The sequence below is a fragment of the Pseudomonas xionganensis genome (genome assembly GCF_009763245.1).
GTDB lineage: Bacteria > Pseudomonadota > Gammaproteobacteria > Pseudomonadales > Pseudomonadaceae > Aquipseudomonas > Aquipseudomonas xionganensis.
In genome coordinates this window covers 341532-398650 of record NZ_WKJZ01000003.1, presented here as the reverse complement: position 1 = coordinate 398650, position 57119 = coordinate 341532, and the positions used below count along the sequence as shown (strand labels likewise).

48 protein-coding genes, 2 tRNA genes, 2 pseudogenes and 1 riboswitch (2 of these 53 cut by a window edge) are annotated in these 57119 nt (G+C 64.5%); of the genes and pseudogenes, 38 read left to right on the top strand and 14 right to left on the bottom strand.

The genetic code is table 11. The annotated features are described in order from the left end of the window. The 8 genes from nusB to GJV18_RS16620 form a co-directional block, all read left to right on the top strand. Window positions 1-231, top strand: the 3' end of a protein-coding gene (gene nusB / locus GJV18_RS16655) for a transcription antitermination factor NusB (RefSeq protein ID WP_160347616.1). Its footprint begins 264 nt before the window's first position; only the last 231 of its 495 coding nucleotides appear in the window; its start codon lies off the left edge, out of view; the stop codon is at window positions 229-231. Window positions 232-380: 149 nt separating this feature from the next. Beyond that, window positions 381-1346, top strand: coding sequence for a thiamine-phosphate kinase (thiL, locus tag GJV18_RS16650; RefSeq protein ID WP_160347615.1), 966 nt, complete (start codon window positions 381-383; stop codon window positions 1344-1346). After that, window positions 1343-1873: a phosphatidylglycerophosphatase A family protein gene (locus GJV18_RS16645; RefSeq protein ID WP_325065262.1), complete on the top strand. Its 531-nt coding sequence runs from the start codon at window positions 1343-1345 to the stop codon at window positions 1871-1873. The genes thiL and GJV18_RS16645 overlap by 4 nt, the downstream gene beginning before the upstream one ends. Before the next feature lie 13 nt (window positions 1874-1886). Continuing rightward, on the top strand, window positions 1887-2615 hold the full coding sequence (locus GJV18_RS16640) for a substrate-binding periplasmic protein (protein WP_160347614.1): 729 nt from the start codon (window positions 1887-1889) through the stop codon (window positions 2613-2615). Window positions 2616-2631: 16 nt separating this feature from the next. Next, window positions 2632-3276, top strand: coding sequence for a retropepsin-like aspartic protease family protein (locus GJV18_RS16635; protein ID WP_160347613.1), 645 nt, complete (start codon window positions 2632-2634; stop codon window positions 3274-3276). Window positions 3277-3410: 134 nt separating this feature from the next. After that, on the top strand, window positions 3411-4031 hold the full coding sequence (gene ribA, locus GJV18_RS16630; protein ID WP_160347612.1) for a GTP cyclohydrolase II: 621 nt from the start codon (window positions 3411-3413) through the stop codon (window positions 4029-4031). After that, the gene (locus tag GJV18_RS16625) at window positions 4028-4444 is read left to right on the top strand and encodes an MFS transporter (protein ID WP_160347611.1); all 417 of its coding nucleotides are present in this window, start codon (window positions 4028-4030) and stop codon (window positions 4442-4444) included. The genes ribA and GJV18_RS16625 overlap by 4 nt, the downstream gene beginning before the upstream one ends. Continuing rightward, entirely contained in the window at window positions 4444-5241 is a 798-nt protein-coding gene (locus GJV18_RS16620; RefSeq protein WP_178113466.1) for a cobalamin-binding protein, read from the top strand. Before GJV18_RS16625 ends, GJV18_RS16620 begins: the two co-directional genes overlap by 1 nt. Window positions 5242-5324: 83 nt before the next feature. On the opposite strand, the gene GJV18_RS16615 is transcribed toward GJV18_RS16620, so the two are convergent. The 5 genes from GJV18_RS16615 to GJV18_RS16595 form a co-directional block, all read right to left on the bottom strand. After that, on the bottom strand, window positions 5325-7208 hold the full coding sequence (locus tag GJV18_RS16615; protein WP_160347687.1) for a TonB-dependent receptor domain-containing protein: 1884 nt from the start codon (window positions 7206-7208) through the stop codon (window positions 5325-5327). Window positions 7209-7308: 100 nt separating this feature from the next. Beyond that, window positions 7309-7515, bottom strand: a riboswitch (cobalamin riboswitch). 72 nt (window positions 7516-7587) lie between these two features. Then, the gene (gene dxs, locus GJV18_RS16610; RefSeq protein WP_160347609.1) at window positions 7588-9480 is read right to left on the bottom strand and encodes a 1-deoxy-D-xylulose-5-phosphate synthase; all 1893 of its coding nucleotides are present in this window, start codon (window positions 9478-9480) and stop codon (window positions 7588-7590) included. A gap of 129 nt (window positions 9481-9609) precedes the next feature. Continuing rightward, window positions 9610-10497 carry a (2E,6E)-farnesyl diphosphate synthase gene (gene ispA, locus GJV18_RS16605; RefSeq protein WP_160347608.1) on the bottom strand — a complete coding sequence of 296 codons (888 nt, stop codon included), beginning with the start codon at window positions 10495-10497 and terminating at the stop codon, window positions 9610-9612. Beyond that, window positions 10494-10736, bottom strand: a complete 243-nt coding sequence (locus GJV18_RS16600) for an exodeoxyribonuclease VII small subunit (RefSeq protein WP_160347607.1) — start codon at window positions 10734-10736, stop codon at window positions 10494-10496. The genes ispA and GJV18_RS16600 overlap by 4 nt, the downstream gene beginning before the upstream one ends. 115 nt (window positions 10737-10851) lie before the next feature. Further along, a complete protein-coding gene (locus GJV18_RS16595) occupies window positions 10852-12222 on the bottom strand; it encodes an MATE family efflux transporter (protein WP_160347606.1) in 1371 nt (456 codons plus the stop codon). 109 nt (window positions 12223-12331) lie between these two features. On the opposite strand from GJV18_RS16595, the gene GJV18_RS16590 reads away from it, so the two are divergent. Continuing rightward, window positions 12332-17254, top strand: a complete 4923-nt coding sequence (locus GJV18_RS16590) for an alpha-2-macroglobulin family protein (protein ID WP_160347605.1) — start codon at window positions 12332-12334, stop codon at window positions 17252-17254. Between the two features lie 109 nt (window positions 17255-17363). On the opposite strand, the gene queG is transcribed toward GJV18_RS16590, so the two are convergent. After that, entirely contained in the window at window positions 17364-18434 is a 1071-nt protein-coding gene (gene queG / locus GJV18_RS16585; RefSeq protein WP_160347604.1) for a tRNA epoxyqueuosine(34) reductase QueG, read from the bottom strand. 60 nt (window positions 18435-18494) lie between these two features. Between queG and GJV18_RS16580 the strand changes: the two genes are divergently transcribed. From GJV18_RS16580 to GJV18_RS18970, 14 genes and pseudogenes are all read left to right on the top strand, one after another. Next, entirely contained in the window at window positions 18495-19988 is a 1494-nt protein-coding gene (locus GJV18_RS16580) for an NAD(P)H-hydrate dehydratase (RefSeq protein WP_160347603.1), read from the top strand. After that, window positions 19981-20448, top strand: a complete 468-nt coding sequence (tsaE, locus tag GJV18_RS16575; protein WP_160347602.1) for a tRNA (adenosine(37)-N6)-threonylcarbamoyltransferase complex ATPase subunit type 1 TsaE — start codon at window positions 19981-19983, stop codon at window positions 20446-20448. Before GJV18_RS16580 ends, tsaE begins: the two co-directional genes overlap by 8 nt. 22 nt (window positions 20449-20470) lie before the next feature. After that, complete coding sequence (locus GJV18_RS16570; protein WP_160347601.1) at window positions 20471-21889, top strand: N-acetylmuramoyl-L-alanine amidase; 1419 nt, start codon at window positions 20471-20473, stop codon at window positions 21887-21889. Continuing rightward, complete coding sequence (mutL, locus tag GJV18_RS16565; RefSeq protein ID WP_160347600.1) at window positions 21886-23763, top strand: DNA mismatch repair endonuclease MutL; 1878 nt, start codon at window positions 21886-21888, stop codon at window positions 23761-23763. Before GJV18_RS16570 ends, mutL begins: the two co-directional genes overlap by 4 nt. A 33-nt stretch (window positions 23764-23796) precedes the next feature. Further along, window positions 23797-24738: a tRNA (adenosine(37)-N6)-dimethylallyltransferase MiaA gene (miaA, locus tag GJV18_RS16560; RefSeq protein ID WP_218572160.1), complete on the top strand. Its 942-nt coding sequence runs from the start codon at window positions 23797-23799 to the stop codon at window positions 24736-24738. A 103-nt stretch (window positions 24739-24841) separates the two neighbouring features. Continuing rightward, entirely contained in the window at window positions 24842-25102 is a 261-nt protein-coding gene (gene hfq, locus GJV18_RS16555; RefSeq protein ID WP_160347598.1) for an RNA chaperone Hfq, read from the top strand. A 14-nt stretch (window positions 25103-25116) separates the two neighbouring features. Then, the gene (gene hflX / locus GJV18_RS16550; RefSeq protein ID WP_160347597.1) at window positions 25117-26418 is read left to right on the top strand and encodes a ribosome rescue GTPase HflX; all 1302 of its coding nucleotides are present in this window, start codon (window positions 25117-25119) and stop codon (window positions 26416-26418) included. A 96-nt stretch (window positions 26419-26514) separates the two neighbouring features. Further along, window positions 26515-27669, top strand: coding sequence for an FtsH protease activity modulator HflK (gene hflK, locus GJV18_RS16545; protein WP_160347596.1), 1155 nt, complete (start codon window positions 26515-26517; stop codon window positions 27667-27669). Then, entirely contained in the window at window positions 27669-28538 is an 870-nt protein-coding gene (gene hflC, locus GJV18_RS16540) for a protease modulator HflC (RefSeq protein WP_160347595.1), read from the top strand. The genes hflK and hflC overlap by 1 nt, the downstream gene beginning before the upstream one ends. A gap of 141 nt (window positions 28539-28679) precedes the next feature. Next, the gene (locus GJV18_RS16535; RefSeq protein ID WP_160347594.1) at window positions 28680-28865 is read left to right on the top strand and encodes a DUF2065 domain-containing protein; all 186 of its coding nucleotides are present in this window, start codon (window positions 28680-28682) and stop codon (window positions 28863-28865) included. A 37-nt stretch (window positions 28866-28902) separates the two neighbouring features. Next, window positions 28903-30090 carry an ATP phosphoribosyltransferase regulatory subunit gene (locus tag GJV18_RS16530; protein ID WP_160347593.1) on the top strand — a complete coding sequence of 396 codons (1188 nt, stop codon included), beginning with the start codon at window positions 28903-28905 and terminating at the stop codon, window positions 30088-30090. Window positions 30091-30152: 62 nt separating this feature from the next. Beyond that, complete coding sequence (locus GJV18_RS16525) at window positions 30153-31448, top strand: adenylosuccinate synthase (RefSeq protein ID WP_160347592.1); 1296 nt, start codon at window positions 30153-30155, stop codon at window positions 31446-31448. A gap of 30 nt (window positions 31449-31478) precedes the next feature. Beyond that, a pseudogene (locus tag GJV18_RS18975) lies at window positions 31479-32663 on the top strand (HAMP domain-containing protein); the annotation flags it as partial. Continuing rightward, window positions 32637-33521 (top strand): methyl-accepting chemotaxis protein, encoded by an 885-nt coding sequence (locus GJV18_RS18970; protein WP_407692371.1) that lies wholly within the window; start codon window positions 32637-32639, stop codon window positions 33519-33521. The pseudogene GJV18_RS18975 and the gene GJV18_RS18970, both read left to right, overlap by 27 nt. 108 nt (window positions 33522-33629) lie before the next feature. Here the strand turns inward: GJV18_RS18970 and GJV18_RS16515 are convergent. Next, a tRNA-Leu gene (locus GJV18_RS16515) sits at window positions 33630-33716 on the bottom strand. Window positions 33717-33801: 85 nt separating this feature from the next. Next, a tRNA-Leu gene (locus GJV18_RS16510) sits at window positions 33802-33888 on the bottom strand. A 206-nt stretch (window positions 33889-34094) separates the two neighbouring features. Here GJV18_RS16510 and rnr point away from each other — a divergent pair. The 8 genes from rnr (at window position 34095) to alr (ending at window position 42395) form a co-directional block, all read left to right on the top strand. Further along, complete coding sequence (rnr, locus tag GJV18_RS16505) at window positions 34095-36626, top strand: ribonuclease R (RefSeq protein WP_160347590.1); 2532 nt, start codon at window positions 34095-34097, stop codon at window positions 36624-36626. Then, window positions 36623-37375, top strand: coding sequence for a 23S rRNA (guanosine(2251)-2'-O)-methyltransferase RlmB (rlmB, locus tag GJV18_RS16500; RefSeq protein WP_160347589.1), 753 nt, complete (start codon window positions 36623-36625; stop codon window positions 37373-37375). Before rnr ends, rlmB begins: the two co-directional genes overlap by 4 nt. A gap of 234 nt (window positions 37376-37609) precedes the next feature. Next, a complete protein-coding gene (gene rpsF, locus GJV18_RS16495) occupies window positions 37610-38032 on the top strand; it encodes a 30S ribosomal protein S6 (protein ID WP_160347588.1) in 423 nt (140 codons plus the stop codon). Window positions 38033-38060: 28 nt separating this feature from the next. After that, window positions 38061-38291, top strand: coding sequence for a 30S ribosomal protein S18 (gene rpsR, locus GJV18_RS16490; protein ID WP_003246847.1), 231 nt, complete (start codon window positions 38061-38063; stop codon window positions 38289-38291). A 35-nt stretch (window positions 38292-38326) separates the two neighbouring features. Then, window positions 38327-39220, top strand: coding sequence for a YybS family protein (locus tag GJV18_RS16485; protein WP_160347587.1), 894 nt, complete (start codon window positions 38327-38329; stop codon window positions 39218-39220). Window positions 39221-39241: 21 nt separating this feature from the next. Further along, window positions 39242-39688: a 50S ribosomal protein L9 gene (gene rplI / locus GJV18_RS16480; protein WP_160347586.1), complete on the top strand. Its 447-nt coding sequence runs from the start codon at window positions 39242-39244 to the stop codon at window positions 39686-39688. A 113-nt stretch (window positions 39689-39801) separates the two neighbouring features. Next, entirely contained in the window at window positions 39802-41196 is a 1395-nt protein-coding gene (gene dnaB / locus GJV18_RS16475; RefSeq protein WP_160347585.1) for a replicative DNA helicase, read from the top strand. Between the two features lie 122 nt (window positions 41197-41318). After that, window positions 41319-42395, top strand: coding sequence for an alanine racemase (gene alr, locus GJV18_RS16470; RefSeq protein ID WP_160347584.1), 1077 nt, complete (start codon window positions 41319-41321; stop codon window positions 42393-42395). Here alr and GJV18_RS16465 read toward each other — a convergent pair whose 3' ends face one another. Beyond that, window positions 42396-44297 (bottom strand): diguanylate cyclase domain-containing protein, encoded by a 1902-nt coding sequence (locus GJV18_RS16465; RefSeq protein ID WP_160347583.1) that lies wholly within the window; start codon window positions 44295-44297, stop codon window positions 42396-42398. A 134-nt stretch (window positions 44298-44431) separates the two neighbouring features. Next, a complete protein-coding gene (locus GJV18_RS16460; RefSeq protein WP_160347582.1) occupies window positions 44432-46342 on the bottom strand; it encodes a diguanylate cyclase domain-containing protein in 1911 nt (636 codons plus the stop codon). Window positions 46343-46541: 199 nt separating this feature from the next. On the opposite strand from GJV18_RS16460, the gene GJV18_RS16455 reads away from it, so the two are divergent. Further along, window positions 46542-48839 (top strand): YgiQ family radical SAM protein, encoded by a 2298-nt coding sequence (locus GJV18_RS16455; RefSeq protein ID WP_160347581.1) that lies wholly within the window; start codon window positions 46542-46544, stop codon window positions 48837-48839. Between the two features lie 80 nt (window positions 48840-48919). Beyond that, a pseudogene (locus GJV18_RS18695) lies at window positions 48920-49024 on the top strand (IS1595 family transposase); the annotation flags it as partial. 143 nt (window positions 49025-49167) lie between these two features. Here the strand turns inward: GJV18_RS18695 and GJV18_RS16450 are convergent. The 3 genes from GJV18_RS16450 to GJV18_RS16440 all read right to left on the bottom strand — a co-directional run bounded on the left by GJV18_RS16450 (window position 49168) and on the right by GJV18_RS16440 (window position 51760). Next, window positions 49168-50433 carry an Hsp70 family protein gene (locus GJV18_RS16450; RefSeq protein WP_160347580.1) on the bottom strand — a complete coding sequence of 422 codons (1266 nt, stop codon included), beginning with the start codon at window positions 50431-50433 and terminating at the stop codon, window positions 49168-49170. A 135-nt stretch (window positions 50434-50568) separates the two neighbouring features. Further along, window positions 50569-51015, bottom strand: a complete 447-nt coding sequence (locus GJV18_RS16445; RefSeq protein ID WP_160347579.1) for a YqaA family protein — start codon at window positions 51013-51015, stop codon at window positions 50569-50571. Between the two features lie 16 nt (window positions 51016-51031). Next, on the bottom strand, window positions 51032-51760 hold the full coding sequence (locus GJV18_RS16440) for a VC0807 family protein (protein WP_160347578.1): 729 nt from the start codon (window positions 51758-51760) through the stop codon (window positions 51032-51034). 265 nt (window positions 51761-52025) lie between these two features. On the opposite strand from GJV18_RS16440, the gene GJV18_RS16435 reads away from it, so the two are divergent. Genes GJV18_RS16435 through GJV18_RS16420 form a run of 4 tightly spaced genes read left to right on the top strand, consistent with a single transcriptional unit; the run spans window position 52026 to window position 55613 of the window. Then, the gene (locus GJV18_RS16435) at window positions 52026-52964 is read left to right on the top strand and encodes a substrate-binding domain-containing protein (protein ID WP_160347577.1); all 939 of its coding nucleotides are present in this window, start codon (window positions 52026-52028) and stop codon (window positions 52962-52964) included. Window positions 52965-53016: 52 nt separating this feature from the next. Further along, a complete protein-coding gene (locus tag GJV18_RS16430) occupies window positions 53017-53811 on the top strand; it encodes a substrate-binding periplasmic protein (RefSeq protein ID WP_160347576.1) in 795 nt (264 codons plus the stop codon). 23 nt (window positions 53812-53834) lie between these two features. Continuing rightward, complete coding sequence (locus GJV18_RS16425; RefSeq protein ID WP_160347575.1) at window positions 53835-54578, top strand: substrate-binding periplasmic protein; 744 nt, start codon at window positions 53835-53837, stop codon at window positions 54576-54578. A gap of 45 nt (window positions 54579-54623) precedes the next feature. Then, on the top strand, window positions 54624-55613 hold the full coding sequence (locus GJV18_RS16420; RefSeq protein ID WP_160347574.1) for a type II secretion system F family protein: 990 nt from the start codon (window positions 54624-54626) through the stop codon (window positions 55611-55613). 4 nt (window positions 55614-55617) lie between these two features. Here GJV18_RS16420 and GJV18_RS16415 read toward each other — a convergent pair whose 3' ends face one another. Continuing rightward, window positions 55618-56742: a methyltransferase gene (locus GJV18_RS16415; RefSeq protein ID WP_160347573.1), complete on the bottom strand. Its 1125-nt coding sequence runs from the start codon at window positions 56740-56742 to the stop codon at window positions 55618-55620. Window positions 56743-56891: 149 nt separating this feature from the next. Here GJV18_RS16415 and GJV18_RS16410 point away from each other — a divergent pair, with 149 nt between their 5' ends. After that, window positions 56892-57119 carry the beginning of a ferredoxin--NADP reductase gene (locus GJV18_RS16410; protein WP_160347572.1) on the top strand. 549 nt of this gene lie beyond the right edge of the window, so 228 of the gene's 777 nt are visible here — the first part of the coding sequence; its start codon is at window positions 56892-56894; the stop codon falls past the right edge of the window.

Below are 57119 nucleotides of genomic sequence, written 5' to 3'. Positions count from 1 at the left end.
CTGCTCGACCGCCCCCTGGCCGAGATCGACCCGGTCGAGCTGTCGATCCTGCGCCTGTCCACCTACGAGCTGAAGAACCGCGTGGATATTCCCTACCGCGTGGTGATCAACGAAGGCATCGAGCTGGCCAAGGTGTTCGGCGCCACCGACGGGCATAAGTTTGTCAATGGCGTGCTGGACAAGCTGGCGCCGCGCCTGCGGGCCGATGAAGTTCGCGCGTTCAAGCGTTAAGGTCTTGGCAGTGCTTGGCTTACGATCTTGCGAGCTAGAGTCCTGCAAGGCGAAAGCAGGCGAGGAAGCGGAGTGTGCTGCAGCACATGAGCATTTCGAACCTGCTTTCAACACAGTAGGACCGACGCGCAGCAGATCGCGGCTATCTCATGGGTGAGTTCGAGCTGATCCGTCACTACTTCGCCGCCGCGCCCTGTGCGCAGGCGGGCGAAGGCGTGGCTCTGGGCATTGGCGACGACTGTGCCCTGCTGGATATCCCGGCTGGCGAACAGCTGGCGGTGTCCACCGACAGCCTGGTGGCCGGGGTGCATTTTCCCGAGGCCGCCGACCCCTTTCTGCTGGGCCAGCGTGCCCTGGCCGTGTCCGCCAGCGATCTGGCGGCCATGGGCGCCACGCCTATCGGTTTTACCCTGGCCCTGACCCTGCCCGCCGCCCGCGCCGACTGGCTGCAGGCCTTTGCCCGTGGCCTGAACCAGATGGCGCAAAGCTGCGGATTGCGCCTGATTGGCGGCGATACCACTCGCGGCCCCCTGAGCCTGACCCTGACAGTGTTTGGCCGGCTGCCCAGGGGCCAGGCCCTGACCCGCAGCGGTGCGCGGGTCGGTGACTTGCTGTGTGTCGGTGGTGAGTTGGGGGATGCGGCCGGGGCTTTGCCCCTGGTGTTGGGGCAGTTGCAGGCCGAGCCGGCGCTGGCTGAAGCGCTGCTGACCCGTTACTGGTCGCCCCAGCCGCAGCTGGCACTGGGCCAGGCCCTGCGCGGCAGAGCCACGGCAGCGCTGGATATTTCCGATGGTCTGCTGGCCGATTGCGGGCATATTGCCGCCGCCTCTGGGGTGGCGCTGCAGATCGAGCAGGCGCGCTTGCCATTATCCTCTGCCCTCAAAACCCTGCATGGGCTGGACAGCGCTCGTCTCTGCGCCCTCAGTGGTGGCGATGATTACCGTTTGGCCTTTACCTTGCCGCCGGGCGAGTTATCGGCGTTGCAAGCCGCCGGCTGGCCGCTGGTGGTGGTCGGCCAGGTGGTGGCGGGGCAGGGCGTGCAACTGCTGAATGAGCAGGGCCAGTGCATGGCCTTGCCCGTCGCGGGCTATCAACATTTCGAGGGTTCGGCGTGACAGACACTACGACTTCCCAGCCTGGGCCGCGTGTGCCGCCTTCGGTGTGGCGCAATCCATGGCATTTTCTCGCCTTTGGCTTCGGCTCGGGTGCCATGCGCAAGGCCCCGGGCACCTGGGGCACGCTGGCCGGGCTGCTGTTTGTACCCTTGCTGCAGCTGTTGCCGCACTGGGGCTATGGCCTGGTGCTACTGCTGGGCAGCCTATTTGGCTTCTGGTTGTGCGGCAAGGTGGCCAGGGAGCTGGGTGTGCACGACCACGAGGGCATTGTCTGGGACGAGTTTGTCGGCATCTGGATCACCCTGTGGCTGGCCCCCGACGGCTGGGCCTGGTTGCTGCTAGGCTTTTTATTGTTCAGGTTGTTCGACATCCTCAAGCCCTGGCCTATCAGTTGGGTGGATCGGCAGATGCATGGCGGTTTCGGCATCATGCTGGATGACATACTGGCTGGCCTGGCAGCCTGGCTGGCCCTGCAGGCAATAGCCGGCTACTGGGGGCTGGGGCTGATGGCGGCCTGGTTCGTCTGACTGGAGATAGTCCATGGGGCGTTGCGCTGTATTTTTGCTGATTGCCCTGATGGCCCGTCTGCCGGTGTGGGCCGAGCCGAGCAAGCCTGAGCAGATTCGTATCGCCAGTGAGGTCTGGGAAGGGCATACCCATGCCGATGGCACTGGCCTGGCGTGGGACATTTTGCGCCTGATCTTCGAGCCGGCCGGGGTTGAGCTGAGCATCCAGAGCGTGCCCTATATGCGCTCAATCGGTCTGGTGCAGCGTGGTCATGCCGATGCCTGGGTTGGCTCCTATCTGAATGAGGTTGACGAAGGGGTGTTCTACCCCCGGGAAGCCTACGATGCCGACCAGATTGTCGCCCTGAGCCTGGCCGATAAGCCCCTGCCGGTTCTGGATAGCCTGGGCCAGTATCGCCTGGCCTGGATGCGTGGCTATGAGTACCAGCGTTATCTGCCAAATTTGCGCCAGTACCGGGAAGTGATCCGCCGCGAGGGTATTCTCGGCATGCTGCAGCTGGGGCATATGGATTATTACCTGGACGCGCTGACCGAAGTGCAGAGCGTGCTTGCCCTGGCCGATGATGCCCAGGCCTACCGCATCAGTGAGCTGACCTGGTTGCCAATCTACCTGGGCTTTGCCGATACCCCGCGAGGGCGTGCGCTGGCCGAGTTGTATGATCGGCGCCTGGAGGCGTTGACGCGCAGTGGTGGCCTGCGTGAGCCCTTTGCCCGCTGGCAGCAACCCTATCCTTTTGATTGAGGCGAGAAGAGCCCGTATGCACAGTTTGAAATTGACCCTGCTGGCCCTGTGTCTGGTTGCCGGTCTGGCCGATGCCGCGAGCCAGGTGCGGGTGGTGGGCTTGTTTCCCGGTGCCGCGGTGATCAGCGTTGATGGTCAGCGCAAACTGGTCAAGGTGGGGCAGACCGGCCCTGGCGGCGTGGTGGTGGTCAGTGCCGACAGTCGTGGCGCGGTGCTGCGGGTCGATGGCGTCGAGCGCAACTACAGCCTGAGCCGTGAATACAGCGACGGTTTTGTCGAGGCCGAGAAGAAGCAGCTCAGCATTGCCAAGGGTGCGGGTGGGCATTACTGGATCGCCGGTTCGGTCAACGGCCAGTCGGTGCAGTTTCTGGTGGATACCGGGGCGACGTCCATTGCCCTCAACGACGGCCATGCCCGGCGCCTGGGCATCGACTACCGAGTGGTCGGCCGGCCGCTGCAGGTCAGTACTGCCAGCGGTACGGTGCGTGGCTGGCAGGTGAGCCTGGATCGGGTCAAGGTCGGCGAACTGGAGGTGCTGGGGGTGGAGGCCGTTGTGCTGGAGGGCAGTTCACCCACCGACGCGCTGCTGGGGATGAGCTTCCTCAGCCGGGTCGGCTGGCGGGTCGAGCAGGATGTGCTGGTGCTGGAGTCCAAGTACTAGCACGCACCACGCCATTTGCTGGCAGAGGTGCAAGCGTCTCGATCCTTATCATCGGCAATTCAGGCTGACCCCCTGGCCGGGCCTGCTGTTACAATGCCGACCCTGCATTTTCGCCATTTCTTTAGGAGCATCCGGTGTCCGTCGTGTTTGTCGCCGCCTCCCAGCTGCCCACGCCCTTTGGTGTGTTCACCATGCATGGCTTTCTCGAAGAAGCCACCGGCAAGGAGCACGTCGCCCTGACCTTCGGCGAAGTGGCCGATGGTGCGCCGGTGTTGGGCCGCCTGCATTCCGAGTGCCTGACCGGCGATGCGCTGTTCAGCCTGCGTTGCGACTGCGGTTTTCAGCTGGAAGCCGCGTTGCGTGCCATCGCCAAGGAAGGGCGTGGCGTCTTGCTGTACCTGCGCCAGGAAGGGCGTGGCATTGGTCTGCTGAACAAGATCCGCGCCTATGAGTTGCAGGATGGTGGCGCCGATACGGTGGAGGCCAATGAGCGTCTGGGCTTCGGTGCCGACCAGCGCGACTATGCCATCTGCCTGCCGATGCTCGATCATCTGGGCATCACCCAGCTCAAGCTGATGACCAACAACCCGCGCAAGGTCAAGGCCCTGGGCGATATGGGCATCAGCGTGGCGACCCGGGTGCCCCTGCAGATCGAGCACAACCCGCATAACCGCAAATACCTCGCCACCAAGGCCGGCAAGCTTGGGCATATGCTCGGCAGCCTGCATCAGGGCGAGGTCGAGGAGAGCCTGTGACCCGCGCACAGGTGCGCCGGCGCCTGGCGCTGGAGTGGTGGCGCTTTCTCGGGGTGACTCTGGCGCCGCTGTTTGTGCTGAACTTGGCGTTTGGCAGTGGTACCCAGGTCGGGATACTGACCATGCCGCTGTTTATCGCCGGGCTGGCCTCGATGTTTGTCAGCCTGCCGCTGTTTTCCGTCTACAAGCGCGCCCTGATCGCCACCGAGCAGGCGTTGAACAACCCCGAAGAGCATGACGCCTGGCTGGCCCTGGCCCGGGTGCGCCGCCAGGCCATGCTCGGTGCCGCGCTGCCGGCCTGGGTCGCTGCTGTAGCGGTGTTTGCCGGGCTGGAGGCCATACCCCTGATCCTTCTGGCCCTGGCCAGCGTGGTATTGCTCTACCTCTATCGCATTCCCGCACAACTGAGTTGATGCGCGGGCTGCTTGTCTGCCTGCTGACGCTACTGGCCTGGCCTGTAACGGCCGTCGAACGGGTGGTCAGCCTGGCCCCCTCCGTCACGGAAATCATGCTCGAACTGGACGCCGGCGAGCTGCTGGTGGGCCTGCTCGATGGTGGCGTGCGCCCGCCACAGCTGGCCCATCTGCCGTCGGTGGGGCAGTTCGGTCAGCTGGAGATGGAGAGCCTGCTGCGTTTGCAGCCCGACTTGCTGGTGCTGGGGCCGGACAGCATCAGCATGGCTCAGCGCCAGCAACTGCAGGCCATGGGTTTGCAGCTATGGGTGGTGGAACCGCGCAAACTGACGGGGCTGGCCGAGCAGTTCGCCGAGGTGGGCCAGCGTATTGGTCGCGCCGAGCAGGGGCGGCGCTTGCAGGCCCGCTTCAATCGGGGCCTGGCAGAGCTGCGTCAGCGTTATGCCCGATCCCGGCCGCTGCGTCTGTTCTATCAGGTCTGGGATGTGCCGCTGTATACCCTTGGCGGGCAGCAGATCATCAGCGATGCCCTGGGCGTCTGTGGTGCCGAGAATATCTTTGCCGAGCTCTCCCTGCCCGCACCCCAGGTCAGCGTGGAGGCGGTGCTGGCACGCAATCCCGAGGTGATTCTGGCCGGTGCGCAAGGGCAGCTGGACGCCTGGCGTATCTGGCCTGGTCTGGCCGCGGTTGAGCGTGAGCAGCTCTGGTTGGTGCCGGACGATGGCCTGGAACGGCCGAGTTTCCAGATGCTGGGGGCGCTGGGTAAATTATGCGAGCGCTTGGGGGCGGCGCGCTGAGCAGATTCTTCTACGCATAGAATTTAGCCCGTGGCGTGCGGGTTTAAGGCGTATGCAGTCGAGCGGCTGCATACGCCAACCCCTTAAATGGCAGGCGTCCAGGTCAGCGATAGCATCGCGCTACGGCCTTCCTCTTGGAAGCCATAGCGCGTCACGCTATTGAAGAACGCATCGTTCGGGCGGCTGTAGGTCGCCAGGCTGTAGCCTTTGTCCAGCAGGTTGTCGATTTTCACCTGCCATTGCAGCTCTTTATTCATTTGCCAGCTGCCGCGCAGGCCCAGGAGGCCATAACCGGCCATTTCGCGTGTATTCGCAGGGTCGTCGTAACGGCTGGAAACCGCTTGCCAGGTCAGGCCTGCGGCAAAGTTGCCGAATTGACGATCAAGATCCAGGTTGAGGCTGTGCTTGGCGCGTCTCGGCAAGGTATGCCCGCTTTCACGATCACGTGGATCGACCCAGCCAGCGGCCAAGACAGCCTGCCAGCCCAGCAGGTTGCGTTCAAGGCTCAGCTCCAGGCCCTGCAGGCGTGCTTGACTGACGTTCTGCGGTTGGCTGAAGAAAGTCACTGGGTCACTGACTACGGTAATCAGGTTTTTTACGTCGGTGCGATACGCGGCAAGGCTCCAGAGGGTATTCAGATGTTCGCCGCGTAATTGCACTTCATAGGTTTTCGAGCGCTCGGGTGCGAGATCCGGATTGCCGCCGTAAAACGCTGACGTTGGGAAGTACAGGTCATTGAAGGTCGGTGCGTGGAAGCCTTCGCCATAGCTGAGCAAAAGATCCAGTTGTTGGCTGAGGTTGAGGGTCAGCGCCGCGTTTAGCGTGCTTTCGCTGCCGAACTGTTCGTTGTCGTCATGGCGTAGGCCCAATTCGGTGGCGAAGCCATCACCCTGAAAGCGATGCTGGGCGAAAGCTGCCTGGTTCCAGCGCTCATTTCTGCTGAAGGCGGTGCTGCTGGTGAGGCGGTCTTCATACCAGTCCGCGCCGAGCAGCAGCTGATGAGCCTCGCCCAGGGTCAGGGTGTTCAGCCAGCTGGCGGAGTCGCGGTAGGTGTTGAAGGCAAAGTTGTTCGACGCGTTGAAGTCATCGCGGTTGTCGCTCTTGTCTTCGACATGGCCGATTTCCACGCGACTGCTCCAGGCATCCAGAAGCTGAGCTTCCAAGTGGCCCGCGACGCTGGATAGGCTGAAGCGTTCGCTGGGGTTGCCCGGATCGAAGCTGAACAGGTCGTCATATTCGGTGTCGCCGCGCTGATCGAGCAAATTGAAGCCGCCCTTCAAGCGCTCATGAAAGCGATGCTCAACACTAAGATTAAGGGCTTTGCGGCGCATGCCATCGTGGTCGCCATCGCGCCCTCGGGAATCTTCGGAGCGGTCAAAGCCTGCGCTTTCGTCGAGGCTGGCGCCTAGGTCGAAGCGAGTTTGTTCGTTGCCGCCGGAAATACCTAGGCTGCGCTCGAAGGTCTGCTGAGTGCCTGCGGACAGGCTCAGGCGTGGCTGCAGTCCAGCTTCGCCACGGCGTGTGAAAATCTGGATAACCCCGCCGATGGCGTCGGCGCCATAAAGCGCCGAGCGGGGGCCGCGTACCACCTCAACCCGCTCTATCTGTTCGGGGCTCAGAAACTCCAGGCGGGCCAGGCCACTGGCGGCCGCGTTAAGGCGTACGCCATCAATGAGTACCAATGTCTGATTGGCATTGGCGCCCCGCATAAACACGCTGGTCAGGCTGCCGCGACCGCCGTTCTGTACGATAGAAATGCCGGGTACACGGTTTAGCAGTTCGGGCACGCTGCGCACTTGCAGGCGTTCGATGTCCGGGCGGGTAAATACCGTGGTGGCAGCAGTTGTTTGCTCGATCGGCTCGGCCTGCCGCCCGGAGGTCACAACCAATGGCTGCACTTCGAATGAGTCAGCATGAGCAGCCAGCGGCAGCAGAGCTACAGCCAAGGCAAGGCGGGACAATTTCACGTAGAGAATCCTCAAAAGGTCGGAAGACTTTTGAGAAGGGCAGAGGCAAGAACGGGCGTGCGGGCAGCGCCTGAGCTTGACGGTGATGCCCTCCGCAACACCAGTCACATCCAGCCAGGCCGGTCTCCGGACTCTCGACCCTCGCCGCCTCGCCTTCCCGGATTGCTCCAGTGGCTTGTAAGGCGGCGTGCAGGAATGCCTGCGGTCAATTACCGTTGCGGGGGCAGTGCCGGGATGGCTTGTTCAAGCGCACCGGCTTCCCGTTTAACGCCCAGAACAGGGGCGCACCTTGGCGGAAGTAAAACGCCGCGCACCTTAATGCGCGGCTGGATGAATTACAAGCAAGTCAGGCTCAGCCAGGGATGAGCGGTATTCATGCTCAAAGGCTGGCCAGGCGCTCGCGAATGGCGGCTTCGATGCCGGCGGCGTCCAGCCCGCATTCGGCCAGCATCTGCGCCGGCTTGGCGTGTTCGACGTAATAGTCCGGCAGGCCCAGGTGGAGCATCGGTTTGAGGATGTTCTCGCCGGCGAGGAATTCGCTGACGGCACTGCCTGCACCGCCCATGATGCTGTTCTCCTCGATGCTCACCAGCAGCTGATGCTCGGCGGCCAGTTGGCGCAGCAGGGCTTCGTCCAGGGGTTTGACAAAGCGCATATCGACCACAGTCGCATCCAAAACCTCGCCCACCTTGAGGGCCTCGGCCAGCTGTACGCCGAAGACCAGCAGTGCGGTTTGCTTGCCCTGGCGACGAACCATGCCCTTGCCGATTTCCAGAGGTTCCAGGCCGGGCTCGATGGCGGCATTGGAACCGCTGCCGCGGGGGTAGCGCACGGCGGCCGGGCCGTTGTACAGGTGGCCGGTGCTGAGCATGCGGCGCAGTTCGTTTTCGTCGCTGGGGGTCATCAGCAGCATGCCGGGGATGCAGCGCAGGTAGGACAGATCGAAGCTGCCGGCGTGGGTCGGGCCGTCTTCGCCGACCAGGCCGGCGCGGTCGATGGCGAACAGCACGTCGAGGTTCTGTACCGCCACATCGTGAATCAGCTGGTCATAGGCGCGCTGCAGGAAGGTGGAGTAGATCGCCACCACCGGCTTGGCGCCTTCGCAGGCCATGCCAGCGGCCAGGGTCACGGCGTGCTGTTCGGCAATGGCCACATCGAAGTAGCGCGCCGGGTAGCGCTCGCTGAAGGCCACCAGGTCCGAGCCTTCCTTCATCGCCGGGGTAATGCCCACCAGGCGCTCGTCCTGGGCGGCCATATCGCACAGCCACTGGCCGAACACGGCGGAATATTTCGGCCCGGCGGCCTTCTTCGGCTCGCCCTGGGGCTTGTTGATCGGGTCGAGCTTGGTGATGGCGTGGTAGCCGATGGGGTCAAGCTCGGCCGGGGCGAAGCCCTTGCCCTTCTTGGTGATCACATGGAGGAACTGCGGGCCTTCCAGGTCGCGCATATTGCGCAGCGTCGCCAACAGGGTCGGCAGGTCGTGGCCATCGATGGGGCCGATATAGTTCCAGCCCAGTTCCTCGAACAGGGTGCCGGGCACCAGCATGCCCTTGGCGTGTTCCTCGACCTTGCGCGCGATCTCCCAGGCGCCGGGCAGGCGCGAGAGGATCTTCTTGCTGCCTTCGCGCATGCTGGCGTAGGTGCGGCTGGAGATGATCTTGGCCAGGTAGTTGGACAGGCCGCCGACATTCTTGGAGATCGACATGTCGTTGTCGTTGAGGATCACCAGCATGTTGGCGTTGACGTCGCTGGCATGGTTCAGCGCCTCGAAGGCCATGCCGGCGGTCAGGGCGCCATCGCCGATCACCGCCACACTCTTGCGCCGGCTGCCCTGCAGGCGGGCGGCGATGGCCATGCCCAGCGCCGCGCTGATGCTGGTGCTGGAGTGGCCGACGCCGAAGGTGTCGTATTCGCTTTCCGAGCGGCGCGGGAAGGCGGCGATGCCGTCCTTCTGGCGCAGGCTGGCCATCTGTTCGCGGCGGCCGGTGAGGATCTTGTGCGGATAGGCCTGATGGCCCACATCCCACACCAGGCGGTCGTCCGGGGTGTCGAAGACGTAATGCAGGGCCACGGTCAACTCGATCACGCCGAGGCCCGCGCCAAAATGCCCGCCAGTCTGGCCCACCGTGTACAGCAGGTACTGACGCAGCTCGTCGGCCAGGGTTTCCAGCTCGGCCTCACCCAGACGGCGCAGCTCATCCGGCGTGTTGGCGCGGTCTAGAAGGGGCGTCAGCGGGCGTTCACGGGGGATCTCGTGGAAGGTCGTCGGCATCGGGTGGGTCGTTATCAGGTGCAAAAGATGCGGCAGTTTACCTGAAAGTAGCCGCAAGCTTTAAGCAACAAGCAGCAGGCCCGTTTGACAAGGGCTGTGGCCCCTTGGCAGAGGCGCAGCTCCGGACAATCAGTTGCGTCGTTCGACGATAAAACGGGCCAGCTCGCGCAACGGCTCGGCGTCTGAATCGAAGGGGCGCAACGCGTGCAGGGCCTGGTCGCGCAGCTCCAGGGCGTAGGCCTTGGCCGCGTCGAGACCGAGCAGGGCTGGGTAGGTGGGCTTGTGGTTGGCCTCATCCTTGCCCTGGGTTTTGCCCAGGGTGGCGGTATCGCTTTCCACGTCGAGGATATCGTCCTGTACCTGGAAGGCCAGGCCGATGGCGCGGGCATAGCTGTGCAGGGCTTTGAGTGCATGCTCATCGGCGCGGCCGCTGGCCAGGGCGCCGAGCTGCACGCTGGCTTCGATCAGGGCGCCGGTCTTGTGCCGGTGCATCAGCTCCAGGGCAGCCTGATCGAGCTGGCTGCCTACCGCGCCAAGGTCGATGGCCTGGCCGCCGACCATGCCGGCGGGGCCGGCGGCCCGGCCCAGGCAGGCCAGCATGGCCAGGCGTAATTCGGCGCTTGGCGGGTTGCCGCGGGCATCGCTCAAGGCCTCGAAGGCCAGGCTCTGCAGGCCGTCACCGGCGAGGATGGCGCAGGCTTCATCGAAGGCCTTGTGGGTGGTGGGTTGGCCACGGCGCAGGTCGTCGTCGTCCATGGCCGGCAAATCGTCATGCACCAGGGAGTAGGCATGGATCAGCTCCACCGCGCAGGCGGCGCCATCGGCGCGATCAAGGTCGCCGCCGAGGGCCTCGCAGGCGGCGTACACAAGCAGTGGGCGCACCCGTTTGCCACCGTTCATCACGCTGTAGCGCATGGCCTGGTAGAGCCGCTCCAGTTCGGCGCGGGGGGGCTGTAACCGGTCATCGAGCGCCGCATCGACCCGCGCCTGACAGCGCGCCTGGTAGGCCGCGATCATGCCTGTGGATCCGGATCGAAAGGAGCGGGTTGCAGTTCGCCGTCACGCTCCATGAGGATCAGCACCTTCTGCTCGGCCTGGGCCAGGGCCGCCTGGCAGTCGCGGGTCAGGCCAATGCCCTGTTCGAAGGCGCTCAGCGAGTCCTCCAGCGACAGCTCGCCGGTTTCCAGGCGCTCGACCAGTTGCTGCAGATCGCTCAGGGATTGCTCGAAGTCGAGGGCGGCTTTTTTACGGGCCATGGCGGCGTACTCGCAGGCGGCGGATTTGACCGGCGCGACACTAGCAGAGCGGGGCTTTGCGGGCAAATGCGCCGGGCTTTGGGCGCAATCGACTGTCCCCGGTGGCGTGCGGCGATCAGTGCAGGTTCGCTGCTGTGTCCTTGGCAGCGGGCGCCAGCCACAGGTTGCGACGGTGTAGCTGCCAGGCATAGCCACCCAGGCACAGGCTGCGCAGGGCCATAAAGGCCAGAAAACTCAGCCACAGGCCATGGTTGCCCAATGGCTGCAGCGCCCAGGCCAGGGGCAGGGTCAGCAGCAGGGCCAGGAGCATGGCGTCGCGCATTTCCCGGGCGCGGGTGGCGCCGATAAACAGGCCGTCGAGTAGGTAGCTCCACACTGCCAGCAGCGGCAGCAGGGCCAGGTAGGGCAGGTAGACGAAGGCCGTTTCGCGCACGCTGGGGATGTTGGTCTGCAGGCCAATAAACAACTGGCCGCCGAGCAGAAAGAACAGGGCGAACCCCAGGCTGGCCAGCAGCGACCAGGCCCCAGCCACCAGCAGGCTGCGCCGTAGAGCCAGGCGGTCGCGGGCGCCTAGGGCATGCCCGCACAGGGCCTCCACCGCATGGGCCAGGCCGTCCAGGGCGTGGGCAGTGAGCAACAGACCGTTGAGCAGCAGGGCATTGGCCGCAACGGTGGCTTCACCCAGGCGGGTGCCCTGCACGGTGAGCAGAAAGAACACCAGTTGTAGGGCCAGGGTGCGGATAAAGATATCGCGGTTGACCGCCAGCAGCGGTCGCCAGCTGAGCCAGCGGCCCAGGGCCGGCCAGTCGATGCGTCCGCTTAGATTGCGCAGCGTGCGCCGGGCCAGGTACAGGCCAAGCAGGGCGCCGCTCCACTCGGCGATCACCGAGGCCCAGGCCGCGCCCGCCACACCCCAGTGCAGGCCGAGGACAAACAGCAGATCAAGGGCAACATTCAAAAGGTTGGTGGTCAGCAGAATGGCCAGCGGCCCGCGTGCGTTCTGCGTGCCCAGTAGCCAGCCAACCAGGGCGTAGGTGGCCAGTGCTGCGGGCAGCCCGAGCAGGCGAATCTGCAAATAACTGCGGGCCAACTCGTCCAGCTGCGCCGAGGGCTGCATCAGGTCAAGGGCCGCGCCGGCGAAGGGCAGGGCCAGGCCAATCAGCAGCAGCGCCAGCAAAGCGCCGAGCAACAGGGCCTGCAGCAGCACCTGGCGCAGCGCGGCGCCATCGCTGCGGCCGGCGGCCTGGGCGGCGAAGCCGGTGGTGCCCATGCGCAGAAAGCCGCTGGCCCAGGTCAGCAGGGTATAGAGGCTGCCGCCTACGGCCACTGCGGCCAGCTGATGGGCGTGGGGCAGGTGGCCGATCACCGCGCTGTCCACCAGGGCCACCAGGGGCACCGAGAGGTTGGACAGGATCATCGGCGCCGCCAGGGCCCAGACCTTGCGTTGGGTCGGGGCGTGGCGCCAGGCGTCGAGCAGCGTGGACATGGGCGCGAAGGGCTCCTGAGACAAGATTCTGTGACGGACCTTGGCGCCGCCCGCTGGGGGCTCGACTATAGTGTCTGACCTGTACCTTCCACCAGCTTCTGGAGCCCCCATGCCGAACAAAGGACTGCTTCTGGCCCTGCTGCTGAGCCTGCTCAGCGCCTGTGATTCCTCCACCCCCGAGCCGGCCAAGGTCAGTACCACCGAAGCGGTCGCTGCAGATCCCGCACAGCCGCGGCCGCAGGCCGATCTCAAGGCCCTGGCGGCCCGTTACGCGGGGCGCGAGCTGACCGTGGTGGATGCCTCGGAAATCCAGCTGGAAGGAGCCAGTACCCTGGCCCTGAGTTTTTCCGTGCCCCTGGACCCGCAGCAGAAGTTCGCCGAGCGCCTGCATCTGGTGGACAGTGTCAGCGGCAAGGTGGATGGCGCCTGGGAGTTGTCCGATAACCTGATGGAGTTGCGCCTGCGCCCCCTGGAGCCCAAGCGCAAGCTGTTGCTGACCGTGGATGCCGGCCTGCGCGGGCTCAGTGGTCAGAGCCTGGCCAGGGAATACAGCAGCCAGATCAAGACCCGCGACCTGCAGCCCAGCGTTGGCTTTGCCAGCCGTGGCTCGCTGCTGCCCACCCGCCTGGCCGAAGGCCTGCCGGTGATCGCCCTGAATGTGGACAAGGTCAATGTGGAGTTCTTCCGCATCAAACCCGAGGCCCTGCCGCAGTTTCTCGCCCGCTGGGGGCGCAGCAGCAACCTGGACACCTGGGAGGCGCGCCAGCTGCTGCCCATGGCCGAGCTGGTGTACGGTGGGCGCTTCGATCTGAACCCGGCACGTAATACCCGCGAGACCCTGTTGCTGCCGATTGCCGGTCTGGATGCCCTGCAACAACCCGGGGTCTACCTGGCGGTGATGCGTGCCGCCGGCAGCTACGCCTATTCGCAGCCAGCCACGCTGTTCAGCCTCAGTGATATTGGCCTGTCCGCGCACCGCTCGCGGAGCCAGCTGGATGTCTTCACCCAGGCTCTGGAGGGTGGCAAGGCCCTGGAGGCGGTGCAGCTGAGCCTGCTGGATGACAAGGGGCAGTTGCTGGCCGAGGGCCGTACCGATCAGCAGGGTCATGCCCAGTTGCCTCTGGTGGCCAAGGCTCAGGTGCTGCTGGCCCAGCAGGGCGGGCAGACCAGCCTGTTACGGCTGAACACGCCGGCCCTGGACCTGGCCGAGTTCGATATCGCCGGGCCCAAGGCCCAGCCGTTGCAATTCTTCGTGTTTGGCCCGCGGGACCTGTATCGCCCCGGCGAAACGGTATTGCTCAACGGCCTGCTGCGTGATGCCGATGGCCGCAGCGTGCCGGCCCAGCCGGTGCATGTGGAGGTACGCCGGCCGGATGAGCAGGTCAGCCGCAAGTTCGTCTGGCAGGCCGATAAGTCCGGGCTGTACCAGTACCAGCTGCAACTGGCCGAGGAAGCGCCCACCGGGCGCTGGCAGCTGTTGTTCGACCTGGGCGGTGAGGCGCCGCAGCTTTACGAGTTTTCGGTGGAGGATTTTCTGCCCGAACGCATGGCCCTGGAACTCAAGGGCAGCGATGTGCCCTACAACCCGGCGCAGGATGCCGAGTTCCAGGTCAGTGGGCGCTACCTGTACGGCGCACCGGCCGCCGGCAACCACTTGAGCGGCCAGCTCTATGTGCGCCCCCTGCGCGAGCTGGCCAGCCTGCCGGGCTACCAGTTCGGCTCGGTCACCGAGGCGGAGCTGAGCCAGGATATCGAGCTGGAGGAAACCAGCCTGGATGACCAGGGCCAGGCCAGCCTGAGCATCGACAGCCGCTGGGCCGGGGTCAAGTCGCCGCTCAAGCTGATCCTGCAGGCCAGCCTGCAGGAGTCCGGTGGCCGTCCCATCACCCGGCGCATCGTCCAGCCGGTGTGGCCGGCCGAGCGCCTGCCTGGCGTGCGCGGGCTGTTCGAGGGCGATCAGGTGGATGCCGACAGCCTGGCCGAGTTCGAACTGCTGGTGGCCGATGCTGCCGGCAACAAGCTGGCGGCCGAGCAGCTCAGCGTGCGCCTGGTGCGCGAGCGCCGCGACTATTTTTGGACCTTCTCCGACAGCGATGGCTGGAGCCACGACTACAGCGAGAAATTTCTCACCCTGGGCGAGGAAAGCCTGGTCGTGGCAGCCGGCGGCACGGCCAAGATCAGCTTTCCGGTTGAGTGGGGGCCTTATCGCGTCGAAGTGATCGACAGCCAGACCGGGCTGCTCAGCAGTCTGCGTTTCTGGGCCGGTTACCGCTGGCAGGACAACGCCGAGGGCGGTGCGGTGCGCCCGGATCAGGTCAAGCTGGCCCTGGACAAACCCGCCTATGTCGATGGCGACACGGCCCGGGTCACGGTCACCCCACCAGCCGCCGGCAGCGGCTATCTGCTGGTGGAATCCAGCGACGGGCCGTTGTGGTGGCAGGAAATCAGCGTGCCGGCCGAAGGCAAGGCCTTCGATATCCCCATTGCCCAGGATTGGGCGCGGCACGACCTGTATATCAGCGCGCTGGTCATCCGCCCCGGCGAGCGCAAGAGCAATGCCACGCCCAAGCGCGCCGTGGGCCTGCTGCATTTGCCGCTAGAGCGGGCGCCGCGCAAGTTGGCGCTGACCCTCACCGCAGCGGAGAAGATGCGCCCCAGCCAGCCGCTAAAGGTCAAGGTGCAGGCGCGCAACGCCGATGGCAGCATCCCGAAACAGGCCCAGGTGCTGCTGGCAGCGGTGGATGTCGGCATTCTCAATATCACCGAATACGCCACCCCCGATCCCTTCGCCCACTTCTTCGGGCGCAAGGCCTATGGCCTGGACCAGCTGGATGTCTACGGCCAGTTGATCGAGGCCGGCCAGGGTCGTCTGGCCAAGCTGGCCTTCGGTGGCGACGCGGCCCTGGCCGGTGGCGGCAAGCGCCCGGATACCAGCGTGCTGATCGTCGCCCTGCAGAGTCAGGCGCTGGCGCTGAACGCGCAGGGCGAGGGTGAAGTCAGCCTGGATATTCCCGACTTCAATGGCGAATTGCGCCTGATGGCCCAGGCCTGGAGCGAGCAGGACTTCGGCATGGCAGAGGCCAAGACCATGGTGGCCGCCCCGCTGATTGCCGAGCTGTCGACGCCACGCTTTCTTGCCGGCGGCGATGAAACCACCCTGGCCCTGGATCTGAGCAACCTGTCCGGCCAGGATCAGCAACTGGATGTGCAGTTCAGTGCCGAAGGCCAGCTGCGCCTGGCGCAGAACCCCACTGGGGCCATGGCGCCGATCAGCCTGGCGGCCGGCCAGCGCACGGTGCTGCGGATTCCGGTGGTGGCTCTGGGCGGCTATGGCCAGGGGCGCATCCGCGTGCGGGTCGAGGGCCTGAACCTGCCCAGTGAGGAACTGGCGCCGCTTGAGCGCGAGTGGACCTTGGGCGTGCGTCCGGCCTATCCGGCGCAGCTGCAGCATTTCCGGGCGGTCATCAAGGATCAGGCCTGGAGCCTGCCCAGCGGTGTGCTGGAGCAGTTCGAGCGGGCCGGCCTGGAGGCGCGCCTGCAGCTGTCCAGCCGTCCGCCGCTGAACCTGGGCGAGCAGATCCGTGCCCTCAAGGCCTATCCCTATGGCTGCCTGGAGCAGACCACCAGCGGCCTCTATCCCTCGCTCTATGCCGACCAGGCCAGCCTCAAGCGCCTGGGCATCGAGGGCGAGTCCGATGAGCAACGCAAAGGCTCCATCGAGCTGGGCATCGAGCGCCTGCTCGGCATGCAGCGGCACAACGGCAGCTTCGGCCTGTGGGGCGCCGATGCCGAGGAGGAGTACTGGCTTAGCGCCTATGTCACGGATTTTCTCCTGCGGGCCCGCGAGCAGGGCTTTGGCGTGCCACCCGAGGCCCTGAAGAAGGCCAGCGAACGGCTGTTGCGCTATGTGCAGGAGCGCCACCTGATCGAGGTCAACTACAGCGACAGTGCCGAGCACAGCCGTTTTGCCGTGCAGGCCTACGCCGCCTATGTGCTGGCGCGCAGTCAGCAGGCGCCCTTGGGTGCGCTGCGCAACCTGCACGAGCGCCGTAGCGAGGCGCAATCCGGGCTGCCCCTGGTGCACCTGGCCATTGCCCTGCAGAAGATGGGCGACCAGCCCCGTGCCGACGAGCTGCTGGCTGCCGGCCTGGCCCGCAGTCGCAGTGACCGCGGCTGGCTGGGCGACTATGGCAGTGAGCTGCGCGACCAGGCGCTGATCCTCGCGTTGCTGGAGGAACATGACCTGGCCGCGGGCAGCCGCGAGAACCGCCTGTTTACCCTGGCTGACAGCCTGGCCGGCAAGCGCTGGCTGTCGACCCAGGAGCGCAATGCCCTGTACCTGGCCGGGCGCAGTCTGCTGAACAAGCCTGAGGGCGACTGGCGCGGCGAGCTAAACAGCGGCAGCTTCGCCTTCAGCCTGAGTCCGGCGCAGTCCGCTCTTAAGCTGGAGGGCAGCGAACTGGCCGCGCCGCTGACGGTGCGCAACCCTGGCAGCGAGCCGCTGTACCAGCAGCTGACCCTGTCCGGCTACCCGGCCAAGGCGCCGCCCGCCGGCGGCGAGAACCTCAGCATCCACCGCGAATACCTCGGCATGGACGGCCGCCCCCTGGCCCTGGATGCCCTGCCCAGCGGCGAGCTGGTGCTGGTGCACCTGACCCTGGAGGCCAAGGAGCGGGTGCCCGATGCCCTGGTGGTGGACCTGCTGCCGGCCGGCCTGGAGCTGGAGAACCAGAACCTGGCCCAGAGTGCCGCCAGCCTGGAGGATGCCGGCAGCGCGGTGCAGGAGTGGAGCAAGTCGATGCAGAACGCGCGAATCAAGCACCAGGAGTACCGCGGCGACCGCTATGTGGCGGCCATTGACCTGGATGGTTATGGCACCACCCACCTGCTCTACCTGGCCCGCGCCGTGACCCCGGGGCGCTACCAGATTCCACCGCCCCAGGTGGAATCCATGTACCGCCCCGAATGGCAGGCGCTGGGCACTACGCCGGGGCAGTTGGTGGTCAAGGGGCGTCAGGGCGCGGCGCAATAAGCGGGTAGGGTGGATGACGCTGTTTTCATCCACCGTCGCAGTTGGTGGATGGATAAAGCGCCATCCACCCTAAGAGGTCTCAGGCCTTGTGAGCAAACGTCAGCGACTCTTAGGCGCCGCGCCGGCGATGCTGGTCGAGGGCCCAGGCCACATGCTCGCGCACCAGCTCGGAGGGGTGTTCCCGGCGCGCCGCCAGGGCCTCCAGCACCGGGATGGTCGAGGGCGCATTGCCTAGGCCCACGGCCAGGTTGCGCAGCCAGCGCTCGTAGCCGGCGCGGCGCAGCGGCGAGCCCTCGGTGCGGCTGAGAAATTCCTCTTCTGTCCACAGGAACAGGCTGGCCAGTTCGGCGTTGTCCAGCCCGTGGCGCGGCTGGAAGTCGGCCTGGGCGCTGGGCTTGGCGAAGCGGTTCCAAGGGCAGACGATCTGGCAGTCGTCGCAACCGAACACCCGGTTACCGATGGGGGCGCGCAGATCAAGGGGGATCGAGCCCTTGAACTCAATGGTCAGGTAGGAGATACAGCGCCGCGCATCCAGCACATAGGGGCCGACAAAGGCGGCGGTGGGGCAGATGTCCATGCAGGCGCTGCAGCGCCCGCAGTGTTCGCTGGCGTGGGGCGGATCCACCGGCAGGGGCAGGTCGACAAACAGCTCGCCGAGAAAGAAGTAGCTGCCGGCCTTGCGGTTGAGCACCAGGGTGTTCTTGCCAATCCAGCCGAGGCCAGCCTGCTCGGCGATGGCTTTTTCCAGCACCGGGGCGCTGTCGACAAAGGCGCGGTAGCCGAAGGGGCCGATCTGCCCGCTGATACGTTCGGCCAGCTGCTGCAGGCGTTTGCGGATCAGCTTGTGGTAATCGCGGCCCAGGGCATAGCGCGACACATAGGCCTTTTCCGGCTGGCTCAGGCGCTGGGCCATCTGGGTGTCGCCGGGCAGGTAGTCCATGCGCAGCGAGACCACCCGCAGGGTGCCAGGTACCAGTTCGTCCGGGTGGGAGCGTTTGTTGCCATGGGCGGCCATATAGTCCATCTCGCCCTGGTAGCCGGCCTCCAGCCAGCGCTGCAGGTGCGCTTCGTGTTCGCCCAGCCGCACATCGGCAATTCCGACTTGCTGAAAGCCCAGCTCGCGGCCCCAGTCCTTGATTGACTGGGCGAGGGCGGCAAGATCGAGCGCGGTACTGTTCATATGAAGGCGGGTAACCGGAGCGGAGGTGGGTATAATTCTGCCAGACATCGGAGTCGACGCATGCCGCAATCGCCAGACAATCTGCCCACCGCCCTGTACAGTGCCGCCCAGGTACGCGAACTGGATGCCCGCCTGATCGCCGCCGGCACCCCGGGCTTCGAGCTGATGAGCCGCGCCGCCCATGCCATCTGGCGCGCCCTGCGCCGCCGCTGGCCGGCTGCCGGAGCGCTGACGGTACTGGCCGGGCGCGGCAATAACGCCGGTGATGGTTATCTGGTGGCGGCGCTGGCCCAGCGCGCCGGTTGGCAGGTTCAGGTGCTCGCGGTGGGGGAGTCCGCGCAGTTGCAGGGCGATGCCGCCCTGGCGCGGGACGAGGCCCTGGCCTGTGGCGTGCCGGTGCAACCTTGGAGCGAATGCTCCGTGTTGCAGGGCGTAGTGCTCGATGCCTTGCTTGGCACCGGCCTGCAGGGCGCAGTGCGTGAGCCCTATGCCCAGGCCATCCGCCTGCTCAATGCCAGCGGCTTACCCGTCCTGGCGGTTGATATCCCCTCCGGGCTCTGTGCCGATACTGGCCAGGTGCTCGGCGTGGCGGTGCGGGTACAACTGACGGTGACCCTGATCGGCCTCAAGCTGGGCCTGTTTACCGGCGCGGCACCGGATTGGGTAGGCGAGTTGCAGTTCGACGACCTGCGGGCCGACCCCGATCTGCTGGCGCTGCAGGCCTGCGTCGCCCAGCGTCTGGCCGGCGCCACTGTACCCAGGCTGCCGACGCGGCCTGCGACGGTACACAAGGGCCAGCTTGGCCATGTGCTGGTGGTGGCCGGTGATCGCGGCTTTGCCGGTGCCGGCCTGCTGGCCGCTGGAAGTGCCCTGCGCGGTGGCGCCGGGTTGGTCAGCCTGGCCACCCGCGCCGAGCATCTGTCGGCGGCCCAGGCTCGCCTGCCGGAGGTAATGGCTGCCGGGGTGGCCTCGGCCAATCAGCTGCGGGCTCTGGGTCAGGGCGCCAGCGTCTGGGTGGTCGGCCCAGGGCTGGGTCAGCAGGCCTGGGGCCGTAGTCTGTTGTCCGCTGCCGCGCTGGTTCAGGTGCCCCAGGTGTGGGATGCCGATGCCCTGAATCTGCTGGCCGAGGGCGCCGTGACCTTGCCGGCTGGAACGCTGATTACGCCCCATCCTGGTGAGGCGGCGCGCCTGCTGGGTTGTACGGCGGCCCAGGTGCAGACTGATCGCCCGGCTGCGGCGCGAGCCCTGGCCCAGCGCTATCAGGCCGTCTGCGTGTTGAAAGGCGCCGGCACCCTGGTGGCCGAACCGGGCGGCGCGCTGCTGCTCTGTGACCGTGGTCATCCGGCCATGGCCGGCGCCGGCCTGGGGGATGTGCTGGCGGGCTTGATTGGTGCGCTGCTGGCCCAGGGCCTGCCGGCTCTGGACGCTGCCAGCCAGGGGGTTTACCTGCATGCCCTGGCCGGTGAGCGACTGGCCGCGCAGCAGGGCAGCATTGCTGCGGGTGATCTGTGCGGGGTTATTGGACAATTGCTTGGGGAGTACACAGGTGTCTGAGGTGCAACTTTTCGCCGCCGATGAGGCAGCCATGCTGGAGCTGGGGGCGCGTATTGCCCAGGCGACGGGCGGCGTGGGGGTGATCTACCTGCATGGCGACCTGGGCGCCGGCAAGACCACCCTGTCGCGCGGCATTATTCGCGGGCTGGGCCATGCCGGGGCGGTTAAAAGTCCGACCTTTACCCTGGTCGAACCTTACGAGTTGGGTGAGGTGAGCGCCTTCCACTTCGATCTGTACCGCCTGGTCGATCCTGAGGAGCTGGAGTTTCTCGGCATTCGCGATTATTTCCAGGGCGATGCCCTGTGCCTGGTAGAGTGGCCCGAACGCGGCGCCGGCGTTTTGCCAAAGGCCGACCTGGACATTACCATAAGCCCGCAAATGGCCGGCCGGTCGCTGCGCCTGCAGGCGCACAGCGAGCGCGGCCATGCCTGGTGCGCCACTCTGGCGGCCAGCGCATGATCAAGACACTACGGGGTTGGCTATGCGCCTGAGCGCACCTTTGATCGCGATTGCCCTGCTGGCGGCCAGTTTTGCCGCTGAAGTCCTGGCGACCGCGGATGTGCGCGGAGTGCGTCTGTGGCGCGCCCCAGACAATACCCGCCTGGTCTTCGACCTGTCTGGCCCGGTGCAACACAGTGTGTTCACCCTGACCGCGCCGGATCGTATCGTGATCGACGTCAATGGCGCCAAACTGTCTACCTCCCTCGATCAGCTGGCGCTGAGCAATACCCCTATCACCGCCATGCGTTCGGCCCAGCGCAGCGAGCAGGAACTGCGCGTGGTGATCGATCTGTCGGCCGCAGTCAGCCCGAAGAGCTTTACCCTGGCGCCCAATCAGCAGTACGGCCACCGCCTGGTGGTGGATCTGTTCGATCAGGCGCCGGGTGCGACCCCGCCTGCTGTTGCTGGCAATGTGGTCGCGGCCCCCCAGGTGCCGGTGACCCCGACCCAGGCCCCGCCCAAACTGACCCCGGTACCCAATGGCAAGCGCGCTATCGTCATCGCCATCGATGCCGGTCACGGTGGCGAAGACCCAGGCGCGCTGTCGCCGGTCAAGGGCCAGTACGAGAAGCACGTGACCCTGTCGATCTCCAAGGAATTGCAGCGCCAGATCAATGCCGAGAAGGGCTTTCGCGCCGAACTGGTGCGTACCGGCGATTACTTTATTCCGCTGCGCAAGCGTACCGAGATTGCCCGCAAGAAGGGCGCCGACCTGTTCGTCTCCATCCATGCCGATGCCGCGCCGCGGGCCGCCGCCTTTGGCGCTTCGGTCTACGCCCTGTCCGATCGTGGCGCCACCTCGGAAACCGCGCGCTGGTTGGCCGATGCGGAAAACCAGTCGGACCTGATCGGCGGCGCCGGCAATGTCAGCCTGGACGACAAGGACAAGATGCTCGCTGGCGTGCTGCTGGATCTGTCCATGACCGCTTCGCTGTCATCCAGCCTGAACGTCGGCAACAAGGTGCTGAGCAATATGGGGCGGGTCACGCCACTGCATAAGCGGCGGGTCGAGCAGGCGGGCTTTATGGTGCTCAAATCCCCGGATATTCCGTCGATTCTGGTGGAAACCGGGTTTATCTCCAACCCCGGGGAAGCGCGCAAGCTGGCCACTGCCAGTCATCAGCAGGCTCTGGCGCGCTCCATTCACAGCGGTATCCGCCAGTTTTTCCATGAAAACCCGCCGCCGGGCACCTATGTGGCCTGGTTGCGCGATAACGGCAAGATCGCCCTGAGCCCGCGCGAGCATGTGGTCAGTGCCGGGGAAAGCCTGGCGCTGATTGCCCAGCGCTATCAGATCAGCCTGGCAGCCTTGCGCAGTGCCAATACCCTGAAAAGTGATGTGATCAAGGTCGGCCAGAAGCTGCAGATCCCCGCCACCGCCCTGGCGGCCCAGCCATGAATCAGCCCAGTCGTATCCAGCTGCTCAGCCCGCGGCTGGCCAACCAGATTGCCGCCGGAGAAGTGGTCGAGCGGCCTGCTTCGGTGATCAAGGAGCTGCTGGAAAACAGCCTGGACTCTGGCGCCAGCCGTATCGAAGTGGAAGTCGAGCAGGGCGGTATCAAGCTGCTCAAGGTGCGCGACAATGGCGGTGGTATCTCCGCCGACGACCTGCCCCTGGCCCTGGCCCGCCATGCCACCAGCAAGATCCGCGAGCTGGAAGACTTGGAGCAGGTGATGAGCCTGGGCTTTCGTGGCGAGGCCCTGGCCTCCATCAGCTCGGTGGCGCGTCTGACCCTGACCTCGCGCACCGCCGAGGCCGAGCAGGCCTGGCAGGTGGAAACCGAAGGCCGCGACATGCAGCCGCGGGTGCAGCCGGCGGCGCATCCGGTGGGCACTTCGGTGGAGGTGCGCGACCTGTTTTTCAATACGCCGGCGCGACGCAAGTTTCTCAAGACCGAGAAAACCGAATTCGATCACCTGCAGGAAGTGATCAAACGCCTGGCTCTGGCCCGTTTCGACGTGGCCTTCCATCTGCGCCATAACGGCAAGACCGTGCTGGGTCTGCATGAGGCCCCCGATGAGCTGAGTCGCGCGCGGCGCGTGGCGGCGGTTTGTGGCCCGGCCTTTCTGGAGCAGGCCCTGCCCATCGATATCGAGCGCAACGGCCTTCATCTATGGGGCTGGGTCGGCTTGCCGACCTTCTCGCGCAGCCAGGCCGACTTGCAGTATTTCTATGTGAATGGGCGCATGGTGCGCGACAAGCTGGTGGCTCACGCGGTGCGCCAGGCCTATCGCGATGTGCTGTTCAACGGTCGTCATCCGACCTTTGTGTTGTTTCTGGAGATCGATCCGGCGGTAGTTGACGTCAACGTCCACCCGACCAAGCATGAAGTGCGTTTCCGTGACGGGCGCATGGTGCATGACTTTCTCTACGGCACCCTGCATCGCGCCCTGGGCGAGGTGCGCCCGGAAGATCAGCTGGCGACGCCCGCGGCTGCGGTTGAAATAGTCCGTCCAACCGGTCAGGCCGCTGGCGAGTTTGGCCCCCAGGGCGAGATCGGCCTGGCCGCCAGCCTGCTGCAGCCGGCGCCGAGCTCGTCGGTCTGGCATGCGCCGGGCGCCGGCTATCAGGCGCCACGTCCCGAGCCGAGCCTGCCGGCAGCAGAGGCGGCCGGCGCCTACCGTGAGTATTTTGCCCCGCTGCCGGCGGCTGTGGCACCCGCCGGACTGCCGGAAACCCAGGGCGATATCCCGCCCCTGGGCTATGCCATTGCCCAGCTCAAGGGCGTCTATATCCTCGCCGAGAATGCCCAGGGCATGGTGGTGGTGGACATGCATGCGGCCCATGAGCGCATTACCTACGAACGCCTGAAAGTCGCCATGGCCAGCGAAGGCTTGCGCGGTCAGCCGCTGCTGGTGCCGGAGTCCATCGCCGTGAGCCAGCGCGAAGCGGATTGCGCTGAGGAGCACGCCGAGTGGTTTCAGCGCCTGGGCTTCGAGCTGCAGCGCCTGGGCGAGGAAAGTCTTGCCATCCGTCAGATCCCGGCCCTGCTCAAGCAGGCCGAGGCCACCCGCCTGGTGCAGGATGTGCTGGCCGATCTGCTGGAGTACGGCACCACCGACCGCATCCAGGCTCATCTCAACGAACTGCTCGGCACCATGGCCTGTCACGGCGCGGTGCGCGCCAATCGGCGCCTGACCCTGCCGGAAATGAACGCCCTGCTGCGCGATATGGAGCAGACCGAGCGCAGCGGCCAGTGCAACCATGGCCGTCCGACTTGGACCCAGCTGGGCATGGACGATCTGGACAAGCTGTTCTTGCGGGGTCGCTGAGTGGCCAGTCCGCTACCACCGGCCATCTTTCTGATGGGGCCTACCGCCGCCGGCAAGACCGATCTGGCCCTGGAGTTGGCTCGCGTTCTGCCCTGTGAGCTGATCAGTGTCGACTCGGCGCTGATCTACCGTGGCATGGATATCGGCACGGCCAAGCCGGACAAGGCCACCCTGGCCGAATTTCCCCATGCCCTGATCGACATTTGCGATCCGGCCGAAAGCTATTCGGCTGCGCAGTTTCGCCAGGATGCCCTGGCGGCCATGGCCGAGGCCACGGCCCGCGGCCGGATTCCGCTGCTGGTGGGCGGTACCATGTTGTATTACAAGGCGTTGCTGGAAGGCCTGGCGGCCATGCCCAGTGCCGATGCCCAGGTGCGTGCCGAACTGGAGGCCCGGGCCCAGGCCGAAGGCTGGCAGGCGCTGCATGACGAATTGCGCTGCGTCGATCCTGAGTCCGCCGCGCGGATTCACCCCAACGACCCGCAGAGGCTGATCCGCGCTCTGGAGGTCTATCGGGTCAGTGGCCTGAGCATGACGGCGCACCGTCAGCGCCAGCAGGCAGAAAATACTGTGGCCGGCGCAGCGGCGGGTGGGCAGTTCCCCTATACTGTGGCGCAATTGGCCGTAGCGCCGGCAGATCGCAGCCTGCTTCATGAGCGAATTGCCCTGCGCTTTCAGCTAATGTTGGAACAGGGCTTTATTGACGAGGTCGAAGCCCTGCGTCAGCGAAGTGACTTGCATCCGGGGTTGCCGTCTATACGAGCTGTGGGTTATCGCCAGGTGTGGGATTACCTGGAGGGCAACCTGAGCAAGGCGCAGATGCAGGAGCGCGGCATTATCGCCACCCGGCAGCTGGCCAAGCGGCAATTTACCTGGTTGCGCGGCTGGCAGGATGTGCAGTGGCTGGACAGTCTGGCCTGTGACAATCTGCCGCGCGCCTTGAAATGCCTGGCAGCGGTCTCCATATTGACCTGAGACCTTGCCGCTGACCGTCTATCCTTGGGGTGGGGCGGTCTTTAGCCGTTTACTGGTTTTACTAAAAATTATTGAAAAATTGATCCTTAAAGGAGTGCGGCACATGTCAAAAGGGCATTCGCTACAAGACCCTTACCTGAATACCCTGCGTAAGGAACGCGTCCCGGTTTCCATCTATCTGGTCAACGGCATCAAGCTGCAGGGCCAGATCGAGTCATTCGACCAGTTCGTGATTTTGCTGAAGAACACTGTCAGCCAGATGGTCTACAAACACGCGATTTCCACCGTGGTGCCGAGCCGTCCGGTGCGTCTGCCGAGCGCCAGCGAAGGCGAGCAGGCTGAAGCCGAGCCCGGTAACGCCTGATCTAGGAGGCTGCATTGTTCTTCGAGCGCCATGAAGGTGGGGAGCGGGCCGTCCTCGTGCATCTGGAGGGTCAGGACTCGGAGGCGCGCGAAGATCCGCAGGAGTTTCAGGAGCTGGCGCTGTCGGCCGGCGCTGAAACTGTGGCCTTTTTTAGCGTGCCGAGCAATCGGCTGACTGCCAAGTACCTGATTGGCAGTGGCAAGGTTGAGGAGTTGCGTGACCAGGTCAAGGCCAGCGAGGCCGACCTGGTGATCTTCAACCATGTCCTGACCCCCAGTCAGGAGCGCAATCTTGAGCGGGTGTTTGAGTGTCGGGTGCTTGATCGCACTGGTCTGATCCTCGATATTTTCGCCCAGCGCGCCCGTACCCATGAAGGCAAACTGCAGGTCGAGCTGGCTCAGCTCGATCATATGAGCACGCGCCTGGTGCGGGGCTGGACCCACTTGGAGCGGCAGAAGGGCGGTATCGGTCTGCGTGGCCCGGGGGAAACCCAGCTGGAAACCGACCGTCGTCTGTTGCGCGTGCGCATTCGCCAGATCAAGCAGAAGCTGGAGAAGGTGCGCAGTCAGCGCGAGCAGGCCCGGCGCGGGCGCAAGCGTGCCGATATCCCCTCGGTGTCCCTGGTCGGCTACACCAACGCCGGCAAGTCCACGCTGTTTAATGCCCTGACCACCTCCGAGGTGTATGCCGCCGATCAGTTGTTCGCCACGCTTGATCCGACCCTGCGCCGGCTTGAGCTGGATGACCTGGGGCCGATCGTGCTGGCCGATACCGTGGGCTTTATCCGCCATCTGCCGCACAAGCTGGTGGAGGCTTTTCGCGCCACCCTGGAAGAGTCGAGCAATTCCGATTTGTTGCTGCACGTGATCGACGCCCACGAACCGGAGCGCGATCAGCAGATCGAGCAGGTGCTGGCGGTGTTGGGCGAGATTGGTGCCCATGAGCTGCCGATTCTTGAGGTCTACAACAAGCTCGACCTGCTTGAAGGAGTGGAACCGCAGATTCAGCGCGATGCCGATGGCAAGCCGCAGCGGGTCTGGCTGTCGGCCCGTGATGGGCGTGGCCTGTCGCTATTGCGCCAGGCCATTGCCGAGTTGCTGGGTGATGACCTGTTTGTTGGCACCCTGCAGCTGCCCCAGTCCCTCGGGCGTCTGCGCGCGCAGTTTTTTGGGCTCGGGGCGGTGCAGAGCGAAGGCCATGCCGAGGATGGCAGCAGCCTGTTGACGGTGCGGCTGCCCTGGGTCGAGTTGAATCGTCTGGTCAGTCGCGAAGGGCTGCAACCAGCTGAGTTTATTGAGCAACACACTTTGCAATAAAGCCTGCGGCAGTGGCTTTGCCGCTGCGGGCATGCATTCTGTAGCATTGGCGGATGCGCCGTGGGCGCGTCTTGGCTTTATCAGATGGAGAGCGCTATGGCTTGGAATGAGCCGGGTGGCAACTCGAACAATCAGGATCCTTGGGGCGGCCGCAAAGGCGGTGGCCGGCAGGGGCCGCCTGATCTCGACGAGGCCTTCCGCAAACTGCAGGAGAGCCTTAACGGGCTGTTCGGTGGCGGTAACAAACGTGGCGGCGATAACGGTGTCCGCAGTGGCGGCGGTTTCGGCCTGTTGTTCGTCGGTCTTGGCCTGCTGGCTGTGATCTGGCTGTACAGCGCCATCTATGTGGTTGATGAGCAGGAGCAGGCTGTGGTGCTGCGCTTCGGCAAGTACTACGAAACAGTCGGTCCAGGCCTGAATATCTATTTCCCGCCGATTGACCGCAAGTTCCAGGAAAACGTCACCCGTGAGCGTGCCTACAGCAAGCAGGGGCAGATGTTGACCGAGGATGAGAACATCATCGAAGTGCCGCTGACCGTGCAGTACAAGATCAGCAATCTTCAGGACTTCGTGCTCAACGTCGATCAGCCGGAGATGAGCCTGCAGCACGCCACCGACAGCGCTGTGCGCCACGTGGTCGGCTCCACGGAAATGGATCAGGTGCTGACCGAGGGTCGTGAGCTGATGGCCAGCGAGGTGCGTGAGCGCCTGCAGCGTTTCCTCGACACCTATCGTACCGGGATCAATGTCACTCAGGTGAACATCCAGAGTGCGGCGGCTCCCCGTGAAGTGCAGGAAGCTTTCGATGACGTGATCCGCGCCCGTGAAGACGAGCAGCGTGAGAAAAACCAGGCGGAAACCTATGCCAATGGCGTGGTGCCGGAAGCCCGCGGTCAGGCCCAGCGCCTGATCGAGGATGCCAACGGTTACCGTGACGAAGTCGTCTCCCGCGCCCAGGGTGAGGCCGATCGCTTTACCGCCTTGGTGGCCGAGTATCGCAAGGCGCCGGAAGTGACTCGCGAGCGCCTGTATCTGGACACCATGCAGGAGCTGATGAGCAACACCAGCAAGGTGCTGGTCACCGGCGACAAGGGCCAGAACAACCTGCTCTACCTGCCCCTGGACAAGATGATCGATGGTCGCAGCACGTCGGTGCCCAGTTCTATTTCGGGCAGCGCCAGCAGCGATATGGGCACTCGGATAAACAACGATCCACGTCAGGTTGAACTGCGTACAAGGGAGAGCCGCTGATGAGCAATAAATCACTGGTCGCCCTGATTGTTGGCGTGGTTGTCGCGCTGATTGCCTGGAACAGCTTCTATATCGTGTCGCAAACCGAGCGGGCGGTATTGCTGCAGTTCGGTCGTATCGTGCAGCCGGATGTGCAGCCTGGTCTGCATGTGAAGATTCCTTACGTCAACCAGGTGCGCAAGTTCGATGCCCGCTTGCTGACGCTGGATTCCACCAGTTCGCGTTTCCTGACCCTGGAAAAGAAAGCGCTGATGGTCGATGCCTACGCCAAGTGGCGGGTGCTGGATGCCGAGCGTTACTACACCGCGACCTCCGGTATGAAGCAGATCGCCGACGAGCGTCTGGCTCGCCGTCTGGAAGCCTCCCTGCGTGACCAGTTCGGTAAGCGCACCCTGCATGAGTCGGTTTCCGGTGAGCGTGATGCGCTGATGGCCGATGTGACTGCCGTGCTCAACCGGGCAGCGCAGCGTGAACTGGGTATCGAAGTGGTGGATGTGCGGGTCAAGGCCATCGACCTGCCGCGCGAAGTCAACCGCAGCGTGTTCGATCGCATGAGTTCCGAACGTGAGCGTGAGGCCCGTGAGCATCGCGCCAAGGGCAAGGAGCTGGCCGAAGGTATTCGCGCCGACGCCGACCGTCAGCGCCGGGTGCTGCTGGCCGAGGCCTATCGCCAGGCTGAAGAGCTGCGTGGTGAAGGCGATGCCCAGGCTGCTGCGATCTATGCCAAGGCTTATGGCATGGATCAGGAGTTCTACTCCTTCTATCGCAGCCTGCGCGCTTATCGCGAAAGCTTCGCCGACAAGCGTGACGTACTGGTGCTGGATCCGAGTAGCGACTTCTTCCGCTATCTGGAGCAGTCCAAGCCCTAAAGGCGGCTGCAAGCCGCAAGCGACAAGCCGCAAGTTGAAGCCAGGTGCTCACTTGTCGCTTGAAGCTTGTGGCTTGAAGCTTTCAGCGTGGTATCATGCGGCAGCCGGGAAAATCCCGGCTTTTTTGCGTCTGTGGCAATCATGTGGCAGGAACTGGGCATCGCATTGTGTTTAGTGCTGGTGCTGGAAGGCATCCTGCCCTTTCTTTGCCCGCGCCAATGGCGTGAGGCGCTCATACAGTTGACGCAGTTGTCCGATCGGCAGCTGCGTCTGATGGGGCTGGCCAGCATGCTGCTGGGTACAGCCGTCCTATATTGGCTTCACTGAAGGCTTGTGCCGCCCGGTTCAAGAGGGGAATGGCGAAATGGCAACGGTAGACCGCTGGCTCCTGCCAGATGGCATCGAAGAAGTACTGCCGCCCTATGCGGCGCGTATCGAAGTGGCGCGTCGCCAGGTGCTGGATCTGTTTCAGCGCTGGGGCTATGAATTCGTGGTAACGCCGCATATCGAGTATCTGGAGTCGCTGCTCACCGGCGCTGGCCAGGACCTCGACCTGCGCACCTTCAAGGTCACCGACCCGCTGTCCGGCCGGCAGATGGGCTTTCGTGCCGATATCACCCCGCAGGTGGCGCGTATCGATGCCCATACCCTGCGCCGTGAAGGTCCGAGCCGCCTGTGTTACGCCGGCAGCGTGGTGCACGCCCAGCCGCGCGCCCTGACCACCTCGCGCAGTCCGATCCAGCTGGGTGCCGAGCTGTATGGTGATGCCAGTCCGGCCAGCGATGTGGAAGTGATCAGCCTGCTGGTCAGCACCCTGGAGCTGGCGGCAGTGCCGGATGTGCATATGGATCTGGGTCACGTCGGTATCTACCGCGGCCTGGCTCGCGCCGCCAAGTTGTCCGGCGAGGCCGAGCAGCAGCTGTTCGACGCCCTGCAGCGTAAGGCCATGGATGAAGTGGCCGAGTTGACCGCCGAGCTTCCCGAGGCGCTGGGCAAGATGCTGCGCGCCCTGAGTGAGCTGTGCGGTGGTCGCGAAGTGCTGGATCTGGCCCAGGCGGCCTTGGTCGAGGCGCCGGATGAGGTGCATGCCGCGCTGGACGAGCTGATGTCCATCGCCGATGCCCTGAGTCTGCGCTACCCGGAGTTGCCGTTGTATTTCGATCTGGGCGAGCTGCGCGGTTATCACTACCACACAGGCGTGGTCTTTGCGGCCTTTGTGCCGGGTCTTGGCTATGCCATCGCCCAGGGTGGGCGCTATGACGATATCGGCGCCGATTTTGGCCGTGCGCGGCCGGCCACCGGTTTTTCCACCGACCTGAAAACCCTGGTCAGTCTCGGGCAGATGCAGTTGGATGAAGAACTGGGCGGCATCTGGGCGCCGGACAACCATGATGTTTTCCTGTGGCAGACGATTCAGCGCTTGCGCCAGGACGGTCAGCGCGTGGTTCAGGCCCTGCCTGGGCAGAGCCTGAGCGAAGCCGCAGCGGCGGGCTGCGATCGTCAGCTGTTGCTGGTTGACGGTCGTTGGCAGCTGGCGCCGCTGGCGGGCTGAACGGTCGGATAAAAGTTTCCGCCGGCAGCGCCGGCATCAAGTTTGCGAAGAGGGTATGTGTTATGGGTAAGAATGTCGTAGTCCTGGGCACCCAGTGGGGCGATGAGGGCAAGGGCAAGATCGTCGACCTGCTGACCGAACAGGCGGCCGCGGTCGTCCGCTATCAAGGTGGCCATAACGCCGGTCATACCCTGGTGATCGATGGCGAAAAAACCGTGCTGCACCTGATTCCGTCCGGCATCCTGCGCGAGAACGTACAGTGCCTGATCGGCAACGGCGTGGTGGTCGCGCCTGATGCGCTGATGCGCGAGATCATCAAGCTGGAAGAGAAGGGGGTGCCGGTGCGCGAGCGTCTGCGCATCAGCCCGTCCTGCCCGCTGATCCTGTCCTACCATGTGGCGCTGGATCAGGCTCGCGAAAAAGCGCGCGGCGATGCCAAGATCGGCACCACCGGTCGCGGCATCGGTCCGGCCTATGAGGACAAGGTGGCCCGTCGCGGCCTGCGTATCGGTGACCTGTTCCACCGCGAGCGCTTTGCTGCCAAGCTCGGTGAGTTGCTGGATTACCACAACTTCCAGTTGGTCAATTATTACAAAGAGCCGGCCATCGACTTCCAGAAGACCCTGGACGAGTGCATGGAATACGCCGAGCTGCTCAAGCCGATGATGGCCGATGTCACCGCCGTGCTGCACGAGATGCGCCGCGAATCCAAGGACATCATGTTCGAGGGTGCCCAGGGCTCGCTGCTGGATATCGACCACGGTACCTACCCCTATGTGACCAGCTCCAACACCACGGCCGGCGGTATCGCCACCGGTTCCGGTTTCGGTCCCATGTACCTGGATTACATCCTCGGTATCACCAAGGCCTACACCACCCGGGTCGGTTCCGGGCCGTTCCCCACCGAACTGTTCGATGAAACCGGTGCCTTCCTGGCCAAGCGTGGCCACGAATTCGGCTCCACCACCGGGCGCGCCCGTCGTTGCGGCTGGTTCGATGCGGTGATTCTGCGTCGCGCCATCGAGATCAACAGCATCTCCGGCCTGTGCCTGACCAAGCTGGACGTACTCGACGGCCTCGACACCATCCGCATCTGCGTCGGCTACAAGGATGCCAATGGTCAGGTGCTGGTGGACGCGCCCACCGATGCCGACAGCTACCTGGGCCTGCAGCCGGTCTACGAAGAAATGCCGGGCTGGAGTGAGTCGACCCTGGGTGCCAAGAGCCTGGATGAGCTGCCGGCGGCGGCTCGCGCCTATATCCTGCGGGTGCAGGAGCTGGTCGGGGCGCCCATCGATATCATCTCCACCGGTCCGGATCGCAACGAGACCATCGTGCTGCGTCATCCGTTTGCCTGATAGTCGGCAGCAATACGCAAGGGGTCGCCAATGGGCGGCCCCTTGTCGTTTTGGGTGGCTAGAATTATTACAGCTTTGCCTGTCGCGGCCGATGCAAGGGGCGTGAGGTGTTCAGTCTGCCAAGAGCCTGTTCAGAGGAGTACGGTCTTGTTTTCTTTACTGCATAGTCGCCTGTTGCGTCCGGTTTTTATCGCGTTGGGGATCGCCATGCTGGTGCAGGTGCTGCTGGCGGTATGGCTGACCCGGAGTACGGTGGATGATCTGGTCGAGGATCTGGCGAGCAGCCTGCAAGGCGACAGTCAGCGCCTGGGGGGAGAGCTGGAATCTGCCGAGCGCGAGGTCGAGCAAGGCCTGGCAGCCTTGTCGGCCAGCACCCAGGCGCGCTTGAGTGCGGCCCTGTCCGAGCGCCTGCAGGCCGAGCAGGGCCAGGTGCGGGTGGTGCTGGAAAAGAGCCTGAAAGAATCCGGCGAAGCGTTGGGGCAGTTGCTGGCTGGTGTTGCGCCGAAGGCCATCTGGGATGGTGATGTGCCGGCGCTGACCGCATTCGCCCGTATCGCCCAGCGCGACCCGGCGGTGCTCTTTGCCATCTATTACGACGCCGAGGGGCAGCGCCTGACCCGTCATTACAACCGCAGCGATGCCAGGATTCGTGAGCTGGTCGCCCAGGGGCAGGGCAAGACGCCTTTGGACCGGCTGGTTGAGGCGGCCTCTCGTGACCCGCAGATTCAAGTGCTGGATACGCCGATCAGCCCTATGGGCTCGCAGATCGGCAAGGTTCAGCTTGGCTTGTCCAAGGCGGCCATGGAAAAGGAGTTGCAGGCCCTCGATCAGCGCTTTATCGGCCTGGTCGGCGATGCCGGGGAGTTGGTGGATGAGAGTCTGTCCGGCGCGGCACGCGATAGTACCCAGGCCCTGCAGCGGCGTCTGAGCCAGGCCCAGGAGGCCGCTCAGGGTATGGCCGATAGCAGCCTGGCGACCGTGGATGGTGCGGCGCAGGCCCTGCGCTGGCGTATTGCCCTGGGCTTGCTGGTGGTCGGCGTGCTGACCCTGCTTGTGGTGGCGCTGGTGCTCGGCTGGCGGGTGCTCAGCCGCCTGCAGCTGCTGATTGCCGCGTTGCGCGATCTGGCCGCGGGTGAGGGGGATCTGACCCGGCGGGTGCAGCTGGACAGTCGCGATGAGGTCGGCGATATGGCGGCGGCAGTCAATCAGTTCCTGGCCAAGTTGCAGCCCATTGTCCGTGAGGCGGGCGAGGTCGCCTCTTTGACCGGGCAGGAGATCGGCAGCCTGGCGGCGCGCAGTGCGGCGGCGGAGGCGGCGGCCGAGCGTCAGCGCGATGAGGTGGCGGCGAGTCTGCACGCGCTGGCCGATATGTCCGACCAGGCCCAGGCGGAAAGTCAGGCCATGCAGGAAGCGCTGCAGCGGGTGGCGGCCATCCGCCAGGCGGCCGACGACAATGCGGCCATCGCTGGCCGTGTCGGGCGGGCCATCGAGGAGCTGGTGCAGCGGGTGGAGTCTGGTTCGGCGGTGATCGAGCGGCTGGCCAAGCAGAGTGAGCAGATTGAAGTGGTGCTGACGGTAATTCGTTCTATTGCCGAACAGACCAACCTGCTGGCGCTGAACGCCGCCATCGAGGCCGCACGGGCCGGTGAAAGCGGGCGCGGTTTTGCCGTGGTGGCGGACGAGGTGCGGGCTCTGGCCAGCAAGACCCAGCAGTCCACTGGCGATATTCAGGAGCACATCGGTGCCTTGCAGCGCGGGGCACGGGAAGCGGTCGAGGCCATTGGTCAGGCGGGCAAGCAGGCCGATCAGGGGCTGGCTGCATTGCATGAGAGTGCGCGGGTGCAGGAGTCGGTGCGCGAGTCGGTGGAAGAGGTGCATGGCGCCATCAATGCTGCCACCGCTGCGGCGACCCATCAGGCAGAGGGCGCCGGCGCGGTGCGTGGGCGGGTCGAGATCATCCATCAGGAGGCGCAGCAGGCGGCTGAGGCGGCTGCGGCTACGGCGCAGAGCGGGCGTGTGCTGGATGGTCTGGCCGCGCGCCTGCGGGCCAGTCTTGGACAGTTCAAGGTGTAGGGTGCGCTGTGCGCACCGCGCAGCGTTGTGGTTCTGGCGCTGCGCATGCAGCGCCTGTCTTTTTGGCAGGCAATAAAAAACCGAGCACTTGGCTCGGTTTTTTTAATTTGGTGCCCAGGAGAAGACTCGAACTTCCACGATCTTGCGATCACTGATACCTGAAACCAGCGCGTCTACCAATTCCGCCACCTGGGCATTGCAAGCAGGCTTCGTCGTTGCCGACACGGAGCGTTGCATCCGTTTATTGCAGGAATCCAGTCATTGACTCGATTCTTGAATTTGGTGCCCAGGAGAAGACTCGAACTTCCACGACCTTGCGGTCACTGATACCTGAAACCAGCGCGTCTACCAATTCCGCCACCTGGGCACTGAAACCATGATTGCTCATCAGTTTCGTGTTACAACGTCTGTTCGACGCTGTGGGCGCGAACTATACGGGCGACCTTTTGCCTTGTAAAGCCCTGACGTTGAAAAAAATATTGTGCTGGGAAAAGCTGACCGAGACGCCTTTTTCGCGCTTCAATAGGCATATGACTCACACATATATACATACGCAAAGGTAGCTCTTACTCAATGGCCGATTGGCAATCCCTCGATCCCGAGGCCGCACGTGAAGCGGAAAAATACGAAAACCCCATTCCCAGTCGCGAGCTGATTCTCCAGCACCTGGATGAGCGTGGCTCTCCGGCGGCGCGTGAGGAGTTGGCCGACGAATTCGGTCTGACCAGCGATGATCAGCTCGAAGCCCTGCGCCGTCGCCTGCGTGCCATGGAGCGCGACGGTCAGCTGATCTATACCCGGCGTGGCACCTATGCCCCGGTTGACAAGCTGGACCTGATCCTCGGCCGCATCAGCGGTCACCGTGACGGCTTCGGCTTCCTGATCCCTGATGATGGCAGCGACGACCTGTTCCTCAGCCCGGCCCAGATGCGTCTGGTCTTCGACGGCGACCGCGCCCTGGCCCGGGTCACCGGTCTGGATCGCCGGGGCCGTCGCGAAGGTGCGGTGGTCGAGGTGATTTCCCGTGCCCACGAATCCATCGTCGGTCGCTATTACGAAGAGAGCGGCATCGGTTTCGTGGTGGCCGACAACCCCAAGATCCAGCAGGAAGTGCTGGTCACCCCGGGGCGCAACGCCGGGGCCAAGCAGGGCCAGTTCGTCGAGGTGAAGATCACCCACTGGCCGACGCCGCGTTTCCAGCCCCAGGGCGATGTGATCGAAGTGGTCGGCAACTACATGGCGCCGGGCATGGAGATCGACGTGGCGCTGCGCAGCTACGACATTCCCCATGTCTGGCCGGAGGCAGTGATCAAGGAGGCGCGCAAGCTCAAGCCGGAAGTGGAAGAAAAGGACAAGGAAAAGCGCATCGATCTGCGCCATCTGCCCTTCGTCACCATTGACGGTGAAGACGCCCGCGACTTCGACGATGCGGTCTATTGCGAGAAGAATGGCAGCAACTGGCGCCTGTTCTCCGGTGGCTGGAAGCTCTATGTGGCCATCGCCGACGTCTCTCACTATGTGAAAGTCGACTCGGCCCTGGACGCCGAAGCCCAGGTGCGCGGCAACTCGGTGTACTTCCCCGAGCGAGTGATCCCGATGCTGCCGGAGGAGTTGTCCAACGGCCTGTGTTCGCTCAACCCCCATGTCGATCGTCTGGCCATGGTCTGCGAGATCAGTATCTCCAAGACCGGCAAGATGGTGGATTACCAGTTCTACGAGGCGGTGATCCATTCCCATGCGCGCCTGACCTACAACAAGGTCAGTGCCATGCTGGAGCAGCCCAAGAGCAGCGAAGGCAAGGCCCTGCGCGGTGAGTACAAGGAGGTGCTGCCCCATCTCAAGCAGCTCTACTCGCTCTATCAGGTGCTGTTGGCCGCCCGCCATGAGCGCGGTGCGATTGACTTCGAGACCCAGGAAACCCGCATCATCTTCGGTGCCGGGCGCAAGATCGCGGAGATCCGTCCGACCCAGCGCAACGATGCGCACAAGCTGATCGAAGAGTGCATGCTGGCGGCCAACGTGGCCACCGCGGCCTTTATGCAGAAGCATGAGATCCCGGCGCTGTACCGCGTGCATGACGGCCCGCCGCTGGAGCGGGTGGAAAAGCTCAAGGCCTTCCTCACCGAGCTGGGCCTGTCCCTGCATCGCGGCAAGTCCAAGGACGGCCCGACCCCCAAGGATTATCAGCTGTTGCTGGAAAGCATCCGCGAGCGCCCGGATTACCACCTGATCCAGACCGTGATGCTGCGTTCGCTCAGTCAGGCGGTGTACAGCGCCGACAATCAGGGGCATTTCGGCCTGAACTACGAGGCTTACGCGCACTTCACCTCGCCGATTCGCCGTTACCCGGACCTGCTGATCCATCGTGCCATCCGCAGTGTGATTCGCTCCAAGCGGGAGACGCCGCACGTCAAACGTGCCGATGCGCCGAGTATGCCCAAGGCGCGTATCTACCCCTACGACGAGGCGGCCCTGGAGCAGCTGGGCGAGCAGTGTTCGATGTCCGAGCGCCGCGCCGATGAAGCCACTCGCGATGTGGTGAACTGGCTCAAGTGCGAGTTTATGAAGGATCGCGTCGGTGAGACTTTCCCCGGGGTGATTACCGCGGTGACCGGTTTCGGCCTGTTCGTCGAGCTCAAGGACATCTATGTCGAGGGCCTGGTGCATGTCACCGCGCTGCCGGGCGACTACTACCACTTTGATCCGGTGCACCATCGCCTGGCTGGCGAGCGCAGTGGCCGCAGCTTCCGCCTGGGTGACAGCGTCGAGGTCAAGGTCATGCGCGTCGATCTGGACGAGCGCAAGATCGACTTCGAACTGGCCGAAGGCAAGACGCAGGTCGCGGAAGGTGCGCGCCGGGGTGGCTTCGAGTCGGCCAAGGGCGGTCGGCGTGGCGAGCGCACGGCGGGCAATACCGATGTGGCGAAAAGCCGCGAGGTGAAAAAGGCCCTGCTGGCCGAGTCCAAGGGCAAGTCCGGCAAGGGTCGTGGCGGCAAGGCTGATGCAGCCAAGCCAGCTGGCAAGGCCGGCAAAGCCGAGGGTTCGCGTAAGGGCGGTGGATCGTCGGCGCCGAGTGGGGCGCGCAAGCGTAAGGCGAAGTCATGAGTCAGTTGGAAAAGATCTACGGCGTGCATGCCGTAGAGGCTCTGTTGCGTCACCATCCCAAGCGGGTCAAGCAGGTCTGGCTGGCTGAAGGGCGCAGTGATCCGCGCGTGCAGCCCTTGCTGGAGCTGGCCGAGCAGGCGCGGATCAAGGTCGGCCAGTGCGAGCGGCGCGAGATGGATGCCTGGGTCGAAGGCGTGCATCAGGGTGTGGTGGCAGATGTCAGTCCCAGCCAGGTCTGGGGCGAGGCCATGCTCGATGAGCTGCTTGACCGAGCAGAGGGCGTGCCGCTGCTGCTGGTGCTCGACGGCGTGACCGATCCGCACAACCTCGGCGCCTGCCTGCGTACCGCCGATGCCGCCGGCGCGCTGGCGGTGATCGTGCCCAAGGACAAGTCCGCCACCCTCAATGCCACGGTGCGCAAGGTGGCTTGCGGCGCCGCCGAGGTGATTCCATTGGTGGCGGTGACCAACCTGGCGCGCAGCCTGGAGAAGCTCCAGCAGCGCGGCCTGTGGGTGGTGGGCACAGCTGGCGAGGCCGAGCAGGAGCTGTATCAGCAGGATCTGACCGGGCCCACCGTGCTGATCATGGGGGCCGAGGGCAAGGGCATGCGCCGTTTGACCCGCGAGCACTGCGATTACCTGGTCAAGCTGCCCATGGCCGGCAGCGTCAGCAGCCTGAACGTCTCGGTGGCCACCGGGGTGTGCCTGTTCGAGGCGCTGCGCCAACGCAGCAGCAAGGCCAAGGCCTGATCTATGTAGGGTCGGCTTGCTGGCGGTCATCAAACAGATCGCCGACTGCTGGCCCTGCAGGCTGTTCAAATAATCACCAATTCACCTTGCTTGTGCCGGGGCGCTTCTCTAGAATGTCGCCCCTTGCCTTGGCGGCAGGCGCTTGCGCGCTCGTCATCGGGTAAGACAAACAAGTGAAATTCACTCCTTGCCTGACTGCATTTGGCGGCAGGCTACAACCCGTAAGGAGCATTTATGCGTCATTACGAAATCATCTTTCTGGTTCACCCGGACCAGAGCGAGCAAGTCGGCGGCATGGTTGAGCGTTACACCAAGCTGATCGAAGAAGACGGCGGCAAAGTTCATCGTCTGGAAGACTGGGGCCGTCGTCAGCTGGCTTACGCCATCAACAACGTCCACAAAGCCCACTACGTGATGCTCAACGTAGAGTGCACCGGCAAGGCCCTGGCCGAGCTGGAAGACAACTTCCGTTACAACGATGCCGTGATCCGTAACCTGGTCATCCGTCGCGACGAAGCCGTTACCGAACAGTCCGAAATGCTGAAGGCTGAGGAAAATCGTAGCGAGCGCCGCGAGCGTCGTGAGCGTCCTGAAAGCGCCGATTCCGCCGATGGCGATGACAGCGACAACAGCGACAGCGATAACGCTGACGAGTAATCCACGGATCTATTGAGGAGCCAATCCCATGGCACGTTTCTTCCGTCGTCGTAAATTCTGCCGTTTCACCGCTGAAGACGTGAAAGAGATCGATTTCAAAGATCTCAACACCCTGAAGGCCTACATCTCGGAAACCGGCAAGATCGTTCCTAGCCGTATCACCGGTACCAAGGCTCGTTATCAGCGTCAGCTGGCTACCGCTATCAAGCGCGCCCGCTTCCTGGCCCTGCTGCCCTACACCGACAGCCACGGCCGCTAAGACCGGATGTTCGACAAGAAGTAAGGGATAAACGCATGCGCGCCATCGCTGAATTCATCATGCGCGGTCGTGTGCAGGCCACCCTGGTGGTGGTCGGATCTGCGGCGTTGCCGCTGTTGTTCTGGTTGAGTGCTGCCGCAGGAAGCCTGGTGCTGCTGCGGCGCGGCCTGAGTGATGCCCTGGGCATCCTCGCCTGGGCCATGCTGCCGGCCATTGGCTGGTGGTATTTCGGCGAACCGCGCACCTTGCTGGTGTTGCTGGGCACGCTGGGGTTGGCGCTGCTGTTGCGCGCCAATCTGCCCTGGAGTCGTGTGCTGCTGTGCAGCGTGGCATTGGGCCTGGTGTACGGAGTTGTCTTGGGTGCGGTGTTCCGCGAGCCCATCGAGGCCATGGCGCTTGAGCTGCAGAAGCTGATGCCGCAAATGCTCGAAGGGGTCCACCAGCAGTTGTCGGTGGACGAGCGAGCGCGCCTGGATAGCCTGGTTGCACCGGTGCTGACCGGATTGATAGCGGCTCTGTTGCAGGTCGTCAGCCTGCTGTGCCTGATGCTGGGGCGTTACTGGCAGGCGTTGTTGTACAACCCGGGTGGTTTTGGTCGTGAATTTCACGCCCTGCGACTGCCCATCCCGCTGGCACTGCTGCTGTTTGCCGGCATGCTCTTGGGGCCCAATCTGGGTGCCCAGGCGGCCATGCTGGCACCGTTGTGCAGTGTGCCGCTGATGTTTGCAGGGGTAGCCCTGTTGCATGGGCTGGTGGCGCAGGGTGGGTTGGCCAAGTTCTGGCTGATCGGGATGTACGTGACGCTGTTGCTGTTTATGCAGCTGACTTATCCGTTACTGGTGGTTCTGGCCATTGTCGACAGTCTGTTTGATTTCCGTGGTCGCCTGGCACGCAAGCCGGGTTCGGGCTCCGCGGACGGTGAAGGTTAAAAGTTAAGAGGTTATTACCAAATGGAACTGATCCTGCTGGAAAAAATCGCCAACCTGGGCAACCTGGGCGATAAAGTGAATGTTAAGGCCGGTTACGGCCGTAACTTCCTGCTGCCGCAAGGCAAAGCCACTGCCGCTACCCCGGCCAACGTTGCGGCTTTCGAAGCCCGCCGCGCCGAGCTGGAAAAGCTGGCTGCCGAGAAGAAGGCTTACGCCGAATCCCGCGCTGCTCAGCTGGCTGAACTGGAAGTCACCATCACCGCTACCGCGGGCGATGAGGGCAAGCTGTTCGGCTCCATCGGCACTCACGACATCGCTGAAGCCCTGACTGCTTCCGGCGTTGAAGTGGCCAAGGCTGAAGTGCGTCTGCCTAACGGCACCATTCGTCAGATCGGCGAATACGACGTAGCCGTGCACCTGCACAGCGACGTTGAAGCAACCGTCAAGGTTGTTGTTGTAGCCGCCTAACGGGCTGCCAAACGGGCTTGCACTTGAGTGCAGGCCCGCTAACATCGGGCACGGCATTGCGTAAGCGGTGACGTGCCCTTTGTTTTTCCCTTGCCGAATTTTTTCCCGAGCCTATGAACGATATCAGCCTGCCCGAGCAATATGACCTGCAAACCTCTGCCCTGAAGGTGCCGCCGCACTCGATCGAGGCCGAACAGGCGGTGCTGGGTGGCCTGATGCTGGACAACAACGCTTGGGAGCGCGTGCTCGATGCGGTGTCCGATGGTGATTTCTATCGGCATGACCATCGCCTGATCTTCCGCGCCATCTACAAGCTGGCCGAGCGCAACCACCCCTTCGATGTGGTGACCCTGTCCGAGCAACTGGACAAGGAAGGCCAGCTGTCCCAGGTTGGCGGCCTGGCCTACCTCGGCGAACTGGCCAAGAACACCCCCTCGGTGGCCAATATCAAGGCCTATGCGCAGATCATTCGTGAGCGTGCCACCCTGCGTCAGCTGATCGGCATCAGCAACGAGATCGCCGACAGCGCCTATGCCCCCCAGGGCCGTACCGGCGAGGAAATTCTCGACGAGGCCGAGCGCCTGATCTTCCAGATTGCCGAAGCTCGGCCGAAGACCGGTGGCCCGGTGGGGATCAATGACATCCTGGTCAAGGCCATCGACCGCATCGACACCCTGTTCAACTCCGGGGACGCCATCACCGGTCTGTCCACCGGCTTTACCGATCTGGATGCGCAGACCAGCGGTTTGCAGCCGGCCGACCTGATTATCGTCGCCGGTCGTCCCTCCATGGGTAAGACCACCTTCGCCATGAACCTGGTGGAAAATGCCCTGATGCGCAGCGACAAGGCGATTCTGGTGTACTCCCTGGAGATGCCTTCGGACTCCATCGTGATGCGTATGCTGGCGTCGCTCGGGCGTATCGATCAGACCAAGGTCCGTGCCGGACGCCTGGACGACGATGACTGGCCGCGCCTGACCAGTGCGGTCAATCTGCTCAACGACCGCAAGCTGTTTATCGACGACACCGCCGGTATTTCCCCCAGCGAAATGCGCGCCCGCACCCGCCGCCTGGCCCGTGAGCACGGTGAAATCGGCCTGATCATGGTCGACTACCTGCAGCTGATGCAGATCCCGGGCTCCAGTGGCGACAGCCGGGTCAACGAGATCTCCGAGATCTCGCGCTCGCTCAAGGCCCTGGCCAAGGAATTCAACTGCCCGGTGATCGCCCTGTCGCAGCTCAACCGCTCTCTGGAGCAGCGGCCCAACAAGCGCCCGGTAAACTCCGACCTGCGCGAATCCGGGGCCATTGAGCAGGACGCCGATATCATCATGTTCGTCTACCGTGACGAGGTCTATCACCCGGAAACCGAGTACAAGGGCGTGGCCGAGATCATCATCGGCAAGCAGCGTAACGGCCCCATCGGCACCACCCGCCTGGCCTTCCTCGGCAAGTATTCGCGCTTCGAGAACCTGGCGCCGGGCAGCTATCAGTTCGACGACGAATAACGTCCGCCCGCGCCAGCCTGCCGCGCACAGCGCGTGAGGCAACAATGGCGTGGCGCAGATCAATATAAACGGGCGCCCAGTGGTTAAACTGGGCGCCCGTTTCGTTTTCAGGACGTCTGCCCATGCGCCCATTGCTCGCCACCATCGACCTGTCCGCCATTCGTCACAACCTGGCCGTGGCCAGACGCTGTGCGCCTGGGCGGCAGGTCTTCGCCGTGGTCAAGGCCAATGCCTATGGCCATGGGGTGCGCGAGGTGGTCACGGCCCTGCATGACGAGGCCGATGGTTTTGCCGTGGCCAGCCTGGAGGAGGCCGCCGAGGTCCGTGCCCTGCACGGCACGGCGCGGATTCTGTTGCTGCAGGGCTGTTTCGAGGCCGAGGAGTACGCCTTTGCTGCCCAGTTGCAGCTGGATGTGGTGCTGCATGACGCCTGCCAGGCCGAGCAGTTGCTGGCCCAGCGCCTGAGTCGGCCCCTGGCGGTGTGGCTCAAGCTGGACAGCGGCATGCACCGCCTGGGTTTGAGCGAGGCCCAGCTGCGCGACTGGCATGGCCGTTTGCAGGGCGCCGAGCAGGTGGCCGAGCTCAATCTGCTCAGCCATTTTGCCTGCGCCGATGAGCGTGGCCATGAGCTGACCGAGCAGCAGCTGGGGGATTTTCTCGCCGTGCTGGATCTGGATTTCGCCCAGCGTTCGCTGGCCAATTCCGCCGCCGTGCTGACCATCCCGGCGGCCCATATGGACTGGCTGCGCCCCGGCATCATGCTCTATGGCGCCTCGCCCTGCGCCGAGCTGAGCGCTGCCGAGCTGGGTCTGCAACCGGCCATGAGCCTGACTGCGCGGTTGCTGGCCGTGCGCGAGGTGGCGGTGGGAGAGAGCGTTGGCTATGGCGCCACCTGGGTGGCCGAACGGGCCTCGCGCATCGGCACGGTCAGTTGCGGCTATGCCGACGGTTACCCGCGCCATGCCCCCAGCGGCACGCCGGTCTTGATCGGTGGCCAGCGGGTGCCGCTGGTCGGGCGGGTTTCCATGGATATGCTGTGCGTCGACCTGAGCGACCTGCCGGCCGCCCAGGTGGGTGATGAGGTGCAATTGTGGGGCGCGCAGCTGCCGGTGGATGAGGTGGCGCAGGCCGCCGGCACCATCGGCTACGAGTTGCTGAGCAAGGTCACCGCGCGGGTGCCGCGGCGTTATCGCAGCTGATCAGCCGAGCCCGCTGGGTACATTCAACACATCCACATGCAGGCGGGTGCTGCTGCTCAGTTCGCCGTCGTCCCCGCACACCGCCGCGCCCGAGCGACCGCGGCTCTTGACCTTGTACAGCATCTCGTCGGCGGCCTTGTACAGGCTGCTGAAGTGACTGGCGTGCTGCGGATAGAGGGCCGCGCCAATGCTGATGGTCACGCTCAGGGGCTCGGTGCCGTAAAGCACCGGCAGGGCCAGCTCGGCCAGCAGGCGTTCGGCAATCTCCCGGGCATAGCGCTCGGCATCGGCACCGCTGATCAGCACGGCGAACTCGTCGCCGCCCAGGCGCGCCACGCTGTCTTCGGCGCGCACATGCTCGCGCAGGCGGCGGGCGATGGTCTGCAGCATCAGGTCGCCGGCATCATGGCCGAAGCGATCATTGATCGGCTTGAAGTGATCCAGGTCGATCAGCAGCAGGGCCACCGCTTCCTGATGACGCTTGGCGTGGGCCAGGGCCGCTTCGCAGCGCTCGACCAGGTAACGGCGGTTGGGCAGCTCGGTCAGCGGGTCGTGGAAGGCGGCATGCTGCAGCTCCAGCTCGCGTTGCCTGAGGCGCTCGTTGGTGGCGGCCAGTTCGGCGGTGCGTTCGGTGACGGCGCGCTGCAGCTCGTCTGCGCTGGCCTGGATCATGGCCAGGCGCGCGCTTTTCTCGCGGTCGGCCTGGAGGATGGCGTCGGCCTTTTCCTGCTTGAGCATCTGGATGCGATAGGCCAGGGCGAAGGAGAACAGGATGGTTTCCGCCGCCACGGCGATGGGGAACAGGTAGGCGGTGAAGTTGCTCGGCTGGATCAGCCCTGCGGCGCGCATCACCAGCACGGCGGTGCTGCCCAGCACCGCGCCATAACCCAGCAGGTAGAAACGCGCCGGAATAAACCCCTGGTAGCAGCGCACCACCGCGCTGAGCAGGGCCATGGACACGCTGAAGATGGGCGTCAGGGCAATCATCAGGGCGGCTTCGGCACGGTAGCCGGCGATATTCACCAGCATGGCGGCGGCGTAGCACAGGGCGCCCAGGTTGAGGATGCGATGGGGCCAGCGCAGGCCCCGGCGGGTGTAGAGCAGCTCCTGGGTAAAGCGGATCACGAAGATCCCCCACAGCGCCGGCAGGGTGATGCGATCCAGCCAGAAGGGCACGGCCTGGCCCGGCCACAGGTACTGGAAGCCGTGGCCGGTCATGCTCAGGATAAACACCAGTACGCAGGCGGTGGCCAGCACGTACCAGAGGTAGGCGCGGTCGCGCAGGGCGACGAGGATAAACAGGTTGTACAGCAGCAGGGCGAAGATGACCCCGTAGATCAGGCCAAAGCCGATATTTTCCTGGCTGGCCTGCTGTTCCAGATCGAGCAGTTGCCAGACTTTCAGGGGGAAGGAGTTGCCGGCCGGGTCATAGCTGCGAAAGTACAGGGTCAGCGGCTCAGCGCCGAGCTCCGGCAGTTTGAACAGCATGCGCCGGTAGGCGTGGTCGCGCCCGGCCGCATAGCTGGTGCCGACACCGCTCTCACGCTCCATCCAGCCGCCCTGGCCGTCGGGCAGGTAGAGCTGCAGGCGGTAAATGGTGATGCCGGCATTTTCCAGCCACCACTGCGCCGGGGCATCACTGCTGCGGCGCAGGCTGACCTTGATCCACCAGGGGTTGCGGCTGTGGCCCACGGTGGCCAGGCCATTGGCCGGACGAAAGCGCTGCTGCACGGCCGGGTCGGCCATATCGGCGATACTCAGTTGGCCGCCGATGTCTTCCAGCAACTCGATGCCGTGATTGAGCGACAGGCCGCTGCTGCCCGGAGTCAGCAGGATGGCGGCGCTGGCCTGAGCGCCGAGAAGGCCCAGTAGCAGTAGGAGCGAGAGAATCAGGCGCGGCACTGCAGGTTTCCGGGCAATGGCTTTGGCCCGAGTATAGGCTCAGGTCGATAAGCGATTGACGACGCCACGAAAGTGCGGGGGCGGGTGGCGATAAACGGTGTCAAATGGCCGATAAGCGTACGAAGTCCGTCGTTTCAGCCCAACCCGCTCGGGGTGTTAAGGACGTCCACCTGCAGCCGTGCGCTGCTGCTCATCTCGCCATCCTCCCCGCAGATCGCCGAGCCCGAGCGGCCACGACTCTTGACCTTGTAGAGCATTTCGTCGGCGGCCTTGTACAGGCTGGTGAAGTTACTGGCGTGTTGCGGATACAGGGCCACGCCGATGCTGATGGTCACGGTCAGGGATTCGGCGCCGTAGAGAACCGGCTGCGCCAGTTCGGCCAGCAGGCGCTCGGCAATCTCCCGGGCATGCTGCTGGGCATCGGCGCCGCCGATCAGGGCGGCGAACTCGTCACCGCCCAGGCGCGCCACGCTGTCTTCGGCGCGCACATGTTCGCGCAGGCGGCGGGCGATGACCTGCAGCATCAGGTCGCCAGCGTCGTGGCCGAAGCGGTCGTTGATCGGTTTGAAGTGATCCAGGTCGATCAGCAGCAGGGCCACGGACTGGTTATGTCGCTTGGCATGGGCCAGGGCCGCTTCGCAGCGCTCGATCAGGTAACGGCGGTTGGGCAACTCGGTCAGGGGGTCGTGGAAGGCCGCATGCTGCAGCTCAAGCTCACGCTCCTGCAGGCGCTCGTTGGTTGCTGCCAGTTCGGCGGTGCGCTCGGTCACCGCGCGCTGCAGTTCATCGGCGCTGGCCTGAACCATGGCCAGGCGCGCGGTTTTCTCACGGTCGGCCTGCAGCACCGCATCGGCCTTTTCCTGCTTGAGGATCTGGATGCGGTAGGCCAGGGCAAAGGAGAACAGAATGGACTCGGCCGCCACCGCCACGGGAAAGATATAGGCATTCAGGGCCGAGGGTTGCAGCACCCCGGTGGCGCGCAGCAGCAGAATCGCCACGCTGCCCAGTACCAGGCCGTAACCGTAGAGATACAGCAGGGCCGGGAAGAAGCCCTGACGCCAGCGGATCAGGGCCGCACCCAGGGCCGCCGGGATGCTGGTCAGCGACAGCAGCGCGATCAGCCAGGCGGAGTAATGGCGCTGGTCGAGAAAGGCCAGGGCGATGGCGAGGATATAGACCCCGCAGGCCATGCTCAGCAGGTGGTGGGCCCAGCGCACATGGAGGCGGGTTTGCAGCAGGGTCTGGGCGAAGCGGCTGGCGCACAGGCCCCAGAGCGAGGGCAGGGTGATGCGATCCAGCCACACCGGCACGGCCTGGCCGGGCCAGAGGTACTGGGCACCATGGCCGGTCATGCTGAGGATAAACACCAGGGCAAAGCCGGTGGTCAGCACGTACCAGAAGTAGGCCTTGTCGCGCAGGGCAATCAGGATAAACAGGTTGTACAGCAGCAGGGCCAGGATCACCCCGTAGACCAGGCCCAGGCCCAGATTTTCCTGGGTAGCGGTCTGGGTCAGGTCTTCCAGCTGCCACACCCGCAGGGGGAAGGAGTTGCCGGCCGGGTCATAGGTGCGCAGGTAGAAGGTCAGCGGCTGTTCATCCAGTTCGGGCAGACGGAACAGCGCGCGGCGGTAGGGGTGGTCGCGCCCCTCATTGAAACCGACCCGCTCGCCGGCCTGGCGCATCTGCCAGTTGCCCTGGGCATCGGGAAAATACAGCTGCAGATCGAGCAGGGTGACGGCGCCGACCTCCAGCCACCAGGCAGAGGGTGCATCGGCGCTGCGCTGCAGGCTGACCTTGAGCCACCAGGGGTTGCGGCTCTGGCCCACGCTGGCCCGGCCGTTGGCGGGTTGAAAGCGGCTCTGCACGGCGGGGTCGGCCATATCGGCGATGCTCAGTCGGGCGCCGATGTCTTCCAGCAGTTCGATCTGACCGTTCAGGGCCTGACCGCTGCTGGCCGGGCCCAGTAGTGCTGGCGTCGCCGCCAAGCTCAGGCCATGACTCAGCAGCCCCAACAACAGAATGATTCTGCTCAGTAACCCCTGCACCGCATGCGCCCCTGTACTTCTGATTATTCGGTCGATGCCATATGGCCAGCAGTATAGGCATGGCTGGGGTTGTGATCACAGATGCTGGGCGAGGTTTGTGCGGCGGCGGGTAAGCAAAACCCAGCGCGCCAGTCGGGTTTGGTTAAAATTTGTGCTATATTCCGCGGCCGTTAAAACCTGTCTCAGTTGGTCACCTTCCATGCAAGCAGCCAAGCCGTTGTTCGATTATCCAAAATACTGGGCCGAGTGCTTCGGGCCGGCGCCTTTCCTGCCGATGAGCCGGGAAGAGATGGATCTGCTGGGCTGGGACAGCTGCGACATCATCATCGTCACCGGCGATGCCTATGTGGACCATCCGTCTTTCGGCATGGCCATTATCGGCCGGCTGCTGGAGTCCCAGGGCTTTCGCGTGGGCATCATTGCCCAGCCGGACTGGACCAGCAAAGACGATTTCATGAAGCTGGGCGAGCCGAACCTGTTCTTCGGCGTGGCGGCCGGCAACATGGACTCGATGATCAACCGCTACACCGCCGACAAGAAGATCCGCAGCGACGACGCCTATACCCCCGGCGGTCTGGCCGGCAAGCGGCCGGATCGCGCCAGCCTGGTGTACAGCCAGCGCTGCAAGGAAGCCTACAAGCATGTGCCGATCGTGCTCGGCGGCATCGAGGCCTCCTTGCGCCGTATCGCTCACTACGATTACTGGCAGGACAAGGTGCGCCATTCGATCCTGATCGACGCCTGCGCCGACATCCTGCTGTTCGGCAACGCCGAGCGGGCCATTGTCGAGGTGGCCCAGCGCCTGGCGTTCGGCCAGAAGATCGAAACCATCACCGATGTGCGCGGCACTGCCTTTATCCGCCGCGACACCCCCGAGGGCTGGCTGGAGATCGACTCCACCCGCATCGACCGCCCGGGCAAGATCGACAAGATCATCAACCCCTATGTGAATACCCAGGACACTGCCGCCTGCGCCATCGAGCAGGAAAAGGGCCCGGTCGAAGATCCCAACGAAGCCAAGGTGGTCGAGCTGCTGCCGCACCCGCGCCTGGAGCGCGACAAGACGGTGATCCGTCTGCCGTCCTTCGAGAAGGTGCGTGGCGATGCCGTGCTCTATGCCCACGCCAACCGCGTGCTGCACCTGGAGACCAACCCGGGCAACGCCCGCGCCCTGGTGCAGAAACATGGCGAGGTGGATGTGTGGTTCAACCCGCCACCCATCCCCCTGACCACCGAGGAAATGGACTATGTGTTCGGCATGCCCTATGCGCGCGTGCCGCACCCGGGCTATGGCAAGGAAAAGATCCCGGCCTATGAGATGATCCGCTTCTCGGTGAACATCATGCGTGGCTGTTTCGGGGGCTGCACCTTCTGCTCCATCACCGAGCACGAAGGGCGCATCATTCAAAACCGCTCCCACGACTCGATCATCCGCGAGATCGAGGAGATGCGCGACCAGGTGCCGGGCTTTACCGGGGTGGTTTCCGACCTCGGCGGGCCGACCGCCAATATGTACCGCATCGCCTGCAAGGACCCGGAGATCGAGAAGCACTGCCGCAAGCCGTCCTGCGTGTTCCCCGGCATCTGCGAGAACCTCAATACCGACCATTCGTCGCTGATCGAACTGTACCGCAAGGCCCGCGCCCTGCCGGGGGTGAAGAAGATCCTGATCGCCTCGGGCCTGCGCTATGACCTGGCCGTGGAGTCGCCAGAGTACGTCAAGGAGCTGGTCACCCACCATGTCGGCGGCTACCTGAAGATCGCCCCGGAGCACACCGAGCGCGGTCCGCTGGACAAGATGATGAAGCCGGGCATCGGCAGCTACGACCGCTTCAAGCGCATGTTCGAGAAATACTCGAAGGAAGCGGGCAAGGAGCAGTACCTGATCCCCTACTTTATCGCCGCGCACCCGGGCACCACGGACGAGGACATGATGAACCTCGCCCTGTGGCTCAAGCGCAACGATTTCCGTGCCGACCAGGTGCAGGCCTTCTATCCCTCGCCCATGGCCACCGCCACGGCCATGTACCACTCAGGCAAGAACCCGCTGCGCAAGGTCACCTACAAGTCCGATGGTGTGACCATCGTCAAGAGCGAGGCGCAGCGCCGTCTGCACAAGGCCTTTTTGCGCTACCACGATCCCAAGGGCTGGCCGCTGCTGCGCGAGGCTCTGGAGCGCATGGGCCGCAGCGATCTGATCGGCCCGGGCAAGCATCAGCTGATTCCGGCCCACCAGCCCAAGGTGGACGAGTACCACAGCGCGCGGCGGAAGAACTCCACCCCGGCCGGCAGCAAGAAGGTCGGCAAGGAAAGCACCCGCATCCTCACCCAGCACAGCGGCCTGCCGCCGCGCGCGAGCAACGGCGGCAACCCCTGGGACAAGCGCGAGCAGGCCAAGGCTGCGGCCTTTGCCAAACTGCAGGAAGAGAAGAAGGGCGCCGCCGGCGGCAAGGGCAAGGGCAAGAAACCGGCCAAGCGGCCGGCAGTTCCGCGTTGATCGCGTAGGGTGGATCGCGCTCTATCGATCCACCATGCAACGCCGATGGTGGATGAAAAAGCGTCATCCACCCTACGGGTCTGGGCTGGCGCCGTATGCTTGAGCGTTACCAGCAACGTATTCAGCCGGATCACTGCATCCAAGAAGCGATTGGGCGCACCATGCAACACGCTATTGGTACATAGCCATAAAAAACGCCAGCACCGTGCTGGCGTTTTTTATTCTGGCGGTAGGGCTGCTGATCCATTGCGTAGGGTGGATGACGTTTTTCTCATCTACCATAGTGCCGCTAGTGGTGGATGGATAAAGCGCCATCCACCCTACGGCCTTAGCCGTAGCGCTTGTACGCCTCAATGGCCAGGCCGCTGCCGATGCTGCCGAAGGTATTGCCTTCCACCTGGCGGGCGTTGGGCAGCAGGGCCGCCACGCTCTGGCGCAGCAGCGGTACGCCGCTGGAGCCCCCGGTAAAGAACAGCGTATCGACCTGTTCGGGCTTGAGTCCGGCAGTCGCCAGCAACTGCTCAATACTGCTGCGGATGCGCGCCAGCAATGGCTCGATGGCCCCTTCGAACAGCCCGCGATTGAGTTCGGCCACCAGCCCCGGCTCGATCCGGTCCAGGTCGATGGGCCGTGTCTCCTGCTCGCTCAGGGCGATCTTGCTGTCTTCCACCTGCATGGCCAGCCAGTGGCCTTCGCGGCGTTCGATCAGCTGGAACAGGCGGTCGATGCCGGTCGGGTCGACAATGTCGTAACGCATGCTCTGCAACTGGCGCTGGGACTGCGCCGAATAGACCGCGTTGATGGTGTGCCAGGTGGCCAGGTTGAGGTGGGTGCTGGTGGGCATCGGTGCATCGCTTTTCATCCGGCTGCCGTAGCCGAACAGCGGCATCACCCCGGCCAGGGACAGCTGCTTGTCGAAGTCGGTGCCGCCGATATGCACGCCGCCGGTGGCGAGGATATCCTCATGGCGCTCGGCAATGGCGCGGCGCTCCGGGGCCAGGCGCACCAGGGAGAAGTCCGAGGTGCCGCCGCCGATATCGACGATCAGCACCAGCTCTTCGCGCTCAATGTCGGACTCGTAGTCGAAGGCCGCGGCAATCGGTTCGTACTGGAAGGACACCTCCTTGAACCCGAGCGTATGCGCCACCGTTACCAGGGTGTTCTGCGCCTCCAGATCGGCCACTGGGTCGTCATCGACGAAAAACACCGGGCGCCCCAGCACCACTTCCTCGAAGGGGCGGTCGGCCAGGCTTTCCGCGCGGGCCTTCAGCTCACCGATAAAGAAGCCGAGCAGGGTCTTGAACGGCAGGGCACTGCCCAGCACCGTGGTTTCGCTTTTCAGCAGCTTGCTGCCCAGCAGGCTTTTCAGCGAGCGCATCAGGCGGCCCTCGTAGCCTTCCAGGTATTCCTGCAGGGCCTGGCGGCCATAGACCGGACGGCGCTCTTCGCTGTTGAAGAACACCACCGAAGGCAGGGTGATCTTGCCGTCTTCCAGGGCAATCAGCGGCTCGGCGTCTGGACGCAGCCAGCCGACGGTGGAGTTGGAGGTACCGAAGTCGATACCACAGGCGCGGGCGGGGGCGGAAAGGCTCATGGGGCGGACTGCTGGTTAAAAACGGCCGCGCATTCTAGGGCAGTGCGCCCGCTTGCGCAGCACCGCGTATCGCGCTGCGCCAAATAAAACCGCGGGCGTCATGCTCGCCAATCCTGGCGCGAGCCGGGGAGAGCGCTACAGGCTGGGCAGCAGCTGCAGGGTCAGGGTGGTGAGCACCAGGTAGCGTCCGGTCTTGGCCAGACTAACGATCAGCACAAACACCCACAGGCGTTCGCGCATCACCCCGGCCACCAGGGTCAGGGGGTCACCGATCACCGGCAGCCAGCTCAGCAGCAGTGACCAACGGCCATAGCGGGCATACCAGGTCTGGGCCTGCTGCAAGCGCTCGGGGCTGACGGGGAACCAGCGCTTGTCGCGGTAGTGCTCGATAGACAGGCCCAGCCACCAGTTGAGCAGCGAGCCCAGCACATTGCCCAGGCTGGCCACCAGTACCAGTGCCCAGGCGGGATGGGCCCCGCCGAGCAGCAGGGCCACCAGCAGGCTTTCCGACTGCAGGGGGAGCAGCGTCGCCGCGCCCAGGGCCGAGAGAAACAGCCCCAGGTAGGCCGACAGGCTCAACATGCGTGGCGGCGGGCGATCAGGAGGCCGAATCCTGCTCGGCGTTCGCCATCACCTCTTCCAGCTTGAGCCCGGTCAGGCCGTGGATGGTGCGCCACAGGTAATAGAAGATGGCCATCAGCATGATCATCGAGGGGATGGCGATCATCGGGTAGCTGAGCAGATTCATCCGCCCCAGCTCGGCGTTGAAGGCCTCGCTGCCCGCCGGGCTGATGACGATCCACTTGGCCAGCACATAGTTCATCGCCGAGGAGAAGAAGAAGGTGCCGCTCAGCCAGTAGGTGGCCTTGAGCAGGCGCGCCTCGAACTGCTGGGTGTTGCCACCCTGTTCCAGGCGCGCGTGGATCTTGTCCACGTTGAGCACGCTCTTGTTGAACAGCAGGGTGCGGATCAGCGGGTAGCGGGTGCGGGTCGAGGCCAGCACGGCGATGCCGATCAGGCCGGGGATGGTGGCTTCCTTGATCGCCAGCCACTGGTTGTCCAGCTTGAGCAGGCCGATGCCGCCGGTAAGCAGCACGCTGATCAGGCCGAGCAGGGCGATAAAGTTGAACTTGCGGTACTTGATCAGCTCGAAGGCGCCCCAGCTGAAGGGGAAGGCCAGGGCCAGCAGCAGTGCGCCATCGGCGCCCAGATTCGCTTCGCCACTGAGCTTCATCAGAATCATCGAGGGAATCAGCAGGCTGATCAGCAGATCGACCAGTGGCCTGGGCTTGTGCGTGGGGTGGGTGCTCTGTGTGGTATCGGTCATATCGTTCGGCATGTGGAGTTGAGGGCTGATCATCGCCTGCCTGGGCAGCGGCTGCCAGCCCGGCGGTCGTCTGGACTGTGAAAAAGTGTGAAGGCAGGACAGGTGCGCTGGAAATCTGGCGGATGACCGGTCGTGTTCTGGCCGGTGCGCCTAAGTCGCTGATGCTAGAGTGACAGTATCGGGTCGCACAAGGATGGAGGATCTTTTGGTGGCGTCCGCCGGGTGTGGGCGTCGGTTTCCAGGGCTGCTTACCGGGAGCGTTCTGATGTCAATCAGACCACGGTGCTGTCATCTGCTAAAGGGTCTGGCCCTGTGTTGCCTGGCCCTGCCGGTTTACGCGGCTGAGTGCCTGGGTGTGGTGCCGGCAGGCGATACGGCCTTCTGGCGGCAGGTGGAGATCGGTGCCCAGCAGGCTGCCCGCGAGCTGGATGTGCGCCTCTACCTGCGCGGCCCGCTGCGCGAGGGGGGCGTCGACGCGCAGTTGCAGGTCATCGAGCTGCTGCTCGGGCAGGGTTGCAAGGCCCTGGTCATTGCCCCGGCTGGCGAGGCCATCGCGCCACGCGTCAGGCAGTTGCAGGCCGGCGGCATTCCCACGCTGTATATGGATCGCAGCCTGGGCGAGCAGGCGCCACTGGGGCTGGTGGCCACCGACAATTTCGCTGCCGGCTACCTGGCTGGCGAGCATATGGCCCTGCTGCTCCAAGGGCGCGGGCAGGTGGCGTTGTTGCGCCTGCAGCAGGACGTGCATTCGACCAGCGAGCGCGAGCGTGGTTTTCGCCAGGGCGCCGAGGCCGGCGGTCTGCAGGTGCTGGTCGACCGCTATGTGGGTGATGACAGCCAGCTGGTGGTCGAGGCACTGGGCGAGCAGCTGGAACAGCTCGATGGCCTGTTCACCCCCAATAGCACCAGCTCGCGGGCAGCCCTGGCGGCCATGCGCCGCCTGCGCAAGGCTGGGCAGCGGGTGCATATCGGCTTCGACGGTGACGAGGTGCTGCTCGAAGCCCTGCGCCTGGGGGATATGCATGCCCTGCTGGTGCAGCAGCCACGGGTTATCGGCTACCAGTCCGTGGTGCTCGCACACCAGGCCATGCAGGCCGGTATGACCGGGCCGCCGGTCCATACCCTGCTGCCGGCGCGGTTGATCACCCGGGCCAATATGCTCGATCTGTACGAGACGTTGCGCGATGGCCCACAAGCGCCATAGCGCCAATGAATCTATGGCATTGCACGCCACCAACCGACAGCGGGGGCAGAGCATGATCATCAGGCAGGCACTTACCGCGGTTATCGGCCTCTGCTGGTGCACGCTATTGAGCGCGGCGCCGCTGCGTTTATATACCGAGGACTATCGCCCGCTGAGTTTTATCGACAATGGCGTGCTCAGCGGCATGGCGGTGGAAGTGGCCGAAACCCTGCTACGCGATACCCAGCAGGCCGCAGTGATCGAGCTGGTGCCCTGGACCCGGGCCTATCAGCAGGCCCTGCGTGAGGCCAATGTGGGGATTTTCCCCACGGTGCGCACGCCCCGCCGTGAGGCCAGGTTTCACTGGGTCGGCCCCATCGCCGCCGGTCATACCAGCTTCTATAGCCGCAAGACGGACGGTCTGCAGGTGCGCAACCTGGAGGACGTGGCGCGCCTGGGCACCCTGGCGGTGCCCAAGCAGTGGTATTCCCATGAGCTGCTCAGCGAAATGGGGCTCAATACCCTCTATGCGGTGCCCACCCCGGAACACATGATGCGAATGTTCAAGCACCGCCGGGTAGCGCTGCTGCTGGCCAACAGCCTGACCCTGGATGCCCTGCTGGCCACCCAGGACATGCGCCGCGAGCAGTTGCAGCTGCATTACACCCTGATGGATCACAAGACCTATATCGCTTTTTCCCTGGGCACCGATCCCGCGCTGGTGCGGCGCTGGCAGCAGGCGCTGGACAATTTGCGGCGCAACGGCGAGCTGGCGCGCATTCATCGGCGCTGGTTCCCCCAGGCGGGCGAGGCCGAGTTGTCGGAGATCATCGACCTGCCGCCGGGCGGCTGCGCGGCGGCCTGCTAGGCTTGGCGCAGTGGAGGCCCATCATGCTGCGTCGTTATTTACTTGGTCTGGTGTTGCTGCTGAGTGCGGGTGCTGCGCAGGCGGCCGAGTTACAGCTGCTGACCGAGGAGGCACCGCCCACCAGCTTCAGCCGTGACGGCGAGCTTGATGGCTTTGCCGTGGAGGTGGTGCGGGCCCTGATCGCGCGCACCGGGGACAAGGCCAGTATTGAGCTGCTGCCCTGGACCCGCGCCTATCACCTGGCCCAGCATCAGGCGGATACGGCGTTGTTTGCCACGGTGCGCACGGCCGAGCGCGAGGCGCGCTTTCAGTGGGTGGGGCCGATCCTGCAGGGCACCACCAGTTTCTATTCCCTGAAATCCCGTGGGCTGCGCTTCGACAGCCTGGCGCAGGTGGCCGCCAGCGGACCGCTGGCCGTGCCCAAGCAGTGGTACAGCTTCGAGACCCTGAAGGCCATGGGGCTGGACAATCTTTATGCTGTCAGCGGGTCGAAGCAGATGGTGACCATGCTCAAGCATGGCCGGGTGCAGCTGATCGCCACCGAGGACCTGACCCTGGCCGACGAACTGAGCGCCGGCGGGCTCGACGCCGACGCGGTGCAGGCGCATCTGCCCTTTATGCAATCGAGCTACTACATCGCCTTCTCCCCGCACACCGACAGCGCGCGGGTAGTGCGCTGGCAGCAGGCGCTGCAGGGCATGCGCAAGGACGGCAGCTTCGAGGCGATTTTTCGCCGCTGGTTTGCCGAGGCGCCGCTGCCGCCTTGAGCCGATCTATGGCAGTCTGAGGTCCTGCCTTGTCCGAGCGTGCCTATGCCCCGTGTACCTGTAGCCAACCCCAGTGCGGCCAACCGTGCCCAGTTGTTCAGCCAGCTGGCGGCCATGGAACGGGCCGGTTTGCCGCTGTTGCAGGCCCTGGCCACGGTGCAGCTACCGGCTGCCCTGGCGCCTGCCATGGCGCACTGGCGGCGGCAGCTGGAGCAGGGGCGGGAGCTGGCCAGTGCCGGGCAGCTCTGCGGGCTGTTGAGCCCGCTGGATGCCAGCCTGATCCGCGCGGCCCAGGCCAGTGGTTGTCTGGCCACCCTGCTGCAGCGTCTGACCCAGCGCTACGAGCAGCAGGCCCGGCAGCGGGCGGCCCTCAAGTCGCGGCTGCTGATGCCCCTGGCGGTGCTGGTGCTGGCGCTGTTTATCCAGCCGTTGCCGGCGCTGGTGGGCGGTCAGCTGACGCCTGCCGGCTACCTGTGGCACTGCCTGCAGCCGCTATTCGCTCTGGCCCTGATCTATGGGCTGGGGCGTTGGTTATGGCAGCGCAACGAGCGCGATCCCGAGGGCCAGGGGGCGTTGCTTGGCGCCGTGTTGGCGCGCTTGCCGCTGCTCGGGGACTTCTACCTGCGCAGCAATCTGCGGGATTTCTTTGCCACCCTGGGGCTGCTGCTGGAGGCCGGTCTACCCATGCTCGATGCCCTGCCCAGGGCCTGTGCCACTCTGCGCAGCCGGCCCGTGCGCCTGCAGCTGGAGAGCCTGGCGCAACGTATCGAGACCGGCCAGTCGCTGGCTCAGGCCCTGGCCCCGCTGCAATTTCCCGGCAGGGCCGTGGCCCTGAGCCTGATCGGTACGGGGGAGGCCAGCGGCAGCCTGCCCGCCAGCCTGCAGCGCTACGCTGCCAGCGAAACCGCGCGTCTGGACAGCTTTCGTGAACAGTTGGCGCTGTGGCTGCCCCGGCTGTTCTATGCCGCGGTGCTGCTGTGGATGGCCCAGGGCATTCTCGGCAGCGGCGCGTTTAATCCGCCTGCGCTGCCCTGACCCCCTATTTGCGCGCCTTGAGCACGACGAACTTGGGCATGGCGGCGACCTGTTCGACGCCGCGGAACAGGCGCGCCAGCTTGGCGTGATAACCCAGGTGGCGGTTGCCTACGATCCACAGCTCGCCGCCGGTGACCAGGGCGTTGCGCGCCTGCTGGAACATGCGCCAGGCGAGAAAGTCGCCAACCACCTGCTGCTGGTGGAAGGGCGGGTTGCACAGCACCAGGTCCAGGGACTCCGGCGCCTGTTCGGCCAGCCCGTCACCGGCGCGAATGTCCACGGGGCGCTGACCCAGAATCGCCTGCCAGTTTTCCTGGGCCGATTGCACGGCCATATAGGACTCATCCACCAGGGTCAGCTCGGCCTCGGGGCTGCCCAGGGCGTAGGCGATGCCGAGCACGCCATTGCCGCAGCCGAGGTCGGCCACCCGCTGGCGGCCCAGGTGCCGAGGCAGGTGCGGGAGAAAGGCACGGGTGCCAATGTCCAGCCCTTCGCGGCAGAACAGGTTGGCATGGTTGAGCAGCTCGATGGCCGGCTGCTCCAGGCGGTAGCGGCTGGGGTAGGGCGATTGCGGCGCGGGCCTGGGCTCGGGGCTGGCCAGCAGCAGGCGGGCCTTTTTCACCGCCAGCAAGGCCTGCACCGGGCCGATATATTGTTCCAGCAGATCGCCGGCAGCCCGGGGCAGGTGCTTGAGCATGGCTGTGGCAATCACCCGGGCGCCGGGCGCCAGCTGGCCGTGCAGGCGAATCAGCTGCTCTTCCAGCAGGGCCAGGGTCTTGGGGATGCGGATCAGCACCAGGTCGAACGGCCCCGCAGCGGTCTCGCTGGCCGGGATAAAGCGCACGCGCTGGGCGTCCAGGTGGTTGCGCCGGGCATTGGCCTGCAAGCCCAGATAGGCCAGGTGCGAGTCGCCACTGCTGCTCACCTGGCACTGTTCGGCCAGGTTCAGGGCCAGGGCGCCGAAACTGTCGTTGAGCACCAGGCAGCGGGTGGCGGCGCTCAAGCCCTGCTCATGCAGGTGCTTGAGCAAGTATTCATCGGCGGCATCGAAAGCCTGCAGCGGCTCTTTCTGCTGTTCGGGCTGGCGGATCAGGTCCAGCTGGGCAAAGGGCGTATCGAATATAGGCATATAGATCGCTGGTGTTTGTGAGCGGCGCTTTGCGCGACACTGCGCAGCAGAGCTACTGCAAAGCAGAGCTACTGCGCAGCAGGCTGAGTGCAAGGCAGAGCGACTGCGAAGCAGAGTGACCGCAGGGACAAGTCAGATAGGAGCGAAGTATGACCGCGACGCCCGACAAGTTCACCCGCCAGATCGTTCAGAGTGTGCAGCCCTGGGCGGCCAATCTGTTCAGCCTGCGTTGTTCGCGTGACCCGGGCTTTCGCTTTCGCCCCGGCCAGTTCGCCCGGCTGGGGGTGAGCAAGGCCGATGGTTCAGTGGTGTGGCGCGCCTATTCGATGGTTTCGGCGCCCCATGATGACTTTCTCGAATTCTTTTCCATCCTGGTG

Bases quoted from the DNA above. Each gene is read 5' to 3' on its own strand.
- GJV18_RS16535 (WP_160347594.1), top strand. From the start codon at position 28,680: ATGTGGCAGGAACTGGGCATCGCATTGTGTTTAGTGCTGGTGCTGGAA.
- GJV18_RS16620 (WP_178113466.1), top strand. From the start codon at position 4,444: ATGCGCGGGCTGCTTGTCTGCCTGCTGACGCTACTGGCCTGGCCTGTA.
- rplI (WP_160347586.1), top strand. From the start codon at position 39,242: ATGGAACTGATCCTGCTGGAAAAAATCGCCAACCTGGGCAACCTGGGC.
- ispA (WP_160347608.1), bottom strand. From the start codon at position 10,497: ATGATCGCGGCCTACCAGGCGCGCTGTCAGGCGCGGGTCGATGCGGCG.
- GJV18_RS16440 (WP_160347578.1), bottom strand. From the start codon at position 51,760: ATGACCGATACCACACAGAGCACCCACCCCACGCACAAGCCCAGGCCA.
- GJV18_RS16595 (WP_160347606.1), bottom strand. From the start codon at position 12,222: ATGTCCACGCTGCTCGACGCCTGGCGCCACGCCCCGACCCAACGCAAG.
- GJV18_RS16450 (WP_160347580.1), bottom strand. From the start codon at position 50,433: ATGAGCCTTTCCGCCCCCGCCCGCGCCTGTGGTATCGACTTCGGTACC.
- miaA (WP_218572160.1), top strand. From the start codon at position 23,797: ATGGGGCCTACCGCCGCCGGCAAGACCGATCTGGCCCTGGAGTTGGCT.
- GJV18_RS16590 (WP_160347605.1), top strand. From the start codon at position 12,332: ATGCCGAACAAAGGACTGCTTCTGGCCCTGCTGCTGAGCCTGCTCAGC.
- queG (WP_160347604.1), bottom strand. From the start codon at position 18,434: ATGAACAGTACCGCGCTCGATCTTGCCGCCCTCGCCCAGTCAATCAAG.
- hflC (WP_160347595.1), top strand. From the start codon at position 27,669: ATGAGCAATAAATCACTGGTCGCCCTGATTGTTGGCGTGGTTGTCGCG.
- thiL (WP_160347615.1), top strand. From the start codon at position 381: ATGGGTGAGTTCGAGCTGATCCGTCACTACTTCGCCGCCGCGCCCTGT.
- GJV18_RS16530 (WP_160347593.1), top strand. From the start codon at position 28,903: ATGGCAACGGTAGACCGCTGGCTCCTGCCAGATGGCATCGAAGAAGTA.
- rnr (WP_160347590.1), top strand. From the start codon at position 34,095: ATGGCCGATTGGCAATCCCTCGATCCCGAGGCCGCACGTGAAGCGGAA.
- GJV18_RS16435 (WP_160347577.1), top strand. From the start codon at position 52,026: ATGTCAATCAGACCACGGTGCTGTCATCTGCTAAAGGGTCTGGCCCTG.
- GJV18_RS16415 (WP_160347573.1), bottom strand. From the start codon at position 56,742: ATGCCTATATTCGATACGCCCTTTGCCCAGCTGGACCTGATCCGCCAG.
- GJV18_RS16640 (WP_160347614.1), top strand. From the start codon at position 1,887: ATGGGGCGTTGCGCTGTATTTTTGCTGATTGCCCTGATGGCCCGTCTG.
- rlmB (WP_160347589.1), top strand. From the start codon at position 36,623: ATGAGTCAGTTGGAAAAGATCTACGGCGTGCATGCCGTAGAGGCTCTG.
- dnaB (WP_160347585.1), top strand. From the start codon at position 39,802: ATGAACGATATCAGCCTGCCCGAGCAATATGACCTGCAAACCTCTGCC.
- dxs (WP_160347609.1), bottom strand. From the start codon at position 9,480: ATGCCGACGACCTTCCACGAGATCCCCCGTGAACGCCCGCTGACGCCC.
- GJV18_RS16445 (WP_160347579.1), bottom strand. From the start codon at position 51,015: ATGTTGAGCCTGTCGGCCTACCTGGGGCTGTTTCTCTCGGCCCTGGGC.
- GJV18_RS18970 (WP_407692371.1), top strand. From the start codon at position 32,637: ATGGCGGCGGCAGTCAATCAGTTCCTGGCCAAGTTGCAGCCCATTGTC.
- GJV18_RS16425 (WP_160347575.1), top strand. From the start codon at position 53,835: ATGCTGCGTCGTTATTTACTTGGTCTGGTGTTGCTGCTGAGTGCGGGT.
- GJV18_RS16485 (WP_160347587.1), top strand. From the start codon at position 38,327: ATGCGCGCCATCGCTGAATTCATCATGCGCGGTCGTGTGCAGGCCACC.
- GJV18_RS16635 (WP_160347613.1), top strand. From the start codon at position 2,632: ATGCACAGTTTGAAATTGACCCTGCTGGCCCTGTGTCTGGTTGCCGGT.
- mutL (WP_160347600.1), top strand. From the start codon at position 21,886: ATGAATCAGCCCAGTCGTATCCAGCTGCTCAGCCCGCGGCTGGCCAAC.
- GJV18_RS16420 (WP_160347574.1), top strand. From the start codon at position 54,624: ATGCCCCGTGTACCTGTAGCCAACCCCAGTGCGGCCAACCGTGCCCAG.
- GJV18_RS16430 (WP_160347576.1), top strand. From the start codon at position 53,017: ATGATCATCAGGCAGGCACTTACCGCGGTTATCGGCCTCTGCTGGTGC.
- GJV18_RS16525 (WP_160347592.1), top strand. From the start codon at position 30,153: ATGGGTAAGAATGTCGTAGTCCTGGGCACCCAGTGGGGCGATGAGGGC.
- GJV18_RS16570 (WP_160347601.1), top strand. From the start codon at position 20,471: ATGCGCCTGAGCGCACCTTTGATCGCGATTGCCCTGCTGGCGGCCAGT.
- GJV18_RS16455 (WP_160347581.1), top strand. From the start codon at position 46,542: ATGCAAGCAGCCAAGCCGTTGTTCGATTATCCAAAATACTGGGCCGAG.
- hflK (WP_160347596.1), top strand. From the start codon at position 26,515: ATGGCTTGGAATGAGCCGGGTGGCAACTCGAACAATCAGGATCCTTGG.
- hfq (WP_160347598.1), top strand. From the start codon at position 24,842: ATGTCAAAAGGGCATTCGCTACAAGACCCTTACCTGAATACCCTGCGT.
- rpsF (WP_160347588.1), top strand. From the start codon at position 37,610: ATGCGTCATTACGAAATCATCTTTCTGGTTCACCCGGACCAGAGCGAG.
- rpsR (WP_003246847.1), top strand. From the start codon at position 38,061: ATGGCACGTTTCTTCCGTCGTCGTAAATTCTGCCGTTTCACCGCTGAA.
- GJV18_RS16600 (WP_160347607.1), bottom strand. From the start codon at position 10,736: ATGGCCCGTAAAAAAGCCGCCCTCGACTTCGAGCAATCCCTGAGCGAT.
- GJV18_RS16580 (WP_160347603.1), top strand. From the start codon at position 18,495: ATGCCGCAATCGCCAGACAATCTGCCCACCGCCCTGTACAGTGCCGCC.
- alr (WP_160347584.1), top strand. From the start codon at position 41,319: ATGCGCCCATTGCTCGCCACCATCGACCTGTCCGCCATTCGTCACAAC.